We start from the raw sequence: 45061 nt of genomic DNA on the forward strand, positions 1-45061 counted from the left end.
CTTCACCTGCGACAACGTGTGGTGCGCCGCGCCATCGAGCTGCTGCGGACGCTGACCGAGCACCGCATCCTGCTCACCCGCCTTCCGGAAGAGGACCACCACGGCCTGCTCGCCGCCGCGGGCCGGCTGGTGCACCCGGACAAGGCCGCCAAGTCGAAGCTGCTGAACACGCTCAAGCGCGAGCGCAAGGTGGAGAAGCGCGAGAAGGACCGCGTCGTGCGCGCCAACACGGAGATCCGCGCGCTGCGCCGCGCCCCCGTGCTCACGCTGCCCATGCTGCCCCCGCCGCCGCCCACGCAGACCGAGGAGCGCGTGCTGGAGGAGCCGCGCAAGTGCTACGTGTGCAAGCAGGAGTACCGCAAGCTGCACTTCTTCTACGACATGCTGTGCAGCGCGTGCGGGGACTTCAACTACTCCCGCCGCACGCAGCAGGCGAACCTCAACGGCAAGGTGGCGCTCATCACCGGCGCCCGCGTGAAGATTGGCTTCCAGGCGTCGCTGATGCTGCTGCGCTCGGGCGCGACGGTCATCGCCACCACGCGCTTCCCGCAGGACGCGGTGCTCCGCTATGCGCGCGAGCCGGACTTCGCGGACTGGTCCCACCGGCTGCACGTGCACGGCCTGGACCTGCGCCACGCGCCCAGCGTGGAGCTGTTCGCGCGCCACATCGAGGAGACGCACGCGAAGCTGGACATCCTCATCAACAACGCGGCGCAGACGGTGCGCCGGCCGCCGGGCTTCTACCGGCACCTGCTGGAGGGTGAGCTGCGGGACGCGAACACCCTGCCCCAGGAGGTGCGCCCGCTGCTCGCCGGCCACCAGGCCTGCATCGCGGCGCTGCGGCCCGCCCTGAACCCCGGCACTCCGGGTAACGTGCTGAGCGCGGGTGACACGGACGTGAGCACGGCCATGTCGACCACCACGTGGCGCAGCAGCGACCCGGCGCTGGGCATCCACTCGTCGGCGGCGCTGTCGCTCCTGCCCTACGCGATGGAGCAGGAGCCCGACACGCAGGCGCTCTTCCCGCAGGGCCGGCTGGACGCGGACCTCCAGCAGGTGGACCTGCGCAAGACGAACTCCTGGCGCCTGAAGCTGTCGGAGGTGCAGACCTCGGAGATGCTGGAGGTGCACCTCATCAACGCGGTGGCGCCCTTCATCCTCGTGGGCAAGCTGAAGCCGCTGATGATGCGCGACCGCTCGCAGCCGGGCCACATCGTCAACGTGTCCGCGATGGAGGGCAGCTTCTCGCGCGGCACCAAGACGGACAAGCACCCGCACACCAACATGGCCAAGGCCGCGCTGAACATGATGACGCTCACCTCCGCGGCGGACTACGCCCGGGACGGCATCTTCATGAACGCGGCGGACACCGGCTGGGTGACGGACGAGGACCCCATCCTCCACGCCGAGCGCAAGGTGCAGGAGCTGGACTTCCAGCCCCCGCTGGACATCGTGGACGGGGCCGCGCGCATCGTCGACCCCATCATCACCGCCATCAACACGAACGAGTTCGTCTGGGGCAACTTCTTCAAGGACTACCGCCCCACGAACTGGTGACCGCGTCCCGTCAGCGCAACGCGCCCCAGTTGTAGGTCGCGTTGCTGCCGCCGGTCAGCACCCGCCAGTACGTCCCGTAATACCCATACGTGTCCTTGATGGCTTTGTGGTTGCTGGACACGTTCCAGTCGTTCGGGCTCGTCGTGCCCAGGTTGTAGACAAGCGAGTCGCCCCACACGGAGTAGATGGCCCACGGACGGGCGTCGAGTTCCGACACCGTCCCGTAGCGGCTGTCCCCCCAGCGCACCGGCAGCTTGTCCGTCTCCGCCACCATGCGCGGTTTGTTGTAGCCCCCAAGCCCCGTGTAGAACTGGGCCGGGAAGTAGGGATTGCCGTGGTAGATGTCCACCGCCACCACGTCCACGCGGTCGCTGCCCGGGTAGTACGCCGCCGCGTCCCCGCCGTACGTCCCGTCCCACTCATACGGCGACCAGACGAAGATGAGGTTCTTCAGCCCGCGCGTCTTCACCAGGTAGTCGTGCGCGATGTTCCACAACTGCTTGTACTGGTACGGGTCGTGGTTCGCCCACCAGAACGGGGACGCGCTCCCCTTCTTGTTCATCTCGTGGAAGGGGCGGAACAGCACCGGCACGCCCGCGTCCCGCAGAATCGTGAGCTTGTCCGCCGCGAAGGACAGGTCGCGCAAGAGCGCCTGGTACTCCGCCGTGTTGGCCTGCCAGTTGATGACCCGGCCCATCCAGTTGTAATCCATCCACGACTGCCGGAAGGTGTTCGGCCAGCTCTTCACCGACGCGCCCGGATAGGACTGGTGGAAGCTGAAGCCGACGATGCCCTCACCGTAGATGAACCGGTCGCGCGCGAAGCCCACCGCGTAGTCCACGTACGGCTCGCTGTAGGTGGCGCGGTAGTTGCCCGGCCCGAAGTCGAACTCCACGAAGCCCGGACGCCGGCCGGAGATGTCTCCCACCTTCACCCAGTACTCGCCCGCGTAGGCCTCCTTCTGGGCCTCGCAGTGCTGGCCCATGATGGTCTGCTTCGTCCCACCGTTGCGGCTGTTGTTCTCCAGGTCCGTCAGCAGGTTGTAGACCTTCTGCGCCTGCGCCGTGGGCCCCGGCGTGCTCAGCGTCCGGGACACCTGCGCCCGCGCCGGACCCGCGCCCAGGCACAGCACCAGCGCCGCCAGCAGCGCGACAGCGGACGGGAAGGATGAGGGGGTGGAGCGGGGGACATGCATCACGTGGGGACCTCCAGGGGCTGCCCGGGAAGCGGGCAAGGTGCCACCAGTCCACCCGGGATTACATGAATTTCAGTGAAAGCCAACTTGTCCACCCCCGGTCAGGGCGGGTTCCAAGGGCCCGGATTCACTGCCAGCGGGCCTGTCCGGTGGTATCAAGCGGCCATGTCTGAAAAGCCTTCGTCCCTGTTCGACGCGGTCCCCGTGGAGATGGACTTCCCGGCCGAGGAGCGCCGCGTCCTGGCCTTCTGGAAGGAACGCGGCATCTTCGAGAAATCGCTCAAGGCGAACGAAGGGGCCAAGAGCTTCGTCTTCTACGAAGGGCCGCCCACCGCGAACGGCCTGCCCCACAACGGCCACGTCCTCACGCGCGTCATCAAGGACCTGTTCCCCCGCTACCAGACCATGCGGGGCCACTACGTGCCGCGCAAGGCGGGCTGGGACACGCACGGCCTGCCGGTGGAGGTGGAGGTCGAGAAGGAGCTGCGCATCCACGGCAAGGCGGAGATTGAACGCTACGGTGTGGAGCCCTTCACCGAGCGCTGCATCGAGTCCGTCTTCCGCTACACGGCCGAGTGGGAGCGGCTCACCCAGCGCATCGGCTTCTGGGTGGACCTGAACGAGGCCTACGTCACCTACCACCGGGGCTTCGTGCAGAGCGTGTGGTGGGCGCTCTCGGAGCTGTTCAAGAAGGGCCTGCTGTACCAGGGCCACAAGGTGGTGTGGTGGTGGCCGCGCGGCGGCACCGCGCTGTCCGCGGCCGAAGTGGGCCTGGGCTACAAGACGGTGGACGACCCCAGCGTCTACGTGGCCTTCCCGCTGCGCGACGCTCCGGACACGGCGCTGCTCATCTGGACGACGACGCCCTGGACGCTGCCATCCAACATGTACGCGGCCGTCAACCCGTCGGTGGACTACGTCACCGTGGACGCCGGGGACCGCAAGCTCATCATCGCCGCCGCGCTGCGCGAGGAGCTGGCGAAGAAGCTCAAGAAGGACCTGCCGGTGCTGTCCACGCAGAAGGGCAAGGAGCTGGTCGGCAAGCGCTACACGCCGCCCTTCGACACCTACTTCGCGAAGGACGCGGACGCGACGCTGCCCCTCAAGGACGGCGGCGAGGACTCGGTGGGCTGGCGCGTGCTGGCCGCGGACTTCGTCACGCTCGACAGCGGCACGGGCATCGTGCACACGGCGCCCGCGTTCGGCGAGGACGACTACGACGCCTTCCGCAAGGACCGGCTGCGCTTCAAGAACCCGGACGCGCTGGAGATGCGCTGCGCGGTGAAGCCGGACGGCACGTTCTCCGAAGAGGTTCCGCTCGTCACCGGCCGCTTCGTGAAGGACGCGGACAAGGACCTGCAGCGCAACCTCAAGGAGCGCGGGCTGCTCATCCACACGGAGCAGTACCGCCACGAGTACCCCTTCTGCTGGCGCGCGGACGAGGACCCGCTCATCCAGTACGCCCGGCCCGCCTGGTACATCCGCACCACGTCGGTCATCGAGCAGGCCAAGGCCAACAACCAGAACGTCAACTGGGTGCCGGAGCACATCAAGGACGGCCGCTTCGGCGACTTCCTGGCCAACAACGTGGACTGGGCCCTGTCGCGCGAGCGCTACTGGGGCACGCCGCTGCCGCTGTGGATCCACTCGGAGACGGGTGAGACGGAGGCGGTGCCGTCCATCGCGGAGCTGCGCCAGAAGCCGGGCAACAACGTGGCCGCCGTGGAGGCGGAGCTGAAGGCGTTCCTCGCCGGCAAGCCGCACGAGTCCAACGCGGAGCACCTGCTGGTCCACAAGCCGTGGATCGACAAGGTCACCTACGAGAAGGCCGGCGCCAGCGGGAAGTTCCAGCGCGTCCCCGAAGTGGTGGACGTGTGGTTCGACTCTGGCTGCATGCCCTTCGCGCAGTGGGGCTTCCCGCACGCGGAAGGCTCCAAGGAGACCTTCAACCGCGCGTTCCCGGCGGACTTCATCTCGGAGGCCATCGACCAGACGCGCGGCTGGTTCTATTCGCTGCTGATGGTGAGCACGCTCATCTTCGACGAGGAGACCCAGAAGCGCATGGGGCTCACGCCGAAGCGTGAGTGGCCCATGCCCTACAAGAGCTGCATCGTGCTGGGCCACGTCTCCGACAAGGAGGGCAAGAAGGAGTCCAAGTCCAAGGGCAACTACACCCCGCCGGAGATCATCCTGGACGAGGTGCGCATGGACTTCGCGGTGCTCACCGCCACGGAGGCCGGCGTCCCCGCGGAGCCCGGCGTGGCGCTCATCGCGCGCGAGGACCTGGAGGGCCTGGACACGCAGGAGGGCGCCCGCGTGCAGCTCTTCCGCTCGGACCGGCCGGGCACCGCCGTCACCGTGACGGTGAAGGTGCACAAGAAGCTCAAGCGCCGCGTGGTGCTGCTCGCGCCCGCGGAGCTGCAGGCGCTGGACGTGAAGCCCTCGGCGCGCGGCGCGGACGTGATGCCGGTGGAGGTGCCCCGGCTTCCGGCCGGTGAGCGCGTGGTGCTCAAGGACCCCGCCACCAAGGCCCCGGGCGCGGACGCGTTCCGGTGGTTCTTCTACGCGGCGAGCCCCACCTGGTCCAACACGCGCCACTCGCTGGCGAACGTGCGGCTGTTGCAGAAGGACTTCCAGGTCAAGCTGCGCAACGTCTACTCGTTCTTCACCATCTACGCGAACATCGACGGCTTCAACCCGGCGAAGGGCAACGCGGGCGCGACGGAGGCTCCGTGGCTGGCCATCCGCAAGAGCGAGGGCTGGCGCGCGGTGAAGGACCGGCCCGTGTTGGACCGGTGGATCCTCTCCGAGGTGCAGCTCACCCTGCGCGACGTCTCCAAGGCGCTGGACACCTATCAGGTGTACGACGCGGCCCAGCGGATGGTGGCGCTGGTGGACGCGCTGTCCAACTGGTACCTGCGCCGCAGCCGCTCGCGCTTCTGGGCGCCGGGCTTCGAACAGGACAAGCAGGACGCGTACTTCACGCTGTACGAAGCGCTCACCGCCATCACCGCGCTGTCCGCGCCCTTCATCCCGTTCTTCACCGATGAGATGTGGGGCAACCTGGTGGTGAAGCCGTGGCCCAGCACGCAGCCGGAGAGCGTGCACCTGGCGCGCTTCCCGGACGTGGACGCGAGCCTCATCGACGAGGGGCTGGCCGCGGAGATGGGCGCGGTGCGCGAGCTGGTGTCGCTGGGCCTCAAGGTCCGCACGGACAACAAGCTCAAGGTGCGCCAGCCGCTGTCCCGCGCGGACGTCATCCTGTCGCGCCGCGAGCTGTCCGAGCGCGTGGCCGTGTACCAGGAGCTCATCTCCGACGAGCTGAACGTGCACACCGTGAAGCTGGTGGAGCCGGGCAGCCCGGAGGCGGACGTGGTGCGCTACCGCGTGCGTCCCAACCTGCGCGCCATGGGCAGCCGGCTGGGGCCCAAGCTCGCGCCGGTGCGCAAGGCGTTCGACTCCGGCGACGGCCGCGCGCTGCACCACGAGCTGCTCCAGACGGGCAAGGTCGCCCTGAACGTGGGCGGCGAGGACATGGTCTTCCCCGCCGAGGAGCTGGAGACCCTGGTGGAGGCGCAGCCCGGCTACGCCGCCGCTGGCTCGGGCGTGGGCGTGGTGGTGCTCCACACCCAGCTCACCCCGGCGCTGGAAGACGAGGGCCTGGTGCGCGAGCTGCTGGCACGCGTGCAGGGCGCCCGCAAAGACCTGAACCTGGGCTACGCCGACCGCATCCGCCTGTGGGTGGACGGCGATGACCGGGTGAAGCGCGTCGTGGACGCGGCCCGCGAGGAAGTGTCCCGCGAGACGCTGGCCACGGAGATCCACGTGGGCCCCGAAGGCCTCAAGGGCACCGAGGAAGAGGACAGCCTCAACGGCCTGCCCGCGCGCATCCGCGTCGAGCGCGCCTGAGCCGTTGACGCCCCAAACGGGCGCAAGCGCTCCGGGGTAGCAACCCACCCGGGGCGCCAAACACAGACAGGCTGTGTGGCAATGGGAAGGACCGGGAGGGAGTTACCGCCCTCCCGACTTCCTGGCTTTGAGTTGATAATGACTTGCATCCCCATCAGTCCTCCCCTGCCCCTGTCAAGGTGGACGGATGCGGGCGCGGAGCGTCGAAGCACGGACAGAGTGGCCAGCCCACGTTCCCCGCGCGGACGCACTCGCGGATGATGGCGGGATGAGTGAAATCGCCCCGCTGAAGGGAAGCTGTCACTGCGGCGCGACGCGGTTCGAGGTCACCGCGCCGCCGAAGGAAGTCACCCGCTGCAACTGTACGTTCTGCGCCAAGCGGGGACCGCTCTGGTCCTACTACGACCCGGAGCAGGTGAAGTTCACGAGCCGCGAGCAGGTGGGCACGTACGACCGCAACGCGCCCGTCGCGCACCACCACTGTCAGGTCTGTGGCTGCGGCACCTGGACGGACACGCCCGTCTGGGAGAACAACGCCGTCGTGCCCGGCAGGTTCAAGGTGGGCATCAACGCGCGGCTGTTCGACGACTTCAACCTGGACGCCGTGCGCGTCGTGTTCCTGGACGGGCGCAACCTCTGGTAGCGGCTACTTCGCGGGTGCCGGGAAGTCGGTGGACAGCGACAGGTGCCTCCACCGCGCATCCTCGGCCTTGAGCGCATCGAGCCGTGCGCTGGCGAGCCCGAACGCGTCGCTGCCCAGCAGCAGGTGCAGCGGCGGCGATTCCAGCGCGGCCACCTGGAGGAGCACCTGGGCCGCGCGGTCCGGGTCTCCCGGCTCCTTGCCGGTCCGCGCCCGCACCGCCTTGGCGACCACGCCCACGGTGGGCTCATAGTCCGGTCCGAAGGCGGGAATGGTCATGGAAGCACCCGCCCAGTCGGTGCGGAAGCCGCCCGGCTCCACGATGGTCACCTTCACGCCGAAGGGGGCCACCTCCTTGGCCAGCACCTCCGAGAAGCCGCCCACGGCCCACTTCGCGGCCTGGTACGCCCCCAGGCCCGGCGTGGAGAGGCGACCGCCCACGGATGACACCTGGATGATGTGGCCGGAGCGCTGGGCCCGGAGCACCGGCAGCGCGGCGCGCGTGACGTTCACCACGCCGAACAGGTTGGTGTCGAGCTGCGCGCGGAAGGCGTCGTCCGTCATCTCCTCGATGGACGCGAGGTCGCCGTACCCCGCGTTGTTCACCACCACGTCCAGGCGGCCGAACGCCTCCGCGGCGGTCTTCACTGCGGCCCGGGCCTGCTCGGGCTTCGTGACGTCCAGCGCGACCGTCCGGACCCGCTCGCCGTAGCGCTCCACCAGCGGGGCCAGTTGCTCCGGCTTGCGAGCGGTGGCGACCAGTCGGTGCCCGGCCGCCAGCACGGCCTCGGCGAAGCTGCGCCCCAGCCCTCGGGAAGAACCGGTGATCAGCCAGACGCGGGACGACTCAAGGGAAGCACCCATGGCGCAACTCCATTTCAACTAACTGGTTGGTTACATGAATATAACGGGCATGTGTCGGGGTGCAACCCGGAGTGGGGTGGGGCATGGTGGGCAGGTATGGCGGGTGACGCACAGAAGACCCGGCAGCGCCTGTTGGAGGCGGCCGCGGCGGAGTTCTCGGAGCGAGGCATCGCGGGCGCGCGCGTGGATCGCATCGCGGCGTCGGCGGGGTGCAACAAGGCGCTCATCTATTCGTACTTCGGCAGCAAGGAGCAGCTCTTCGACGCGGTGTTCGAGGCGCACGTGGCGGAGGTGGCGCAGGAAACGCCCATCGACGCGAGCGACCTGCCGGCCTACGCAGGGAAGCTGTTCGACGGTTTCCAGGTCCGGCCGCAAGTGCTGCGGCTGGCCACCTGGTACGAACTGGAGCACGGCCCCGAGGCGGGCATCCCGGAGCGCGTGCTCAAGAACAACCAGCACAAGGTGGCGGCCATCACCCGGGCCCAGCGAGAGGGGACGGTGACGAAGCACTTCGCGGCGGATGAGCTGCTGGCGCTCGTGCTGGCGCTCGCGAAGACCTGGTCCTTCCCGCTCTCCTACTGCGCCGGCCCTACCCCGCCGAGCCCTGCGGAGGTCCGCAGGAGGCGTCGGTCGGTCGTCGAAGCGGTGCGCCTGCTGGTGACGCCTGTCAGTCCGGGCGCGTAGGGCCCGTCATCCCGCGCAGTGTCCGTGACCTTCCGCCTCCCATCGAACGCTGGCTACAACACCCTGGAAGGAAGCATCCGCCGGAGCATGGTTCTCGATGGAGAACCCTGCCTGCTCCTGGAGTTGCGGAGCACGGGAACGATGTTCCGCAGGGACGCCTCCAGCCTCAACGAAGTGGTCGACGACTTCGACATCCGGCTGTCACAGGTCGTCGTGCCCCGGGAGCGCTTCGACGCCCTGCTGCGGGCCCTCCGGCAATGGCAGACAGACCAGGAGGAATTCAGCGTGGACCTGGACTGGCGCGACGCCACCCTCACCCTGGAGGTCGCTCATCGGCCCGACGTGGGTGGCGACCGGTGGAAGCCGGCCTTCACCCTCTACTACTCCTGCGCGCAGAACCGCATCGAGGTCACGTTCCTGGTGGACGCCTCGTGCCTGCTGGAGTGGAGCGAGGGCCTGGAGCAGGCGGTGGCGGTCCCGAACTGAGGCTCATCCCACCCGCCAGGCCTGCGGTCCGGGCAGCGGGGTTCCGAGCGGAATCCTCGCGAGTTCGGGGAGCAGCTCGTACGCAGGCAGGGGCCCCAGGCCCTCCAGCTCGGCGAGCCGCAGGAGCGCCAGTCCGTCGAGGTAGACCTTCCCCGTCGTCGCCGCGACCTCCTCGTCGAAGTCGAGCTGCTTGCGATAGGCGCGATACTCACGTTTGCGTTCGGTCACGAGCGTCTGGAGCGCCAGGGAGAAGCGGTCCGGGCTCTTCTCCATCAACGCACGGCATGCGGACAGTCGCGTGTCAGGGTCACCCTCCTCCACCACGGATGCCCAGCGCTCCAGCGCCAGCTCCAATCCAGCGATGTCGCGCGGCGCAAGCACCCAGAGGTGCAGGAAGCGGGAGAAGAGATAATCCTCCTCGTATTCAAGATCCTGCCCATGCAGCGTCGGGGAAAGGCGGGCGATGGCGCGAGCCGTGTCCAGGTCACCGGAGGCCAACGCATCACTGAAGCCGCAGTTGTCACTGGCGAGCAGGAACCCCGGCTCGTAGCGCCGCGTCCCTTGTGATGCGAGTTCCAGGAAGGCGAGCCGCGCCTGCCCTGCCCTGCACAGGAGGCCAGCGAAGCCCTCCGTGTCCGCCTCTTGAAGCAGGGTGCAGAGCGCCAGCACCCGGTAGCACACCGCCGCGTTCGAGAAGAGTTCGGCCGGTGGCGCGTGTGATTGCGCGAGGGCCTCCAGCGTTTCTGCGAGAATCAAGGACTGATTGTGGCGTGCGATCTCGACGTAGTCGTGGCTCATGGAGTCAAGGCCACTTCGGCTCCTACCGGGTAGAAGACCGGCCCGGTCATACCCTCCCGTTCAAGAAGCTCCTTGAAGTCCTGGCGTACGATGGGAAGCCGCGGCACCGTCACCGTGCGAAAGAGCCGAACCTCTGGATTCACCTTGCTTTCGTCAAGCACGAGGCGCCTCAGAAAGAGGAACCGATTGGGATTGCTTGCCTTCCGCGTCCCATCACTCTTCTCCGCATCAACCCAGTCCTGAGCACCAATGACATTCGCGATATAGCAATCTTCACTGGCAACGCGCCCACGATGATTGAGGAGCGTGAATCGAAGAAACTCAATCTCCACGCCAGCGTGCTGTTCCAAGAAGGTCTTCATCCTCGCGGAGACCATGAAGTAGCCGAGGGCATTGGGGATGATGTCCGCAACCTTCAACCCCTTCTCCTCCTTGGCCATCTGGAAGCGCAGCCCCTGCGGGTAGGCATCCCCCATGCGCACGCCAGTCGCGGGCTTGTGGATGTCAGGCATCCCAGTCGGCGTCAGGAAAATGGCGCAATACCCATCCAGGACCTCGCTCCTGAGGATGAAGTAGTTGTTCTTTGCTGAAGATGCAGGCTGCCCATTTTCAGTGTTCATGGATGGGTCATGCTCCGCGCCACTTGTTGATTTCCGCCGCCACCCTCTTCGTCATCGCGGTTGTCCGCCCGAATTGGACCAGGAGAATGAGTTGTAGGAGCGATGCCATCCCTTGTGTTTTGGGAGCACCAGGGCATAGGCGACGTCCCGCATAATGGGCAGGATGATGACGTCCTTGCCAGGATTCATGTTGTAGCCGACCGCCATCAGGAACTCGGCTTCCTTCGGTTCCAGCGCTGCGGAGAGCGCCTCATCGGGCATGATGTGATGGCATGCGGTCTGACAGGGCACGGCCCCGGACCGCCGGAGACAACATCCTCCGACGGTCCGTGGGTCACCGCCTCAGTTCGCGGTGAACGTCGTGTCGTTGCGGTACAGCAGCGTCTGGGACCAGTCCGCCGTGAAGACAAGCGTGTCCACGCGGTAGGTGCCCGCGCTCAGCGACGTGGGGATGACGAACGCGGACGTGTAGCTTCGCGTCTGTCCCGCCGTGAAGGCCTGCGCCGTGTACGTGCGGTCCGTCACCAGCGCCGTGGTGGACGCGTTGCGGATCTCATACTTCACCACCACGGTCTGCGCGGAGGGCGACGTGACCGAGCCCGTCACGTTGAACGACTGGCCGCGCGTCACCGTCGCCGGGCTCACCGTCGCCTTCGTGGTGGACCACTGCGCGGGCTGCGCAAGGCCCGCGTAGTGGTTCTTGAAGACCGCGGCGGCATTCGGGAACTCGGTGACGAAGGTGTTGCCCCCGGTGTTGTCCGCGCTGGAGAGCTGGTGGTGCCCGTCACCCGCCTGGATGTCGAAGTACGAGTGGTAACCCACGTTGTTCGTCGGGTTGAAGATGAACGCCAGCATCTGCTGCACGTAGTACGTGTCGTCACCACCACCCATCGTGGCGCCGTCGTTCACGCCCCACTCCGGCACCGACAGCCGCTTGCCATGGGACTGGGCGAAGCTCTTGAACTTCGTCAGCGGCGGCCCGAACTGACTGTTCCACACCGACTGCCAGCGCGTGAGCGCGCACGAACCGGTACAGCCCGCGGGAATCGGATAGGCCCCGTTCCAACCCTGGTCATACATGTCCAACCCGATGTAATCGACATACGCATCCCCCGGATACGTCGCGGCCAGGTCCGCCGCGGAGATGTCGTAGTTCGGGTTCCAGTCGAACTCGAACCCCGCGTTCGGCTGCTGCGTGCGCATGGCCGTCACGATGCGCCGGAAACAACCCGCGAAGTTCGCCTGCTGCCCGTTGCCGGAGTACCAGGGCATCCAACCGCCGCTGAACTCCCAGCCCAGCCGGATGATGGTGCCTTGCAGCTCGTACGCCACCAGGTTCGACGCCAGGTTCTTGAAGCGCTGGTCATACGCACCCGCCGCGCACGACGCCAGGTTGCCCTGGCCGCTGGGATACATGGCCACCGAATAGTTGAAGCGCCGGCCCGCCTTCGCCTTCACCCACGTGCGCCACGCGCCCAGCTGCCAGCCCGGGTTCTCGATGTTGCCCCAGCTGTCCTTGGCCTGATGCCCCTGGCCCATCTTCACGTCGAAGCCCAGCCAGGTGGAGTACGCGTTCACCGTGTTCGGCTGCGAGTACACCTCACCCCGGTACACACCCGTCAGCGGCTGCGCGGCGAACGCGGACGCCGCACACAGCGCGGCCAGCGAGGTGGTGAGGGAGACCCCGAACCGCTTGAGACCTGCATACATGCTGGAAGACTCCTGGAGGGGAAAGGAGATATTTCCAGATTCTCTTGATTTTGAGACTTATGTGTCAAACGAGGTCGGAAGTGTCACACGAGGCGCAGGCGTCCGCCGATACGCACCGGGTCCCATGCCCCAGCGGCGCTTGAAGGCCTTGCTGAAGGCGGGCGCGCTTTCGTAGCCCGCGCGTTCGGCGATGGCGTCCAGGCTGTCGTCGGACTCATGCAGCCACCGCGCGGAGCGGGTCATCCGCCAGTTCGACAGGTAGTGCAGGGGCGTCTCCCCCACCAGCGAGTGGAAGCGCGCGGCGAACCCGGAGCGCGACAGGCCCACGGCCGCGGCCAGCCGCTCCACCGTCCAGGGCGCGCCGGGCTGTTCGTGCATCAGGGCCAGCGCGTTCCCGATGGCCGGATTCGCCAGCGCCTTCCATCCCGCATCCCCCGACTGCGCGAGCAGCGCCTGGGCCCGCAGCGCCTGCACCAACAGCACGTCCGCCAGACGGCCGACCACGAGGGCACTCCCGGGGCCCGGCTCGGCGGTCTCCGCGGAGAGGAGCTGCACGGTGGCGGCGAGCGAAGACGCCCTGCCGGACTCCTGCGTGGACAGGTGGATGATGGGCGGGAAGGCCCGCAGCAGCGGGTGCGTGGGGTCCACGCCGAACTGGAAGCAGCCGGTGATCAACGTGGTGGTCGCGCCCGGCCCCCCCAGCCGAACGTCCGTCCCCGCCGCGGCCCGGAGCTGCTGCGGGGGGATGAAGTCGCGGGGAACCTTCCGGGCGCCGTCATCCAGCACGTGAGCGGTGGCGCGGGGCAGCAGCACCACGTCACCCGCGGACAGGAACATCGGTTGCGCTGAACCCTCCACCTGGAGGCGCAGTCCTCCCCGCGTCACCACGTAGAAGGACGCATTGACCTTGCTGGGCAGGCGCAGCGCCCACGGCGCACCCAGTTCGAAGCGACCGAAGAGCAGCGTCTTGAACCGCAGCGTCTCCAGCACATCGGAAACCACGTCGGTCTTTTCGTCTGTCATCCCTGGACGCGCTGACAGTTCTTTTGGACGCAGTGACATTGAGCGTCCATAGCGTCGGTCACATTCTAGGTCCACCTCGTTGATGGAGTTTCCCATGGACCTCGCCGCACCCACCTCCGACCTGACGCGCTTGATGGACGCGCACCTCGCGCTCATCGGCACGGACATCGAACGCTGGCTGAGCCTGTTCGCCGACGATGCCGTCGTTGAATTCCCCTACGCCCCCTCGCTCGGAATGCCTTCGCGTCTGGAGGGCATCGAAGCCATCCGGGCCTACTTCGTGCCCATCACCCAGCGCTTCCAGGGGCTCGCCTTCGCGGACGTCCAGCGCTACCCGACCACCGACCCGAACGTCGGATGGATGGAGGTCCACGGCTCGGCGACGCTGCTGCCGTCACACTTCCACTACGAACAGGACTACGTGATGCGCCTGCACCTGCGCGAGGGGCGCATCGTGCGCTACCGCGAGTACTGGAACCCCCTGGCCGCTCCGGCGGGAAGCTTCGGCAAGGAGCAGGCATGAAGCCGCGCATCCTCGTCACCGGCGCCTCTGGCAACACGGGACGTCCCATCGCGGAAGGGCTGGCCTCGGAAGGGTTCCGGGTGCGGACCGCCACGCGGAGCACGACGCCACCGTTCCCCTCCGCCGACCACGTCCTCTTCGACTGGGCGGACCCCACCACGCACGAACCCGCGGTGGACGGCGTGGACCGGATGTACCTGCTGCTGCCCCCGCTGGATGCGGACCCGTCCCTCCTCATGAATCCGTTCATCGAACGCGCGCTGGCCAGGGGCGTGCGGCGCGTCGTCCTGCTCAGCGCCTCCGCCATTCCGGAGGGAAGCCCGGGACTGGGACAGGTGCACCGCTTCGTGCGCGAGCACGCACCGGAGTGGAGCGTGCTGCAGCCGTCGTGGTTCATGCAGAACTTCGCCAACCCCCAGAACCAGCACGGGGCCAGCGTCCGGCGCGACGGCACGCTGATGACCTCCACGGACAAGGGGCGCGTCGGGTTCGTGGACACGGCGGACATCGCGGCGGTCGGCGTCCGGGCGCTCGCGGATGAGCCCTCCCATGACACCGCGCACGTCATCACCGGCCCCCAGGCGCTGAGCTACGACGACATCGCGGCGGTGATGTCCCGGGTGTCGGGCCGCCCCATCCGGCATGTGCATGCAAGCCAGGAGGAGGTGTGCCGCCACCTTCAGGAGGGGACGGGTATGCCGGAGGCCTACGCAAGGCTGCTCGCGGGCCTGGACGTCACCCTCCGGGATGGGGCCGAGGACCGCGTGACGGACACCGTCCTGCGCGTCACCGGTCGGGCACCGCGCACCTTCGAAGCCTTCGCCCGCGCCCACGCCCACGTCTGGCGTTGACCCGGTGACTTCGGCTCCCTCCCCACATCAGCGCATCCGCTGGGGCTGGTTCCTGCTCCTCGTGGGTCTCGTCATCGGGAGCGGGTGGAGCGCGGAGACACGGTGGGGCGAAGGGTCCGCAGCCCGTGGTGACGGTCCAGGCGACGACGCGCGACGTGCCCGTCTTCATGGTGGGGCTGGGCGCGGTGCATTCGCGACCAGGCCCAAGCCCTCGGCGGCAAGCCACCTCGACCGCCCCATCCGGCAGTGCGAAGTCTGAGCCCCTGCGCCTCCGTACCTTCCCGTGAAACCAACCACGGGGTTGCCATGAGCAAGGACGGCCGCAAGAAGCAGGATGGGAAGAAGCAGGGCCAGAAGACGGCCGCCATGAAGACCTACCAGGAGGGAGAGCGCTTCCCGGGCCGTATCGGCAGGACCTGGGAGGAGTCGGAGCCGGCCTTCCCCGTTCCCCCCACCGCGCCGAAGGACGCGCCCAACATCCTCTATGTCATCCTGGACGACGTTGGCTTCGGCTGGTGTGAGCCCTTTGGCGGCATGATTCGCACGCCGCACCTGATGCAGCTCGCCCAGCAGGGCCTGCGCTACACGCACTTCACCACCACGGCGCTCTGCTCACCCACGCGCTCCTGCCTCATCACCGGGCGCAACCACCACTCCGTGGGCATGGCCAACATCACCGAGCTGGCCACGGGCTTCCCCGGCTACAACGGCCGTCAGCCGCAGGACAAGGCCGGCGTGCCCGCCATGCTCCACCAGTACGGCTACACCAGCTACTGCGTCGGCAAGTGGCACAACACGCCGTCGGAAGAGACGACCCTCGCCGGCCCCTATGATCGCTGGCCCACGGGGCCCGTCTTCGGGTTCGACCGCTTCTATGGCTTCCTCGGCGGCGACTGCGACCAGTGGAACCCGAAGCTGTTCCTGGACCGCGAAGCAGTGGATCCGCCGCGCACGCCGGAACAGGGCTACCACCTGTCCGAGGACCTGGTGGACCGGACCATCAGCTGGATCTCCCAGCACCACTCCGTCCAGCCGACGAAGCCCTGGTTGACGTGGCTCGCCCTGGGATGCGCGCACGCACCGCACCACGTCGCGCCCGAATGGGCAGACAGATACAAGGGCCAGTTCGACATGGGCTGGGATGCCTACCGCGAGCAGGTGCTGGCGCGGCAGAAGGAGATGGGCATCCTTCCCCAGGACGCCAGGCTCGCGCCCATGCTGGAGGGCGTCCAGCGCTGGGATTCCCTGTCCGCCGACGAGAAGCGCCTCTTCGCGCGCATGGCGGAGATCTACGCCGGCTTCGTCGAACACGCCGACGCGCAGCTCGGCCGCCTGATGCAGTTCCTGGAACAGACGGGGCAGTTGGAGAACACGCTCGTCTTCGCCTTCATCGGGGACAATGGCTCCTCCGGTGAAGGGACGTTGACGGGCTTGTTCAACGAGCAGTCGGTGGCGAACAACGTCCCGGAGACGGTGGCGCAGAACCTGGCGCGCCTGGACCAGTTCGGCCAGCCCAACTCCTACAACCACTACCCGGTGGGCTGGGCCATGGCGGGAAACGCGCCGTTCCAGCTCTGCAAGCAATACACGCACTTCGGCGGGGTGCGGAATCCCCTCATCGTCCACTGGCCCCGGGGCATCCAGGCGAAGGGGGAGCTGCGCACGCAGTACCACCACGTCATCGACATCGTTCCGACCATCCTGGAAGCGATTGGGGTGGAGGCGCCGCGTACCATCAACTCCGTGCAGCAGGAGCCCGTCGAGGGCTACGTGATGAACGACTCATTCAACGACGCGAAGGCGCCGTCGAATCACGTCACGCAGTACTTCGAGATGCTGGGCAACCGGGGCCTGTACCACGACGGCTGGAAGATCGTGACGTACCACGGGCGCAAGCCGTGGGAGAACACGGCGCGCTGGGGCTTCGATGAAGACCACTGGGAACTCTACAACCTCAACGAGGACCCCACCGAGTCCAACGACCTGATGAAGGGGCGGGACCGGGCGAAGCTGGACGACCCGATGGTGAAGAAGCTCATCGAACTGGTGGGCATGTGGTGGGCGGAGGCGGGGCGCTACCAGGTGCTCCCCCTGGACGACCGGTTCCAGATCCGCGCACTGGGGCGGCAGGGCCTCTACACCGAGCGCGAGCGTCTGACCTTCTACGAAGGCAGCGTGCGCATCCAGGAGTTCGCGGGGCCGGACACCAAGAACCGCTCCTGGGAGATGACGGCGGAGGTGGAGGTGCCCGCGGGCGAGGCGCAAGGCCCCGTCGTCGTGCTGGGTGGCTCCTCCGCCGGGTGGTCGCTGTACCTCCAGAAGGGCGTGCCGGTGTTCTGCTACAACTTCCCGGGGCCCGAATACACATACATCCGGGGCACCGCGGCGCTCACGCCGGGCCGGCACCTGCTGCGCTACGAGTTCGAGAAGACCGGACCGGAGCCCTTCGGCGCGGGCGGCACCGGGCGGCTCTTCGTGGACGGGAAGCAGGTGGCGGAAGGGAGGATTCCGCGAACCGTGTCCGTGGGCTACTCCATGGACGAGACCTTCGACCTGGGCTGCGACAAGGGTACGGCGGTGAGCCCCGAGTACCCGTCCAACGCCAGCTTCAACGGCCGTGTCCTCCGCGTGGACTTCGACCTCAAGCCGGACTTCCACCCGGACCACGATGACCCGGCCAGGAAGGCCGAGGCGAGATTCCAGCACGAGATGCTGCGGCAGTAGAAATGCCCCGGGGCAGGCGTGAGCCTGCCCCGGGGATGCGGCACGGGTCCTGTCTTGAATCAGTCCAGGAAGCCGTCGAGCTGGGAGTAGGCCCCCCACTGCTCGGAGTAGATGATGCTCCCGGGCACGACACCAGTTCCATGGTCGAGCAGCATGAGCTTGCCCGCCGGAGGCGTCCGATTGATGGACAGCAACTGGCTGCGGCCCTTGTTCCCGAAATCACCCGCGAGCTGGAGGTCGTTCTGGTCCAACCAGTTCGTCAGGTGCCCCGGCGTGCTCCAGGGCTCCTGATAGACGGCGGTGCCGAGCTGGGTGGGGGTCACGTTGAGGGCGTAGTCGATCACCATCAGCCGGCCACCAGTCCCGCCGCGATTGATGAACATCACCTGGTCGTGACCCAGCCCACGGAAATCCCCCACGAGCCGCCGGTCGTCCTCGTCCAGCCAGTCGCTCGACAGCCACGAGGCGCTGGTCCACAGCTCGGAGGCACGCGTGACGCCGCCCAGCACGCCGGTCGAGTAGTCCACCACCGCCACCTTGCCGCTCTCACCGCTGCGGTTGATGAACATGAGCTGGTCATACCCCAGGCCCATGAAGTCGCCGGCGAGCTGCAGGTCGTTGGCGTCCATCCATCCGCTCAGCAGCTGGGACTCGCCCCACTCCTCGCGGTAGGCGATGGAGCCGAACCGGCCCGGCGCCGAAGGCGTCTTGAAGTCCATCAGCATCAGCTTTCCCGTCTGGCCCTCGCGGTTGATGAACATCACCTGGTCATGTCCCCGGTTCGCGAAGTCCCCCACGAACCGCAGGTCCTCGTCGTCCAGCCAGCCGCCCAGCAGGGTGCTCTCCGAATAGGCCTCATAGCCGACCATCAGCCCCGGGACCTGGGTGGACTTGAAGTCCAGCACCATCAGCCGGCCCGCGTCGCCACTGCGATTGATGAACAACACCTGGTCGTAGCCCAGGCCCATGAAGTCACCCACGAGCTGGTCATCGTCCTCGTCGATCCACCCGCTCAGCAGCAGGTGCTGTCCCCACTGTTCCGTGTAGCCCGCCACGCCCGGTGCGGTGAGGCCCCCGTAGTTGACCACCTTCACCTTGGTGCCGGCGCCATCCGGGTTGATGTACATCACCTGGTCGTACCCCAGGTCCATGAAGTCGCCCTTGAGCTGGATGTCCGAGCCATACTTCACGTGATAGCCCGCCTTCGGATGCCAGGTGATGGTCCCGCCCTGGAAGTGATTGCGCTTCAGGCCGCTCGGCAGGGTTTGCGTATCGTCCAGCGGGTAGCCCAGCGGGCTGTTCTCATGGCCCAGCTGCGCATACCGGGTGGCGATCTCCCCCCGGACCTCGTGCGTCCCCACGTCCGGGTGGAAGTAGATGTACCCGAGCTGGTACTCACGGTAGCGCCCGTGGTCCTTGGCGGCCCCTTCCGCGCTGACAGGCAACCCCAACCGCGTGATCCCGAGGACTCCATACTTCCGGCTCACATAACTGCCGTACATGGAGGTCAGTCCGCCGATGTCGCTGTCGCTGAGCTCGGCTCGCTGACCGATCTGCACACCGGAGGGAACTGTCTGCGTGGCGGTGAAGAGCGGCAGTCGGTTCTGGGTGTTCGGGTCGACCTTGGAGCAACTGCTGAAGCGCGAGTAGTGCATGATGGAGCCATAGTCATACGGACTGTTGACGTCCTCCTGCACCTTGTCGAACTCATCCAGGCAGTCAGCGAAGTTCTGCTCGTGCACCTGGATGAACTGGTCGCGGTCCTTGCGGCTCTGTTCGTGATAGAGGCCGATGGCGTGGCCCAGCTCGTGGAGGATGCTCCCGAACGAGCACTCCGGTCCCACCCAGAGGGGCTGCGGATTGGCGACAATGATCCGGCCGGAGAGCCGCCCGACGACGGACTTGCACGTGCTGGGATCGTCCGGCAGCCGGATGACAACACAGCTTCCGAGGAAGTCACACTCCGCCTGCCACTTGAAACGGATGACGGTGTACTTCTCCCACTCGGCCATCGCCGCCCAGACTGCGGGCTTGCGTGACTCGGGGAAGTTATAGGCGAAGGTGTACGTCACCTCTCCGCTCGGCCAGAGGTTGTCGTCGTCGTGGTAGCCCACACTGGAAGCGCTCACCCCGGACCGCGCACCGGGCTGCGCATTGCGCAGCCGCTGGCTTTCCGCCTCGACCTGCTCCACCGGCCCCAGCAGGACATCGCCGAAGGCGACCGCCCAGCCATCCTCCACCCGGTAGTTCACGTCCTGGGGCGTCTTGCTGCGCCCCAACGGCAGGAACGCCGTGCCCCGGACCTCGGGTGTCTCGGCCTGCGGTTGAACCTCTTCCGCCGGGGTGCTTTCCGGCACCTTTGTCTTCTCATCCTGCCCGCAGCCAGCCCCGACCAGCGACAGCAGGAAGACGCCCCCAGCCAATGCGCGGGCGCCCCGCGCCCCGCGATGGTTCTTTCCCATGTTCTTTGTTTCCCTTGTCAATGGATCGCAACAGCCTTCGAGCCACGGGGGATGCGCTCTGGCATCCGCGCCCTGCTCGGGAGATCCACAGAGCACAAGGCATGCCAGACATGCGCATGCGTGCGGGACCGCGAGGGCGTGATGGGCCTCACTGCGTCAGGAGCCCACCGCGACGAACACAGAGGTTCGTGCGGACCCATGGGGAAACGTCCATCCAGATGGACTGCCGTCTCGGGTTCAAGACGGTCCCGGTCCTCCCGGCAGCGCGCTCCGGGGGAGGTGCTTGCGCCAGGCAACCCGTTTGCACCTTCGCGGACCCGCCCGGGCGCTTCACGACTAAACTCCTGGGCGGGGAGGCCCCGGGCCATGACGGTCCATGGGAGATGCCTCTCCTAGAAGCGGGGGCCGCACATGACGAAGCGGAACGTCTGGATGCTCTGCGCGGGATTGGGCCTGGGTATCGGTTGCGGGCAGGTCGAGGAAGAGGCGCCCGTGCCTTTCGGGGACCCGGCCCTGCACAGCCAGGAGGAGACGATGGCCTCACTCGCCGCCCGGTACCAGTGGGAGTGCTACCCGGAGCGCTATGGCTTCACCCCGCCTCGGGAGGTCGTGCGATTCCCCGCCGAGCACGAACCCCAGGGAGAGCTGCTGATGAGCTGGAATCAACCGGGATGCGGCCATCCGGAACAGCTCGCGCTCATCTTCGCCGCGCTGGAAGGACGCGTCCCGATCCACATCGTCGCGGCGGCTCCGCTCCACTCGGGGATCATCCAATGCCTGTCCCAGGCGGGCATGACCCGCGCTCAGATATGGGAGCTCGGCCTCGTCCCCTTCAGGGTGGACACTGAGTGGATCCGCGACCATGGGCCGGACGCCGTGGTCGGCGCGGATGGGAAGCGGCGCTTCGTGGACACAGTCCTCCGTCCCATGCAGGCCGTCCAGTGCAGCAGCTTCGACTTCTACGAGCGTTCCGACCGCATCCCCACCGTGCTGGGCGAGTGGTGGGGTGTCCCGGTGGACCGGCCGGCCGTGGTGCTGTCGGGCGGCAACCTGCTGACGGACGGCGCGGGACGGTGCTTCCGCGCCCGGCGGGAGACCAACGCGCGCAACTGCTTCCCCGTCTGGTGCTATTCGGAGGAGGAGACGGATGAGGCCATCGGCCGCGCGCACGGCTGCGACGTCGTCACCCTGGAGTCGCTGGAAGGAGGCGTCGTCGACCACATCGACATGTGGATGGCGATGCTGTCCTCCAAGACCGTGCTCGTGGGCCGCTACGACGTCCACGACGACGCCATCAACGCGGCCATCCTGGACCGCAACGCGCGGCGGCTGGCGGACCTGGGCTACGACGTCGTGCGCATTCCCATGCCCACGCCCTACTGCCAGGACGCCGGTGACTCCTGCCTGGGAGACCCCGGGCGCGTCCGGGAGTGCGACGGCACCAACACCCGCGTCTGGGCCACGTACCTCAACTCCATCCGGCTTGGGGACGTGATGGCCGTGCCCGTGTACCGCTGGGTGCCGGGCTCCCTGGCGTACCGCCATCAGCGCCAGGAACAGGAGGCCCTGGCCACCTACCAGTGGGCCCTGGACCGCGAGTTCGGCCCAGGCGCGGTGAAGGTGCACCCCATCCCCTCCGACACCGTCATCCCCTGCCAGGGCGCGCTGCACCGGCTCACGAAGACGTTGCGCTGAACGCGCGCCCTGCTCGCGTGGCCCCGGAGCACGGACGGTCAGGCGCCACCGCCTCCCTTGAAGGAGGCGGTGGCGGGGGCATCGCTCAGGTGCAGGTCTTCGGGTAGCTGGTGTTCGGCAGGCACTGCTTCACCTGCCCGCCGTTGCAGCCGCACCAGTTCGACGTGCACTGCGAATCGCTGTTGCACGCCGTCCAGTTGCCACACTGCTTCGGGTACGTGGAGTTCGGCAGACACACCCGCGCCGTCCCACCATTGCACCCACAGCGGTTGGACGTGCAGTCCGCATCCCCGCTGCACGAGGCCCAGTTCGGCTGGAGCTCGGACTGCACGCTGCCCATCTCCGGCGCCGACGTCACCCCTTCATCCGAAGCCATGTCCATCCCACCGCAAGCCAGCAAGGGAAGGACCACCAACGCAAGGAACAGGCTCTGACGCTTCATGGCATTACCTCCGTGTACGGATTGCGTCCCCGGCACCGGACGTGGCGCCTCGGGACGCTCGATCCCTACCAAAAGCCGTAAATCATCACAAAACCGCTTAATCATTATTAATTGCATTAAATGCGCACACTTGCGGACGTCCCCTCCGGCCGGGTCACGGCCCCATTGCCCCACGGCCCCATTGCGCCTATGGGACGGGGGATGGCGTGGCCCGCCGGATGGCCACTCTCCCCAGCGAGGACGCAGCATGTCGTCAGAGCCTCTCCCCAGCGCCACGGCGTTCCCCCCTCCTTCCGTCGAGGAATGGCGCCGGCTCGTGGACAAGGACCTGAAGGGCAAGCCCTTCACGTCGCTCCAGTCGCCCCTCGAAGGCGGCCTGTCCCTCCAGCCCCTCTACACGGCCCAGGACGCTGGCGCGCCCGCTGAGCCGCCGGGCGTCGCGCCCTATGTGCGAGGAACGCAGCCTTTGGGCCACACCGAGGGTGGCTGGCTGGTGTGCCAGGAGTACGCCGGACCGGACGTGACGCAGACGGCCGAAACCCTCCGCACCGACCTGGAGCGTGGTGGCCAGGGCGTCTGGCTGCTGCTCGACGCGCCGCACGGCGTCGACGTGAAGGACGCGGCGGCCCTGGAGCGCCTGCTGGCGCACGTGCCGTTGGAGCGCACGCCCGTGCACTTCGAGCCGACCACCGACCTGCTTGCCCCCTCCACGTTCCTATTCCAGGTGGCCCAGAAGGCCGGTGTTCCGAAGCAGGCCCTGAAGGGCAGCCTGGGCGTCGATCCCGTGGGCGCCCTGGCGCGGCTGGGCACGGCGAAGGTGGACGTGGCCGCGACCCTGGCGAAGGCCGCCCCCCTGGTGACGTCGCTGCTCAAGGACGCCCCGGGCCTGCGCGCGCTGCTCGTGTCGTCGCGGGCCTGGGCGGACGCGGGCGCCACGTCCGTGCATGAGCTGGCGTGGACCCTCGCCACCGGCGTGGAGTACCTGCGCGAACTGGAGCGCGCGGGGGTGTCACCCGGGGACACGGCGCGCTCGATGCAGTTCGCCCTGTCCGTGGGCGGGCAGTTCTTCCCGGAGATCGCCCGGCTGCGCGCGGCGCGGCTGCTCTGGTCCAAGGTCGTCGCCGCCTCCGGTGGCGCGCCGGAGTCGCAGGCCATGGCGCTGCATGCGCGCACCGCCAGCGCCACCAAGACGCAGCGCGACCCGTGGGTGAACATCCTGCGCGCCACCGCGGAGTCCTTCGCCGCCGTCCTCGCGGGCGCGGACAGCGTGAGCACGTCCCCCTACGACGAACCCCTGGGCACGCCCGACGAACAGGGTCGCCGGCTCGCGCGCAACACGCAGCTCATCCTGCGCGACGAGTCCAGCCTCAACCGCGTCGCGGACCCCGCGGGCGGCAGCTACTACCTGGAGCAGCTCACCGACGACATCGCGCGCGCGGCCTGGGCGGAGTTGCAGCGCATCGAGGCGCTGGGCGGCATCACCCAGGCGCTCGTGCAGGGCGACGTGGCCCGCGTCCTCACCGAGACGCGCGCCGCGCGCGACAAGGCCGTGCGCACCCGCAAGCTGCCCATCGTGGGCGTCAGCGAGTTCCCCCACCTGACCGAGGCCCCCGTGCAGCGCGAGGCCCACGCCGCCGCGCCCGTGCAGGGCGAGGGCGTCGTCGCGCCGCCGCGCCCCTTCCGCTTCTCGGAGCCCTTCGAGTCCCTGCGCGACGCGAGCGACCGCCACCACGCGGCGCACGGCGTCCGGCCCCGCGCCTTCATGGCGAACCTGGGCACGGTGGCGGAGCACACCGCGCGCTCGACGTGGATCTCCAACGTGCTGGCCGTGGGCGGCATCGAAGCGGATGAGCACCGGGGCTTCCCGGACGCGGCCGCTGGCGCTGAGCTGTTCGCGAAGTCGGGCACGTCGCTCGCCGTCATCTCCGGTCCGGACGCGCTCTATCCGGAAGCCGTGCCCGCGCTCGTCGCGGCCTTGAAGGCGAAGGGCGCGCGCACGGTCGCCGTCGCGGGCCGTCCCGGTGAGCACGAGGCCGCCTTCCGCGCGGCCGGTGTCGATCTCTTCCTCTACGCGGGAGCGGACCTGTTCCAGCTCCTGAAGACGCTGCACCAGCAGCTGGGAGTCGCCTGATGCGCCCCACCGTTCCCGACTTCTCCCGCGTCGCGTTCGACGCCCCTGAGACCCAGGCCGCCCCCGCCGTGCGCGACACGCAGCGCGCCCACGCGAGCGAGGCCACGCGCGCCGCCGAGCGCTGGGATACCCCCGAGGGCATCCCCGTCAAGCCGCTCTACACCCGCGAGGACCTGGAGGGCGTGGAGCACCTGGGCTCGCTGCCCGGCCTGCCCCCGTTCGTGCGCGGCCCGTACGCCACCATGTACGTACAGCAGCCGTGGACGGTGCGCCAGTACGCGGGCTTCTCCACCGCGGAGGCGTCCAATGCCTTCTACCGGCGCAACCTGGCGGCCGGACAGAAGGGCCTGTCCATCGCGTTCGACCTGGCCACGCACCGGGGCTACGACAGCGACCATCCTCGCGTCGCGGGCGACGTGGGCATGGCGGGCGTGGCCATCGACTCCATCAAGGACATGCGCATCCTGTTCGACCGCATCCCGCTCGACCAGATGAGCGTGTCGATGACGATGAACGGCGCCGTCCTGCCCGTGCTCGCGCTCTACGTGGTCGCGGCCGAGGAACAGGGCGTGAAGCCCGAGCAGCTCAGCGGGACCATCCAGAACGACATCCTCAAGGAGTTCATGGTCCGCAACACGTACATCTATCCGCCCGGTCCCTCCATGCGGATCATCGGGGACATCTTCAAGTTCACGGCGGAGAAGATGCCGCGCTTCAACAGCATCAGCATCAGCGGCTACCACATGCAGGAGGCCGGCGCGACGCAGGACCTGGAGCTGGGCTACACGCTCGCGGACGGCGTGGAGTACGTGCGCGCGGGCCTCGCGGCCGGCCTGGGCGTGGACGCGTTCGCCCCGCGCCTGTCGTTCTTCTGGGCCATCGGGATGAACTTCTTCATGGAGGTGGCGAAGATGCGCGCCGCCCGCCTCCTCTGGGCCCGCCTCATCAAGGGCTTCAACCCGAAGAGCGACAAGAGCCTGGCGCTGCGCACCCATTGCCAGACGTCCGGCTGGAGCCTCACCGCGCAGGACGTCTACAACAACGTCGTGCGCACCTGCGTGGAGGCCATGGCCGCGACGCAGGGCCACACCCAGAGCCTGCACACCAACTCGCTGGATGAGGCCATCGCGCTGCCCACCGACTTCAGCGCGCGCATCGCCCGCAACACCCAGCTCTACCTCCAGTTGGAGAGCGGCACCACGCGCGTCATCGACCCGTGGGGCGGCAGCTACTACGTGGAGCGCCTCACCCACGAGCTGGCCCAGAAGGCCTGGGGCCACATCCAGGAAGTGGAGGCCCTGGGCGGCATGACCAAGGCCATCGAAGCGGGCCTGCCCAAGCTGCGCATCGAAGAGGCCGCCGCGCGCACCCAGGCGCGGATCGACTCCGGGCGCCAGGCCATCATCGGCGTGAACAAGTACCCGCCGGAGCGCGAGGACCGCATCGAGATCCTCAAGGTGGACAACTCCGCGGTGCGCGAGTCTCAAATCGCCCGGCTGCGCGAGCTGCGCGCCGAACGCAACGCGGAGGAGGTGCGCCGCCGGCTGGACGCGCTCACCGAAGCCGGACGCCGCAACGAGGGCAACCTGCTCGCGCTCGCCATCGACGCGGCGCGGGCGAAGGCCACGGTGGGCGAAATCAGCGACGCGCTCGAGAAGGTCTACGGGCGCTACGAGGCCACCGTGCGCAGCGTGTCCGGGGTGTATTCGGCGGAGGCCGGCGGGGCGCAGGGCATCGCGGAGGCGCGGGCGAAGGCGGACTCCTTCCTGGCGCGCTTCGGCCGCCGGCCGCGCATCCTCATCGCGAAGATGGGCCAGGACGGCCACGACCGCGGGCAGAAGGTCATCGCCACGGCGTTCGCGGACCTGGGCTTCGACGTGGACATCGGGCCGCTGTTCCAGACGCCGGAGGAGTCCGCGAAGCAGGCGGTGGAGAACGACGTGCACGTGGTGGGCGCAAGCTCGCTCGCGGCCGGCCACCTCACGCTGGTGCCCCAGCTCAAGCAAGCGCTGAAGGCGCTGGGCCGCGAGGACATCATGGTGGTGGTGGGCGGCGTCATCCCCGCCCAGGACTACGAGCAGCTCAAGGCCGCGGGCGCCGCCGCCATCTTCGGCCCGGGCACGGTCATCGCGAAGGCGGCCATCGAGCTGCTCGACAAGCTGGCCGCCGCGCTGGAGGAAGAGGCGTGAAGTCGCTGCCCGCGGACACCTACGTGGAAGGCGTGCGGGCGGGAGACCGGGCGGTGCTCGCGCGCGCCATCACCCTGGTGGAGAGCGAGCACCCGCGCCACGCGGCGCTCGCGCAGGAGGTCCTCACGCGGCTGCTGCCCCACACCGGCAGGAGCCGGCGCGTGGGCATCAGCGGCGTGCCGGGCGTGGGCAAGAGCACCTTCATCGACGCGCTGGGCATGCACCTCGTCGGAAGCGGGCACCAGGTCGCGGTGCTCGCCATCGACCCGTCCAGCAGCGTGTCCGGCGGCAGCATCCTGGGCGACAAGACGCGCATGTCGCGGCTGGCACGCGCACCCGCGGCGTACATCCGGCCCAGTCCTTCCAGCGGCACGCTGGGCGGCGTCGCGCGCAAGACGCGGGAGACGCTGCTCCTGTGCGAGGCCGCGGGCTTCGACGTGGTGCTGGTGGAGACGGTGGGCGTGGGCCAGTCCGAGACCGTGGTCGCGGACCTGGTGGACTTCTACCTGGTGCTGATGCTCGCGGGCGCGGGCGACGAGCTGCAGGGCATCAAGCGCGGCATCCTGGAGGTGGCGGACATGGTCGCCATCAACAAGGCGGATGGCGACAACAAGCTCCACGCGGCGCAGGCCCGCGCCCAGTACCGCGCCGCCCTGCACCTGATGCGCCCGGGCGCGGAGCCCGTGGTCACCACCTGCAGCGCCATGGAGGGCACCGGCATCGACACGCTGTGGGACTCCGTGGAGTCCGCCGTCGCCCAACGTGAGGCGTCCGGGGAGCTGGCCCTGAGGCGGACCCGGCAGCAGGTGGGCTGGATGTGGGCCATGGTGCACGACGGCCTGCGAGCGGCCCTGCGAGCGCACCCCGAGGTGTCCGCCCTCATCCCCTCGCTGGAAGAGGACGTACGCGAAGGGCGCGCGACGCCGACCTCGGCCGCACTGCGTGTGCTGGGGGCCTTCCTTCCCCAAACGCAGGCCTGACGAGCCGCGTCGTGCAGGCGGCAGCGCCTGTCTCAATCGCTTGCCGGGCCCGCATCGCACTCCTAGTGTACGCCCGTGCGACACCCCCAACCGACGACCGCTCCCCAGCCCTACAAGCCGCGCCACCACGTCCGCATCGTCACGGCCGCCAGCCTCTTCGACGGACATGACGCGGCCATCAACGTGATGCGCCGCCTCATGCAGTCCTCGGGCGCGGAGATCATCCACCTGGGGCACAACCGCTCCGTGGCGGAGATCGTCGACTGCGCCATCCAGGAGGACGCCCAGGGCATCGCCCTCACGTCCTACCAGGGCGGCCACGTCGAATACTTCAAGTACATGATTGATTTGCTGCGCGAGCGCGGCGCGAACATCAAGGTGTTCGGCGGCGGCGGCGGCACCATCCTCCCCACCGAAATCGAGGAGCTGCACCAGTACGGCGTCACGCGCATCTACTCGCCGGATGACGGCCGGGCCATGGGCCTGCAGGGGATGATCGACGACCTCATCTCCCAGTGCGACTTCGAGGTGCGCCCCGCGGACTTCAAGCCCCTCTTGAAGGAGCCCCTGCCCCGCGAGCCCGCGCGCATCGCGTCGCTCATCACCATCGCGGAGAACTTCGCGGAGGCGGGCGAGGAGCTGCGCACGGCGCTCGCGAACGCCCGGGTGGAGCACCCGCGCGTGCCCGTGCTGGGCATCACCGGCACCGGTGGCGCGGGCAAGTCCAGCCTCGTGGATGAGCTGGTGCGGCGCTTCCTGGCGGACTTCCCGGACAAGACGCTCGCCGTCCTCTCCGTGGATCCGTCCAAGCGCAAGTCCGGCGGCGCGCTCCTGGGCGACCGCATCCGGATGAACGCCATCGACAACCCGCGCGTCTACATGCGCTCCATGGCGACCCGACAGAGCAACCTGGCGCTGTCGCGGCACGTGGCCCACTCCATCGAGGTCTGCAAGGCGGCGGGCTTCGACCTCATCGTGGTGGAGACCTCCGGCATCGGTCAGTCGGACACGGAGATCACCGAGCACTCGGACGTGGCGCTCTACGTCATGACGGCCGAGTACGGCGCGGCGACGCAGCTCGAGAAGATCGACATGCTCGACTTCGCGGACGTCATCGCCATCAACAAGTTCGACAAGCGCGGCTCGCTGGATGCGCTGCGAGACGTGCGCAAGCAGTGGCGGCGCAACCACAACGCCTTCACGCTGCCCGAGGACGCGGTGCCCGTGCACGGCACCATCGCCTCGCAGTTCAACGACCCGGGCATGAACACGCTCTACCGGGCCATCATCGACGCGCTGGTGAAGAAGACGGGCGCGTCGCTGCCGTCGGGCTTCGCGCTCACCCCCGGCATGAGCGAGAAGAAGTGGATCATCCCCCCGGAGCGCACCCGCTACCTTGCGGAGATCGTCGAGGCCTGTGAGTCCTATGACGGCTTCGTGCGCGCCCAGGCCGCCATCGCCCGGCGCATGTACCAGCTCCACGGCACCATCCAGGCCCTGCGCACCAACGTGGGCAAGAAGCGCCTGGAGATCGTCGAGCCCAAGGACGCCTCCGACGTGGTGCAGGTGACGGAGCGCGTGGAGGGAGAGCCCGCGTACCTGGGCGACCTGGTCGCGCTGTACCAGGACCTGGAGAGCCGCCTGCACGCGGACTGCCGGCGCCTTTTGGCCGAGTGGCCGGCGACGAAGAAGCGCTACGCCGCGTCCAAGTACCAGTTCCAGGTGCGCGACAAGGTCATCGAGCTGGACCTCATCTCCGAGTCCCTCTCCCACCTGCGCATCCCCAAGATTTCCCTTCCCCGGTATGAAGACTGGGGCGACATCCTGACGTGGCTGCTGCGGGAGAACGCGCCGGGCGCCTTCCCGTTCACCGCGGGCGTCTTCCCGCTCAAGCGCGAGGGTGAGGACCCGGCGCGCATGTTCGCGGGCGAGGGCGGCCCGGAGCGGACCAACAAGCGCTTCCACTACGTGTCGCGCGGCCTGCCGGCGAAGCGCCTGTCCACGGCGTTCGACTCGGTGACGCTGTACGGCGAGGACCCGGACCACCGGCCGGACATCTACGGCAAGGTGGGCAACTCCGGCGTGTCCATCGCCAACGTGGACGACGCGAAGAAGCTCTACTCCGGCTTCGACCTGGCGGACCCGTCCACCTCCGTGTCGATGACCATCAACGGCCCGGCGCCCATGCTGCTGGGCTTCTTCCTCAACGCCGCCGTGGATCAGCAGTGCGAGAAGTGGATCCGCGCGCAGGGCAAGGTGGAGGAGGTCGAGAAGCGCATCGAGGAGCTCTACAAGGCGCGCGGCGTGCCGCGTCCGCGCTACCAGGGCGAGCTGCCCCAGGGCAACGACGGGCTGGGCCTGCTGCTCTTGGGCGTGTCCGGCGACGAGGTGCTGCCCCCGGAGGTCTACGCGAAGATCCGCGCGCAGACGCTCCAGGCGGTGCGTGGCACGGTGCAGGCGGACATCCTCAAGGAGGACCAGGCGCAGAACACCTGCATCTTCTCCACGGAGTTCGCGCTCCGGGTGATGGGCGACATCCAGCAGTACTTCATCGACCAGAAGGTGCGGAACTTCTACTCGGTGTCGATCTCCGGCTACCACATCGCGGAGGCCGGGGCGAACCCCATCTCCCAGCTCGCGTTCACGCTGGCGAACGGCTTCACCTTCGTCGAGTACTACCTGTCGCGCGGGATGCACATCGACGACTTCGCGCCCAACCTGTCGTTCTTCTTCTCCAACGGCATGGACCCCGAATACGCGGTGCTGGGGCGCGTGGCCCGCCGCATCTGGGCCAAGGCCATCCGGGACAAGTACGGCGGCAATGACCGCTCGCAGAAGCTGAAGTATCACATCCAGACGTCCGGCCGGTCCCTGCACGCGCAGGAGATTGCCTTCAACGACATCCGCACCACGCTGCAGGCGTTGCTGGCGCTCAACGACAACTGCAACTCCTTGCATACCAACGCGTATGACGAGGCCATCACCACGCCCACGGAGGAGAGCGTGCGGCGGGCGCTGGCCATCCAGCTGGTCATCAACAAGGAGTTCGGCCTGTCGAAGAACGAGAACCCCAACCAGGGCTCGTTCATCATCGAGGAGCTGACGGACATGGTGGAGGCGGCGGTGCTGGCGGAGTTCCGCGCCATCTCCGAGCGCGGCGGCGTGCTGGGCGCGATGGAGCGCATGTACCAGCGCTCCAAGATTCAGGAAGAGTCGCTGTACTACGAGATGCAGAAGCACGACGGGACGCTGCCCATCATCGGCGTGAACACCTTCCTGGATCCGAAGGGCTCTCCCACCGTGACGCCGCCGGAGGTCATCCGCGCGACGAAGGAGGAGAAGGACTACGCCATCACCGCCCGCGACGCCTTCTGGAAGCGCAATGAGAAGACGTCCGCGCAAGCGCTGGAGGCGGTGCGCCGCGCGGCGCTGGACAACGGCAACGTGTTCGGCGCGCTGATGGACGCGTGCAAGGTGTGCACGCTGGGCCAGCTGTCCCGCGCGCTGTACGAAGTGGGCGGGCAGTACCGGCGCAACATGTAGTGCGCCGCGACGTCGCGGTCCCGGCCATGTGCCCGGGACCGCGATGGGATGGCCTCAGGGGCCCAGGTCCTCGAACTGGCAGGCGTAGTCGCCCAGGACCGCTTTGGACTCCGCCATCAGGTCGACGGAGTAGGTTCCGGTCTGGAGCTGCGTGTAGGTCTGGGTCCACCGCGAGTCCACGTGCTCGCGGGGCACCTCCAGCCGGTTGTCCTGGGCGTCACGCACGACCGCGTAGAGCTGCACCTGCCCCGGCGTCTCCTTCCAGTCGCAGCCGAACCGGTAGCGCCGCCCCGCGATCGCCTGGAAGGAGAAGAAGTCGTGGTCGTAGGCGTCGGGGATGTGGCCCGTGATGGCCTGCACCGGCCCCGTGAGCGGCGTCGCCGTGGCCAGGGTGTCTCCGTGGTCGTCCTCGCCCAGGTCCTCGAACTGGAGGGCGTAGTTCTGCTGCACCCACCGCGGCACCAGGAACGCGTTGAGGTTGATGCTCACGTAGTGCGTGGACTGGGAGGCCTTGAAGGTCGTGGTCGTGCGCTCGGAGGTCGAACGGGTGAAGGCTCCACCCGGGACGGCATCCAGGATCTCGCAGGACATCAGGCCGTCTTCGGTGCACGACGCCCGGTAGTGGTGCTGGGGCACGACGCGCAGGGAGAAGACGTCCCGGTCCATGAAGGTCTCCATCTTCCCCTGGACGGACGCCGTGCCGGCCGGAAGCGCGGTCGCGGTCTCCATCGTGTCTCCGTGGTCCTCGGCCCCCAGGTCATTCAGCAGACAACTGTAGGGAGCCAGCGTCGCGGGGTACGTGATGTCATTGATGGAGGCATAGAACAGCCCGCCCGGTGACTTGAAGGCGATGCTGCCCTCCCGGATCTCCTCGAAGAAGATGTCGTACGCGGCGATCGCATACTCCTGGTCCCTCCGGTTGACGAAGGCCATCTCCCAGTACGGCGTCGGGAAGGTACAGGTGAGGGCATAGACCCGGTCCGCCACGGTCTGGAACGAGAGCAGGTCCCGCTCGTAGTAGTGCTCATTGATGCCCGTCAGGGGCTGCGCCGAGGGCACCCAGGGGGCCGCGAAGGCGAACAGGTCCGCCTGGTCATCCGGCCCCGTGTCCACGAAGCGGAAGGCGAAGGGCCGGCGGGCGTCCTCGTAGAACGCGGAGATCTCCAGCGTGTAGACGGCGTTCGCCGCGAAGCCCGACCAATGCCAGGTGTAGGGCATCCAGCTCGGCACCCCGTCCCTCATGACACCGTAATCGAGCGACACACCCGCCGCGTCCCGCAGATTCAGGACATAGCCCTCCGTCTCGACCTCCACGATGAAGTCATAGTGCCGCCCGGCCTGGGCGACGAAGGCGAACCGGAGCGGAACCTCCATGCTCCCCCAGGGGACGGAATGGACCTCCGTCTCCGAGGGCGTCACCAGCGTGTAGCCGTCCGGGATTTCAGGTGCCGGGCACGGCGGGGCGCTACCGTCCTCGCACCGACACACCGGCAGCCCGTCCTGGATGGAGCACGTCCCCTCGGAACAGGAGAAGCCATCGCAGGTGGGCTCCGGTTCCGCGACGGTTCCGGCGTCAAGGCCCGCGTCCACGACAGCCCCCGCGTCAGGGCGAGGGTCGGGGGCCGAATCACAGGCGCCCAGGCTGAACAGACAGGCACAGAGAAAAAAGGCAGACAGCAGGTGCTTCGTCACAGGCATGAAAAGGGCCTCCCCCTCGGAGGACGCGCACCCTATCCGAAGCCTGACTGTCTGCCCATCCCCCGCTCCGTTTGACTTTCAGTACGGGCTCGACGTGGGGCGGATGATGATCTCACTCACATCCACGTCCGCGGGCTGGGCGATGGCGTAGGCGATGGACCGGGCCACGGCCTCCGCCGGAATCGCGCCCTTCCTGAACTCACGCATCACCTCGCGGGCGTTCGGGTCGGAGATGCTCTCCGCCAGCTCCGACGTCGTGACGCCCGGGGAGATCACCGTCACGCGGATGTCCGCGCCCACCTCCTGGCGCAGGCCCTCCGAAATCGCCAGCACCGCGAACTTCGTGGCGCAGTAGACGGCCGCCGTCGGGCTCACCGTGTGCCCCCCGATGGACGACACGTTGATGAACTGGCCCGCCTTCTGGCGCTTCATCACCGGCAGGCCCGCCGCGATGCCATGCAGCACGCCCCGGATGTTCACGTCGATCATCCGGTCCCACTCCTCCACCTTCAGCATCTCCAGGAGCGACAGCGGCATCACGCCCGCGTTGTTGATGAGCACGTCCAGCCGCCCGAACTCCTTCAGCGTGAAGTCCACGAAGCCCTGCACGTCCTCGCGCTTCGTCACGTCCAGCGCGCGCACCCGCGCCTCGCCGCCCTTCGCCTTCAGCTCGGAGGCCAGCGCCTCCAGCCGGTCCACGCGCCGCGCCCCCAGCACCACCTTCGCGCCCTGCTGGGCGAGCAGGCGGGCCGCCGCCTCGCCAATGCCGCTGCTCGCTCCGGTGATGGCCACCACCTTGCCCTGGATGTTCGTCGTCATGTGCCTGTCCTCTCGTGATTGGCCGGCGCGTGAAGTCCGCCGGGAACATGCACACCCTCTCAAGACGGGCCCGGGAGGCGGTATCCGGATGCTCCCGGACTCTTGCCCATTCCTGCACGGGCGCCCCGCTTCGTTCGGGATTAAGACAGGCATCGCATGACGACCGCCCGTCCCGCCCCTGCCCTGAACCCGCACCTGTCCGCGCTCGCGACGCTGCTGAAGCGCCACGCGCCCACGGACGGCATCCACGCGACGGCCATTCCCCGGCTGGTCCTCATCCGCGCCTCGGAGCCCACCACGCCCCTGCACGCGCTGCATGCGCCGGCGCTCTGCATCGTGGCGCAGGGCCGCAAGCAGGTGCTGCTGGCGGACGAATCGTATGTCTATGGCCCGGACCAGTGCCTGGTCGCGTCGGTGGACCTGCCCGTCACGGGACAGGTGGTCGAGGCCTCCTCCGCCACACCGTACCTCTGCTTCCGGCTGGACCTGGAACCCGGCCAGCTGGGCGACCTGATGATGGAGGCGCAACTGGAGACACCCGCGTCCCGGGGGATGGTCCGGGGACTGGCGCTGGGCCCGGTGGGCGCGCCGCTGCTGGACGCGACGGCGCGGCTCGTGCGACTGCTGGACACGCCGCGAGACATCCCCGTGCTGGCGCCGCTCGTCATCCGTGAAATCCTCTACCGCCTGCTATCGGGTGAGAACTCCGAACGGCTGCGGAGGATTGCCCTGGCCGACAGCCGCCTGGAGTCCGTCACCCGCGCCATCCACTGGCTCAAGGCGCACTACACCGCGCCCCTGCGCATCGAGCGGCTGGCGCGCACCGTCCACATGAGCCCGTCCGCGCTGCACCACCACTTCAAATCCGTCACGGCGATGAGCCCGCTGCAATACCAGAAGCAGCTGCGGCTCCAGGAGGCCCGCCGGCTGATGCTGGCGCAGGCCATGGACGCGGCGATGGCCGGACACTCCGTGGGCTATGAGAGCCCGTCCCAGTTCAGTCGCGAATACAGCCGGCTGTTCGGGGCCCCACCTTCCCGCGACATCGCGCGGCTGCGGGAGTCGCTGGCCACCACGCCCTGACGCGAAGCCTCGGCCCTCGGGGACGGCCTGTCCGTCCTCGCAATGACAGTCATGGCCCAGGCCCGCCGTGCCAGCCGTCCCAGGGTCCCATGGACACCCTGCCCGCCCGTCCACAGCTTGAGCCCTCTTCCCGTCCCCGGATGCAGGCCACCGCGCAGGGAGGAGTGCCCGGGAGGAGGGCTGACATGTCGTCGGATGAAGACGTGAGGCAGGGTTTGATGCGCACGGCCATGCTGCTCGATGCGCAGGAGCTGGAGCACCTGGCCCACGGGGCCGTGCGAGACACGGTCCTGCCTCCGGCGAAGAGCGCCGTGCAGGCCCTGCGGATCCACCTCTCGCGGCTGGCCGGGGACCCGGACGTGCTGCCGCCCCCGCGCGCATTCCGGGAGAAGGTGGGCCACGCCCTCCAGGCCTTGAAGGGGACCGCGCCCGCGCTCTTCATCGACAAGCTGTGTGAGCGCCTCGCCTTCGAGCGGACCAGCTCCCGGCTCTACGCGAGCCTCCTCCTCAAGACCCACACCCTGGGCACCTTCGCCGGGGGCCCCACGCCCGAGCGGCTCCTGGAGCTGCACAACCAGGAGCTGGAGCACCTGGGCATGGTGCGCGAGGGCCTGCTGCGCTTCGGGGCCCATCCCTCGCTGCGGACGCCCTCCGGGGACGTCGCGAGCGCGCAGTCCCGGGGGCTCATCCAGGCCGTCGACGCCCCGGGGGCCACGCTGATGGACGCCCTGCGCGCGACGCTCGTGTCGGAGCTCATCAACAACGCGGGCTGGGCGCTGCTCGTCGACCTGGCCTCGGAGCTGGGACCGCCCGACCTGGAGCTGGCCTTCCGCGACGTGCTGCACGTGGAATCACACCACCTGGCGGAGGTCACCGTCTGGGTCGCGAACGGGACGTACACGGACGCGCCCTCCACCAACGACCCCTACCCCGTCAGCCTCTAGCCAGGGGACGCCGCTGGGCGACCTTCGCGCGGACGGCCTCGATGAAGGCCGGCTTGTCCGCGCTCGTGCGCACGCCCTCGAAGTCCAGGCCCAGGTTCTCCGCGATGGCCCGCAGGTATTCCAGACAGGGCTCGTCGCCGGAGCGCTTGCCTTCCGCGAACACCGGATGACAGGTGGGGCAGTAGTTGACCGCCCAGACGCGCTCGCCCGGCGGAATCTCCAGGGAGACAGGGCTGCCGTCGCTCACGCCCTCTTCATAGGGCTCGATGCACCAGACGCCGGTCTCGTCGCCGGAGCCCATGAGCAGCTCGCGGTAGTTGAGGCTGGGGACGAACTCCCAGTCTCCCCAGTCATAGCCATACGGCCGCGTCTCGGTGCGCCGGGCGCGGCCCCGGGCCTGCTCGAAGTCGCCGGTGTCCTCGGGGGCGTCCTCTTCGGCGAAGAAGAACAGGTCCAGGATGGCCTGGTCGTCGCCCATCCCCTCCTCCTCGCACTCCTCGCCCGTCTTCTCCCCGCACGTGTACGACGTGGGGGGGCCGCAGACACTGCACCGGTAGTCATGGACGCCCATGCCCGGATGCTAGCAGTCCCCTCCGGCACGGGTCAGTCGTCGTCGTAGTCCCCGTCGCCGTCGCCCCCGCCGACCAGCACCAGCTCCGGGACATCGAAGGTACAGGTCAGCTCGCCCCCGTCCGCGTAGCGATAGACGAAGTGGCCTTCCGCGTGGTCCAGCGCCACCCGGTCCAGCGTCACCGAGCCCTCCACCGGAACCCCGGGCACGGCGAGATAGCCCATCAGCGTGCCCCCCATGTTGCCCCCCCACCGGGCCACCAGCGACCGGTCCTCGGGCTCCAGCCGGTCCTCCTTCGCAAACAGCTTCACGGTCTTCGCCTCGCCCTCCTCGACCGAGGCGCCGCGCACCAGTTGGATGTCCACCCCGAACTCCTGGAGGCCCTCGACGCGGTCCGGCGTGTAGCTCAGGTCGATCAACGTGCTCGGCGTCCCGTCCTCCAGGAAGTCGATGCGCGTCAGGACAGCGTTGCTGGAGATGGGCCAGTTCACGCTCTGGCCCAGATGGGTGCCCTTGCATTCACCTTCTGGCTGGGGGTCGCAGGCGGAGAGCAGCAGGGCACAGGCAAACAGTGGAAGGACGGGGCGCGACGATTGGGTCATGCCCCCATCCTAGACGGAGGGTCGCGGACTTCCGCCAGCACCCCTGGAACTGGGGGCTCCAGGCAATTCCTGTCATCCCTCCTGGTACGGGGGGTGAGGTGACGGAGGGGAAGTCGGGGTGCTATGAGTCCCGGCGCTGTCTGCCGTTACCGGCCCCGCCTGCCTGTTCCCGTCAGGCTTTGTGTCTCCCCGGCCGTCCCGACACCACCTTTCAATCCGCCTGGGGGAGGCGCGGGGCCGTGCGCCCTTCGTGGGCTCCCTCCGGCATGCCGCCTGGAGCCGTATGTCCCCGTTTCGTTCCATCCGCTGGTCGCGTCTTGCCGCGGGTGTCCTTGCCTCCCTGTCCCTGACGCTGGGCGGGTGCGCCACGCTTCCGGCCCGTGGGCAGGTCGTCATGCGCGACGTGTCCTTCCCCCTGCGGGACTTCCGCATGGCGTCGGGGTTGCGCGTGGTGGTGGAGCACGACGCGCGCTCGCCCGTGGTGGCGGTGGTCGCGGTGGTGGGCGCGGGCGGCTCCAGCGATCCAGGCGGCCGGGAGGGACTGGCGCACCTGGTGGAGCACCTGGCCTTCCGCTCGCACCCAGCCGGGACCCCTTCGGCGATGGCGCGGCTGGAGGCCGCTGGCGCGGGCCACTCCAATGCCTCCACCAGCCTGGACTTCACCGCCTACGAAACGCTGGCCCCCAAGGAGGCGCTGGCCACGCTGGTGAAGCTGGAGGGGCAGCGGCTTTCGGCGCCCATCGCCGGCATCAGCCCGGAGGTGTTCGCGGTGGAGCGCGAGGTGGTGCGCAACGAGCTTCGCCAGCGCAACGAGACGGGCTACGTGGGCCAGGTGTTCAGCTGGCTGCACGCGGCGTCCTACCCCGCGGGGGACCCGTACTCGCGGCCGGTGGTGGGCTCGCATGAGTCGCTGAGCGCCCTCACCCTGGCGGACGCGCAGCGCTTCGCGCGCACGCACTACCGCCCGGAGAACGTCACCCTGGTCATCGCCGGGGACGTGGACCTGGCGGAGGTGGAGTCCATCCTCGCGCAGAACCTGCCGCCCGCGTGGGTGGGCACCGGCGCCCCCCTGGCTCCGGACACGCGCCTGCCCGCGAACCCCATCGCGCCCGTCGCCGTGCCGGTCCCGAAGAAGATGCCGGTGTACGAGGCCGCCGTGCCGACGCCGGAGCTGTACCTGTCGTGGGTGCTGCCCCGCGGCTTCGACGAGGCCAGCGCCGTGCACGACTTCGTGGGCGTCAGCCTGGACAGCGGCCTGTGGGAGTCCATGCGCAGTGACGGCGACATCGCGGGGATCAGCACCGGGCTCGTGTCCGGGACCCGCGCGTCGCTGCTCATCGTGCGCGTGCAGTTGACCCATGGCGAGCACCCGGAGCGCACGGCGGAGAAGGTGCTGGACCAGGTGCACAAGACCTGGAACCAGGAGATCAACGCCGGTGGCGTGCTGGGGCAGGAGTTCAACTTCCAGTCCCTGCGCCGTCAGGTGGTGACGAGCATGGCGCTGGAGTCGGAGCGCCTGCTGGCGCGCACGAAGCGCCGCGCGCTGCTCACCCACTTCACGCTCGACGTGCGCTCCTACACGCGCTCGCAGATGGCGTTGATGGGGCTGGGCGGCGGCAAGGTGACGGACTTCGCCTACGAGTGGCTCCAGCGCGGCCGGGCTCACGCCATCTTCGTGAAGCCGGGAGAGAGTGGCGTTCCCAAGACGGTGGGGCCGCTGGCGAAGGTTGCCGGGGAAGAGGCCGCCCCGGAGACGGGCCACCGCGTCACCCCGTCCATGCTCACGGCCACCTCCGGCCCCGTGCAGGTGCTGAAGCTGGACAACGGCATGGAGGTGCTGCTCGCGCCCCGGCCGGGCCTGCCGGTGGTGCGGGTGGGCGCCGCGATGGGCGGCGGGACGGCGCATGGCGAGAAGCCGGGCGTGGGAGACCTGGCCACCTGGGGCGCCTTCCGCGAGACCTACTTCGAGGGCCACCTGAGCGACTGGGGTCTGCATGGTGGCTCCCAGGCCGCGATGGACCACGTGCGCGTGGACGTGGCCGGCACGGCGGGCAACGTGGGCAACATGCTGGCGATGCTCACCGAGCAGCTCGCCACCACCCGTACCTCGGAGGACACCGTGCGCTTCATGCGCGAGCAGGTGCTGCCGTGGCGCGAAGCGGTGGACACGCGCCCGGAGGTGGTGGCGCACCGGGAGCTGATGCACGCGCTCTACGGCGTCCATCCCTACGGCGGCGAGGCGACCGGCGCCCAGATGGGACAGGTGTCCTGGTCCGAGGCGCAGTCCTGGCTGGAGGACGTCTACCGCCCCGGCAACACGGTGGTGGTGGTGGCGGGTGAGTTCGACGTGAAGGAGGTCGAACCCCTGGTGCGCAAGTACCTGGGCGACTGGAGCCGGGGCAAGCCCCAGCCCGTGGGGGTGCCGCCGGCGCCGGCGCTGCCCGCCGCGTCCCCGCGCGTGAGCACGCTCTTCACCGCCCGCCCCGGGGCCACGCAGGGTCAGGTCCAGATGGCCTGCCGGTTGCCCACGGCGACGCCGGAGCTGGAGGCGGAGTACGCGCTGATGGCGGAGCTGCTGGAGGTGAGGGCGTACCAGGAGACGCGTGCCGGGACGGGGGCGTCCTACGGCTTCGGGGCCAGGCCCTTCATCGCCCGGGGCGGCGCGGCGCACCTGCTGGTGGCGGGCATGCTGGACGCACAGCGCATGGAGGAGGGCATCGGCGCCCTGCGCTCGACGCTGGCGGGGTTCGCGAAGGACGTGTCGGCCGCGGACCTGGAGCAGGCCCGGTCGCGGCTGCTCGCGCAGCAGGCGGTGTCCTTCATCACCACGAATGAGTGGGTGGACGCGCTCCTCACCGCGCGCGTGCGCGGCTTCCCGGTGGAAGCGGTGGCCCAGCGTCCCGCGCACCTCCAGGCGGTGACGGCGGACCGGCTGAAGCAGGCGTTCGACGGGTGCCTCCAGCGCCTCGTGGTGAGCGTCACGGGAGATGAGGCCCAGAGCCGCGCCGCGCTCCAGGCGGTGTCGGTGCCGTAGACCCTCCAAAACCTCGCGAAGGCCCGACGTTCCGGCCCGAGCGAGTGGGAAGAGACGATGGGGCCGGGTCTCACGACGCGGCCCCGTCACCCCTGCGTGAAGGGTCGCGGCGCCTTCGATTGCGTCAGCGGGAGCCCTGCCGGGAGCCGCTGCCGCCGCTCGCGCCGTGCATCACGGCGTGCACGCTGAGCAGGCCTCCCACGGCGCCCGCGAAGCCGCCGGTGGTGATGAGGGCCTGCGCGAAGCGATGCAGTTCCTCCGCGCTGGAGATGTGGGAGAGGCCCGTGGCGCGCAGGGCCTCCTCGAGGACGAGCGGCCCCCGGGCGGGGCCCAGCACGGAGTTCAGCTTCGCGACCGCGATGCCATGCCAGTCCTTGGAGGGGGCATTCATCGCGAGGCGGACTTCGCTTCGAGTTCCGCCGCGCGCTGTTCGGCGGCGAGCTTCTCCGCGCGCAGGCGGACCAGCGTGGCTTCGGTTTCCCGCGCCTGCTTGCCCACTTCCAGCAGGAGCGCCTCGGTGCGCTCGCGGGCCTCGCGCTGCTCGTGGATGTTCGTGTTGGTGCCCAGCCACTGGAGGATGTGGCCGTTCGCGTCCCGTTCGGGCACCGCGCGCGCCAGGTACCAGGCGTACTGGCCATTGGCCAGCTTGAGGCGGAACTCGACCTCGTAGCCTTCACCCGTGCGGAGCGCGGTCGTCCAGCGCTCGATGGCCAGGGGGCGGTCCTCCGGGTGCAGGACGTTGAGCCATCCCTCGGAGAGGAGGGTGTCCAGCGGTACGCCGAACTCGATGACGGCCCGGGAGCTCACGTAGTCCAGCAGGCCGTCCGGCTTCGCCGTCCACACCTGCACCGGGATGGTCTCCGCCAGGAAGCGGTAGCGCGCCTCGCTGGTGCGCAGGGCCTCCGCCGCCCGCCGCTCCACCGTCAGGTCGCGGACCTCGATGAGGGTGCCCACCACGGCGTCCGCTTCCCGCAGCGGGCTCACGGTGAAGGCGACGGGATGGAGCTGGCCGTCCTTGTGGACGAAGACGTCCTCGCCCCGCTCGCGCGTCTGCTTCACCAGGGCCCGGGCGAGGGCGCTGTCCTCGCTGGAGGAGCGCCCTTCCGGGGACGGTGGGCGCACCAGGTCAGACAGTGACAGGCCGCGCGCGATGACCTCCGCGAGCGTGCGGCCCGTGAGGGCTTCCGCCGCCGCGTTCATATAGGTGCAGCGCAGCCGCGCATCCGTCATGAACAGCGCGAGTTCGACACTCTCCGCGAGGGTGCGCACGACTGCGTTCACCTCCGGCGGGGCCAGGGAGGCAATGGAAGGACTCGGGCGGGGCGGAGTGGGGGGCACTCGGTCGACTCACTTCGAACAGCAGGGGGGTGACTCACTGTATGCGGATGGCCGCGAAACACCACCGCCGCCTCCAGGCGGAAGAATGTCCGGGGCCGTAGGAACGACCCGGCCCGACGCATGCGTCCGTATGAGGAGCATGCGAGCCACGAGCCTCCGTCGAATCCGAATCCTGTTGGGCGCGCTGGTGGGGCTTGCGGCTTCCGCCTGCCAGGAAACCGAGGACCTCCCGGCCCCGTGTGACGGTGCGCCCGGACAGGGACTCCTCCGGGCATTCGAGCACTGCACGCCGTCATCGCGCGTGGAGCCACGCGCGAACTTCGGAGGACTCAAGGTGCGCAAGGTCTCCGGACGCACCCTGGTGCTGGAGACGGCCCGGGACGTGGAAGGTCGCGCGAGCCGCCGGCTCATGGTGCGGGACGCAGGCGGCGCGGTGCTCTGGCACCTCGATGAAGCGGCCGGGGAACACTTCAGCGACTTCACCGTGCACCCATCCGGAGAGGCCACGCTGGGCGTCGAGCGCACCGACGCTGCGAGCGGTGCGTTCGACCTCGTGCGCCTGTCGGCCGAAGGGCGGGTGCTGTCACGCCAGCCGCTGCCCACGCCCGCGACGGTGCCGCCATCCGACCTGGATGGCACCCTGCTCCCCTCCCCCTTCCGCATGAGGTCGCTGTGGGTGGACGCACTCACCACGGCTGGCTGCGCACGGAGGCGCGCGGCGAGGACGTGGCCGTGGCCTTCCTGTCGCGGGTGGCCGTCGAGGAAGGCGCCGCCGACACGCAGCAACTGGCGTCGGGGGTGATGACGCTCCAGTGGGCGGACGGGCACTACCAGGAGCAGTGGACGCGCGTCGTCGACGGGCGCCACTCCACGCAACCGGCGGCCTGGGCCTACGACGAGTTCCGCTGGCGTGAGGCCACGCTGCGACCGCTGCTCGCGGTGGACGGCGATGGACGGCTGGTGGTGGGCCGCACGTGGAACACGTCCCGCTGTCTGGCCGCGAGCCGCACGTTCAACGAGTTCACGAGCCTGCACTGCAAGACGGGCGACGACGTCACCTCCACCGTGGACACCGAGCGCCAGCCCTTCGCCGTGACGACCTTCACCCCGGCGGGTGCCCGCACGGGAACGCACGTCTTCGTCCCTGCCCACGCGGCGGAGTTCGTCGTCTTCGACATGGCGGTGCGCGAGGGAGAGCTGGCGCTCGCCGGCACGGTGGTGACGGAAGGAGCGGACGGCACGGTGGGGTACTACCCGGCCACGCCGGAAGCCCCGGCCCTGATGACGCCGTATGACGGCTATCTGGGCGTGCTGTCGCTCGACACGGGCGCCCTGCGCTTCGAGCACCGGGTGGACACGGGCCGCGCGGATCACTTCTCCGCGCTGCGCTGGACGGACGCGGGGCTGCTCGCGGTGGGCGGCTCCGGTTGGGACCGGTGGTACGGCGGCATGAGCATCTCCCGCGGCGCGGGGGCGCTGCTCACATTGGCCTCTTCCGATGGACAGACGGTGCGCACGCAGCACGCGGGCCCCGAAGGACAGGACCGTCACTTCCACCTGCTGGGCGTGGACGCGGACGGGGACTCGCTGGTGGCCGTGGGGCTCGCGGAGGCGCCGATGACGCACTCGGGAGACGGCGGGAACACGGCGGCCATGACCTTCGGTGGGCTCACCGTGGAGCTGCGCTGAAGCACGACGGAAGACAGGCGACCCTCAAAAACAGATGGGCCGCCACCACCTCCTGCCCCATCAGCTCCTGCGCATGCGGTGCCGCGTCCAGCTCAGCGCCACAGGCCAACAGCAGGCCCGCCATCAGGGCCAACAGACCCTTCGTCATCCCGGTCATGAGCCTTGTCCTTGTGTTCCAGTCTTCCGCCCAAAGCGGGCCTGTGTTTGTTAATACGGGAGGAGGATGGCACTCAAAACCCGGCGCGCCTTCGGCCTACACTGCCGCGCATGACGACCTCCGCCTCCGACGCCTCGCGGCTGCTGGACCTGCTGTGGGAGCGCTATGCCTCCGAAGTCCCCTTCGCGCGCACCTTCGTGGCGCTGTCGGGGGGACGCTTCCGCAACGACCACGTCGCGTTCCGCACGCTCGCGCGGCCCGGGGGTGGCATCGCCCTGTTCTCGCGGGTGTTCGAGCGGTTCGGCTGGCGTCCGGCGGGGACGTACACCTTCCCGGATGCGCACCTGTCCGCCATCTATCTGGCCCACCCGGACGGGCTGCCGCGCGTCTTCCTCTCGGAGCTGAAGTCGGAGGAGCTGTCGCCTCGGGCCCGCGAGCTGCTCGCCGCGCTCCCGGTGGATCCACCGCCTCCGGAGGACGTGGAGTCGCTCGCGGCGTGGTTCTCACCGCCGTCGCCGCCGGAGGAGGCCGCGCTGCTGGAGCTTGAGAAGGAGACGCAGTACGGCGCGTGGCTGCTCGCGTTCGGCCGCAAGGTGAACCACTTCACCGGGGCGGTGGACGACGTGGAGGCATGGCAGCGGCGCATGCGCGAGGCGGGGGTGCCCATGAAGACAGACATCGAGGGCGCACCCGGCACGTCGCTTCGCCAGACGGCCACGCACGCGTCCCCCCTGCCCCTCCAGCTCCGGGGCGGTGGCACGCGCACGTGGCCCTATGCGTACTTTGAAATCGCCCAGCGCACGGGGGGCTTCGACGGCTTCCTGGGCCCGCAGGCCCGCGCGCTGTTCGACATGACGAAGCGGAGCTGAGGCTCGCGGCCCGGGAGAGATTCGGGGGAGGGGTGGTTCCCCCGGACCGCGAGGCCTTGTGAAAGCCAGTGGCGACCGCCGCCGCGCTCGCAGCGGTCGGGCAGGCTCACAGTGCCCGTCCGCGGTGGTGCGCGTGAGCGTGCCGCCCGTGGGCCAGGGGCACACGTCGCGCGAAGGCCGGACGTATGACTCCACGAATGGCAACTACGAGAAGCACGGGGTGGTGCTCCAGCTCGAAGCCGTGTGGTGAGCCCCACCGCCTGTCCGCTGCGTGATGGAGGCCTCTCCCCGTGGGGCGGGGCCTTCAGGCGCGTCCCTGGCGACACCTGCTTGCGCGGGTGGAAGCCGCGTCCCCACCTTGCGCACGAAGAACTCACGACAGAGGAGGCTCACCGTGCCCATGTCCAGACTTTCGCTGGCCCTCGCCGCATCCGCGGCGTTGTGCTTCTCCGCAGGCTGTTCCAAGCAGGGGATGCACAAGTCCGAATCGAAGCAGGCGACGTCCTCGTCAAAGGACCCCAACTGCCCCATGTCGGTGCCGGGCGCCCAGGTCAGCACGCAGGAAACGTCGGACGGCGTGGCGCTCATCTTCACCACGTCGGATCCATCCCAGGTGACGGACCTCCAGATGCGAGGCCGGAAGATGATGGTCGCGCAAGCCCAGCACGCGCAGTCGGAGACGCCGATGGACATGGCGCAGGCGGAAGACCTGGGCGTCAGCTCGACGGAGGAGATGGACGGTGTGGATGACACCGGCACCGGTGGCGGTGGTTCCAAGGGCTCGGCCGGAGCCCCCACGGTTCCGTCGCGCGCGATGGTGCAGGACACCGCGAACGGCCTCACCGTCACCTACTCCGCCGACGACGGGATGCAGAAGCGCGAGCTCATCGACCAGGTCAACGAGACGGCCCGTCAGATGAAGGGCGGCCACTGCCCCGGCATGTAGCCACGCGCAGGTCGCCGGGACGGCGGGGAGCTGCCGTCCCGGTGGGAAGCCCTACCGGACGAACACGACCGTGAGGTTGTTGCTCGGCATCTCCACCACGCGCTCCCGCGTGAGCCCGTGCCGCAGCGCCTCGGCGGTGACCGCGCCCAGTTCGCGCACGCCCCAGGCCGCGTCACGGGCCTTGAGCGAGGCGTCGAAGGCGAGGTTGCTCGGCGCGGTCTGCGTCCCCTCCACGAAGTAGGGCCCGTACAACACGAGCCGTCCCCCCGGACGCAGCACCCGCCC

At 68.9% G+C, this 45061-nt stretch carries 35 protein-coding genes; 19 read left to right on the forward strand and 16 right to left on the reverse strand.

Features of this window, described 5'->3' with window-relative positions:
- The first annotated feature begins 6 nt into the window (after positions 1-6).
- Positions 7-1557 (forward strand): SDR family NAD(P)-dependent oxidoreductase, encoded by a 1551-nt coding sequence (locus tag D7Y13_RS05675; protein WP_120630640.1) that lies wholly within the window; start codon positions 7-9, stop codon positions 1555-1557.
- A gap of 10 nt (positions 1558-1567) precedes the next feature.
- Here D7Y13_RS05675 and D7Y13_RS05680 read toward each other — a convergent pair whose 3' ends face one another.
- Positions 1568-2752, reverse strand: a complete 1185-nt coding sequence (locus D7Y13_RS05680) for a glycoside hydrolase family 26 protein (RefSeq protein WP_120582641.1) — start codon at positions 2750-2752, stop codon at positions 1568-1570.
- 165 nt (positions 2753-2917) lie between these two features.
- Between D7Y13_RS05680 and ileS the strand changes: the two genes are divergently transcribed.
- Entirely contained in the window at positions 2918-6661 is a 3744-nt protein-coding gene (gene ileS / locus D7Y13_RS05685; protein WP_120536751.1) for an isoleucine--tRNA ligase, read from the forward strand.
- Between the two features lie 268 nt (positions 6662-6929).
- Positions 6930-7304: a GFA family protein gene (locus D7Y13_RS05690; protein WP_120536752.1), complete on the forward strand. Its 375-nt coding sequence runs from the start codon at positions 6930-6932 to the stop codon at positions 7302-7304.
- A gap of 3 nt (positions 7305-7307) precedes the next feature.
- On the opposite strand, the gene D7Y13_RS05695 is transcribed toward D7Y13_RS05690, so the two are convergent.
- On the reverse strand, positions 7308-8165 hold the full coding sequence (locus D7Y13_RS05695; RefSeq protein ID WP_120582642.1) for an oxidoreductase: 858 nt from the start codon (positions 8163-8165) through the stop codon (positions 7308-7310).
- Positions 8166-8261: 96 nt separating this feature from the next.
- Between D7Y13_RS05695 and D7Y13_RS05700 the strand changes: the two genes are divergently transcribed.
- On the forward strand, positions 8262-8849 hold the full coding sequence (locus D7Y13_RS05700; protein ID WP_120582643.1) for a TetR/AcrR family transcriptional regulator: 588 nt from the start codon (positions 8262-8264) through the stop codon (positions 8847-8849).
- An 87-nt stretch (positions 8850-8936) separates the two neighbouring features.
- Positions 8937-9335: a hypothetical protein gene (locus D7Y13_RS05705; RefSeq protein ID WP_120582644.1), complete on the forward strand. Its 399-nt coding sequence runs from the start codon at positions 8937-8939 to the stop codon at positions 9333-9335.
- 3 nt (positions 9336-9338) lie between these two features.
- Here the strand turns inward: D7Y13_RS05705 and D7Y13_RS05710 are convergent, their stop codons facing one another.
- From D7Y13_RS05710 to D7Y13_RS05730, 5 genes are all read right to left on the reverse strand, one after another.
- Positions 9339-10091 (reverse strand): immunity 49 family protein, encoded by a 753-nt coding sequence (locus D7Y13_RS05710; RefSeq protein ID WP_158620300.1) that lies wholly within the window; start codon positions 10089-10091, stop codon positions 9339-9341.
- 38 nt (positions 10092-10129) lie between these two features.
- A complete protein-coding gene (locus D7Y13_RS05715; RefSeq protein WP_147444212.1) occupies positions 10130-10753 on the reverse strand; it encodes an imm11 family protein in 624 nt (207 codons plus the stop codon).
- Positions 10754-10804: 51 nt separating this feature from the next.
- Entirely contained in the window at positions 10805-11014 is a 210-nt protein-coding gene (locus D7Y13_RS05720; protein ID WP_120582647.1) for a hypothetical protein, read from the reverse strand.
- An 81-nt stretch (positions 11015-11095) separates the two neighbouring features.
- Positions 11096-12463 (reverse strand): glycoside hydrolase family 26 protein, encoded by a 1368-nt coding sequence (locus tag D7Y13_RS05725; RefSeq protein WP_120582648.1) that lies wholly within the window; start codon positions 12461-12463, stop codon positions 11096-11098.
- A gap of 57 nt (positions 12464-12520) precedes the next feature.
- Complete coding sequence (locus D7Y13_RS05730) at positions 12521-13465, reverse strand: AraC family transcriptional regulator (RefSeq protein ID WP_244222323.1); 945 nt, start codon at positions 13463-13465, stop codon at positions 12521-12523.
- Positions 13466-13580: 115 nt separating this feature from the next.
- Between D7Y13_RS05730 and D7Y13_RS05735 the strand changes: the two genes are divergently transcribed.
- From D7Y13_RS05735 to D7Y13_RS05745, 3 genes are all read left to right on the forward strand, one after another.
- The gene (locus D7Y13_RS05735; RefSeq protein ID WP_120582650.1) at positions 13581-14009 is read left to right on the forward strand and encodes a nuclear transport factor 2 family protein; all 429 of its coding nucleotides are present in this window, start codon (positions 13581-13583) and stop codon (positions 14007-14009) included.
- Positions 14006-14860 carry an NmrA family NAD(P)-binding protein gene (locus D7Y13_RS05740; RefSeq protein WP_120582651.1) on the forward strand — a complete coding sequence of 285 codons (855 nt, stop codon included), beginning with the start codon at positions 14006-14008 and terminating at the stop codon, positions 14858-14860. The genes D7Y13_RS05735 and D7Y13_RS05740 overlap by 4 nt, the downstream gene beginning before the upstream one ends.
- 306 nt (positions 14861-15166) lie before the next feature.
- Positions 15167-17584: an arylsulfatase gene (locus tag D7Y13_RS05745; protein ID WP_233595342.1), complete on the forward strand. Its 2418-nt coding sequence runs from the start codon at positions 15167-15169 to the stop codon at positions 17582-17584.
- Between the two features lie 59 nt (positions 17585-17643).
- Here D7Y13_RS05745 and D7Y13_RS05750 read toward each other — a convergent pair whose 3' ends face one another.
- Entirely contained in the window at positions 17644-20046 is a 2403-nt protein-coding gene (locus D7Y13_RS05750; RefSeq protein WP_147444213.1) for a M12 family metallopeptidase, read from the reverse strand.
- Between the two features lie 411 nt (positions 20047-20457).
- Between D7Y13_RS05750 and D7Y13_RS05755 the strand changes: the two genes are divergently transcribed.
- Positions 20458-21741: an agmatine deiminase family protein gene (locus D7Y13_RS05755; RefSeq protein WP_120532475.1), complete on the forward strand. Its 1284-nt coding sequence runs from the start codon at positions 20458-20460 to the stop codon at positions 21739-21741.
- Between the two features lie 85 nt (positions 21742-21826).
- Here D7Y13_RS05755 and D7Y13_RS05760 read toward each other — a convergent pair whose 3' ends face one another.
- The gene (locus D7Y13_RS05760) at positions 21827-22183 is read right to left on the reverse strand and encodes a hypothetical protein (RefSeq protein WP_120532474.1); all 357 of its coding nucleotides are present in this window, start codon (positions 22181-22183) and stop codon (positions 21827-21829) included.
- Positions 22184-22430: 247 nt separating this feature from the next.
- On the opposite strand from D7Y13_RS05760, the gene D7Y13_RS05765 reads away from it, so the two are divergent.
- From D7Y13_RS05765 to D7Y13_RS05780, 4 genes are all read left to right on the forward strand, one after another.
- Positions 22431-24314: a methylmalonyl-CoA mutase family protein gene (locus tag D7Y13_RS05765; protein WP_120582653.1), complete on the forward strand. Its 1884-nt coding sequence runs from the start codon at positions 22431-22433 to the stop codon at positions 24312-24314.
- A complete protein-coding gene (gene scpA, locus D7Y13_RS05770) occupies positions 24314-26503 on the forward strand; it encodes a methylmalonyl-CoA mutase (protein WP_120582654.1) in 2190 nt (729 codons plus the stop codon). Before D7Y13_RS05765 ends, scpA begins: the two co-directional genes overlap by 1 nt.
- Positions 26500-27483: a methylmalonyl Co-A mutase-associated GTPase MeaB gene (gene meaB / locus D7Y13_RS05775; protein ID WP_120582655.1), complete on the forward strand. Its 984-nt coding sequence runs from the start codon at positions 26500-26502 to the stop codon at positions 27481-27483. The genes scpA and meaB overlap by 4 nt, the downstream gene beginning before the upstream one ends.
- Before the next feature lie 75 nt (positions 27484-27558).
- Complete coding sequence (locus tag D7Y13_RS05780) at positions 27559-31026, forward strand: methylmalonyl-CoA mutase family protein (protein WP_120582656.1); 3468 nt, start codon at positions 27559-27561, stop codon at positions 31024-31026.
- A 54-nt stretch (positions 31027-31080) separates the two neighbouring features.
- Here D7Y13_RS05780 and D7Y13_RS05785 read toward each other — a convergent pair whose 3' ends face one another.
- Entirely contained in the window at positions 31081-32724 is a 1644-nt protein-coding gene (locus tag D7Y13_RS05785) for a hypothetical protein (protein ID WP_147444214.1), read from the reverse strand.
- Positions 32725-32802: 78 nt separating this feature from the next.
- Entirely contained in the window at positions 32803-33543 is a 741-nt protein-coding gene (locus D7Y13_RS05790) for an SDR family oxidoreductase (protein ID WP_120582658.1), read from the reverse strand.
- 156 nt (positions 33544-33699) lie between these two features.
- On the opposite strand from D7Y13_RS05790, the gene D7Y13_RS05795 reads away from it, so the two are divergent.
- Both D7Y13_RS05795 and D7Y13_RS05800 read left to right on the forward strand, forming a co-directional pair.
- On the forward strand, positions 33700-34626 hold the full coding sequence (locus D7Y13_RS05795; RefSeq protein WP_120582659.1) for an AraC family transcriptional regulator: 927 nt from the start codon (positions 33700-33702) through the stop codon (positions 34624-34626).
- A gap of 185 nt (positions 34627-34811) precedes the next feature.
- Positions 34812-35570, forward strand: coding sequence for a ferritin-like domain-containing protein (locus D7Y13_RS05800; RefSeq protein ID WP_120582660.1), 759 nt, complete (start codon positions 34812-34814; stop codon positions 35568-35570).
- On the opposite strand, the gene D7Y13_RS05805 is transcribed toward D7Y13_RS05800, so the two are convergent.
- Positions 35560-36141 carry a hypothetical protein gene (locus D7Y13_RS05805; RefSeq protein WP_120582661.1) on the reverse strand — a complete coding sequence of 194 codons (582 nt, stop codon included), beginning with the start codon at positions 36139-36141 and terminating at the stop codon, positions 35560-35562. The two genes, D7Y13_RS05800 and D7Y13_RS05805, sit on opposite strands and share 11 nt — an antisense overlap.
- 32 nt (positions 36142-36173) lie before the next feature.
- On the reverse strand, positions 36174-36743 hold the full coding sequence (locus D7Y13_RS05810) for a hypothetical protein (RefSeq protein WP_120532464.1): 570 nt from the start codon (positions 36741-36743) through the stop codon (positions 36174-36176).
- Positions 36744-37026: 283 nt separating this feature from the next.
- On the opposite strand from D7Y13_RS05810, the gene D7Y13_RS05815 reads away from it, so the two are divergent.
- Positions 37027-39777, forward strand: a complete 2751-nt coding sequence (locus D7Y13_RS05815) for a M16 family metallopeptidase (protein WP_120582662.1) — start codon at positions 37027-37029, stop codon at positions 39775-39777.
- A 124-nt stretch (positions 39778-39901) separates the two neighbouring features.
- Here the strand turns inward: D7Y13_RS05815 and D7Y13_RS05820 are convergent, their stop codons facing one another.
- Positions 39902-40168 carry a hypothetical protein gene (locus D7Y13_RS05820; RefSeq protein ID WP_120582663.1) on the reverse strand — a complete coding sequence of 89 codons (267 nt, stop codon included), beginning with the start codon at positions 40166-40168 and terminating at the stop codon, positions 39902-39904.
- Positions 40165-41046, reverse strand: a complete 882-nt coding sequence (locus D7Y13_RS05825; RefSeq protein ID WP_120532461.1) for a PAS domain-containing protein — start codon at positions 41044-41046, stop codon at positions 40165-40167. Before D7Y13_RS05825 ends, D7Y13_RS05820 begins: the two co-directional genes overlap by 4 nt.
- Before the next feature lie 741 nt (positions 41047-41787).
- Here D7Y13_RS05825 and D7Y13_RS05835 point away from each other — a divergent pair.
- The 3 genes from D7Y13_RS05835 (at position 41788) to D7Y13_RS05845 (ending at position 44776) form a co-directional block, all read left to right on the forward strand.
- A complete protein-coding gene (locus D7Y13_RS05835) occupies positions 41788-42804 on the forward strand; it encodes a hypothetical protein (RefSeq protein WP_147444215.1) in 1017 nt (338 codons plus the stop codon).
- Between the two features lie 267 nt (positions 42805-43071).
- Positions 43072-43830 carry a DUF1338 domain-containing protein gene (locus D7Y13_RS05840; RefSeq protein ID WP_120582666.1) on the forward strand — a complete coding sequence of 253 codons (759 nt, stop codon included), beginning with the start codon at positions 43072-43074 and terminating at the stop codon, positions 43828-43830.
- A 400-nt stretch (positions 43831-44230) separates the two neighbouring features.
- On the forward strand, positions 44231-44776 hold the full coding sequence (locus D7Y13_RS05845; protein WP_120532458.1) for a hypothetical protein: 546 nt from the start codon (positions 44231-44233) through the stop codon (positions 44774-44776).
- Between the two features lie 51 nt (positions 44777-44827).
- Here D7Y13_RS05845 and D7Y13_RS05850 read toward each other — a convergent pair.
- Positions 44828-45061 (reverse strand): DUF938 domain-containing protein (locus D7Y13_RS05850; protein ID WP_120630641.1); only part of this gene is annotated, 234 nt, incomplete at its 5' end.

It is taken from the genome of Corallococcus praedator, from assembly GCF_003612125.1.
Lineage (GTDB): Bacteria > Myxococcota > Myxococcia > Myxococcales > Myxococcaceae > Corallococcus > Corallococcus praedator.

What these genes read in the sequence shown, in the direction of transcription:
- D7Y13_RS05820 (WP_120582663.1), bottom strand. Translation starts at nt 40,168, where the DNA reads ATGAATGCCCCCTCCAAGGACTGGCATGGCATCGCGGTCGCGAAGCTG.
- D7Y13_RS05745 (WP_233595342.1), top strand. Translation starts at nt 15,167, where the DNA reads ATGAGCAAGGACGGCCGCAAGAAGCAGGATGGGAAGAAGCAGGGCCAG.
- D7Y13_RS05725 (WP_120582648.1), bottom strand. Translation starts at nt 12,463, where the DNA reads ATGTATGCAGGTCTCAAGCGGTTCGGGGTCTCCCTCACCACCTCGCTG.
- D7Y13_RS05840 (WP_120582666.1), top strand. Translation starts at nt 43,072, where the DNA reads ATGACGACCTCCGCCTCCGACGCCTCGCGGCTGCTGGACCTGCTGTGG.
- D7Y13_RS05805 (WP_120582661.1), bottom strand. Translation starts at nt 36,141, where the DNA reads ATGGGCGTCCATGACTACCGGTGCAGTGTCTGCGGCCCCCCCACGTCG.
- D7Y13_RS05765 (WP_120582653.1), top strand. Translation starts at nt 22,431, where the DNA reads ATGTCGTCAGAGCCTCTCCCCAGCGCCACGGCGTTCCCCCCTCCTTCC.
- D7Y13_RS05760 (WP_120532474.1), bottom strand. Translation starts at nt 22,183, where the DNA reads ATGAAGCGTCAGAGCCTGTTCCTTGCGTTGGTGGTCCTTCCCTTGCTG.
- D7Y13_RS05750 (WP_147444213.1), bottom strand. Translation starts at nt 20,046, where the DNA reads ATGGGAAAGAACCATCGCGGGGCGCGGGGCGCCCGCGCATTGGCTGGG.
- D7Y13_RS05735 (WP_120582650.1), top strand. Translation starts at nt 13,581, where the DNA reads ATGGACCTCGCCGCACCCACCTCCGACCTGACGCGCTTGATGGACGCG.
- D7Y13_RS05715 (WP_147444212.1), bottom strand. Translation starts at nt 10,753, where the DNA reads ATGAACACTGAAAATGGGCAGCCTGCATCTTCAGCAAAGAACAACTAC.
- D7Y13_RS05790 (WP_120582658.1), bottom strand. Translation starts at nt 33,543, where the DNA reads ATGACGACGAACATCCAGGGCAAGGTGGTGGCCATCACCGGAGCGAGC.
- D7Y13_RS05720 (WP_120582647.1), bottom strand. Translation starts at nt 11,014, where the DNA reads ATGCCCGATGAGGCGCTCTCCGCAGCGCTGGAACCGAAGGAAGCCGAG.
- D7Y13_RS05800 (WP_120582660.1), top strand. Translation starts at nt 34,812, where the DNA reads ATGTCGTCGGATGAAGACGTGAGGCAGGGTTTGATGCGCACGGCCATG.
- D7Y13_RS05785 (WP_147444214.1), bottom strand. Translation starts at nt 32,724, where the DNA reads ATGCCTGTGACGAAGCACCTGCTGTCTGCCTTTTTTCTCTGTGCCTGT.
- D7Y13_RS05815 (WP_120582662.1), top strand. Translation starts at nt 37,027, where the DNA reads ATGTCCCCGTTTCGTTCCATCCGCTGGTCGCGTCTTGCCGCGGGTGTC.
- scpA (WP_120582654.1), top strand. Translation starts at nt 24,314, where the DNA reads ATGCGCCCCACCGTTCCCGACTTCTCCCGCGTCGCGTTCGACGCCCCT.
- D7Y13_RS05810 (WP_120532464.1), bottom strand. Translation starts at nt 36,743, where the DNA reads ATGACCCAATCGTCGCGCCCCGTCCTTCCACTGTTTGCCTGTGCCCTG.
- D7Y13_RS05740 (WP_120582651.1), top strand. Translation starts at nt 14,006, where the DNA reads ATGAAGCCGCGCATCCTCGTCACCGGCGCCTCTGGCAACACGGGACGT.
- D7Y13_RS05690 (WP_120536752.1), top strand. Translation starts at nt 6,930, where the DNA reads ATGAGTGAAATCGCCCCGCTGAAGGGAAGCTGTCACTGCGGCGCGACG.
- D7Y13_RS05795 (WP_120582659.1), top strand. Translation starts at nt 33,700, where the DNA reads ATGACGACCGCCCGTCCCGCCCCTGCCCTGAACCCGCACCTGTCCGCG.
- ileS (WP_120536751.1), top strand. Translation starts at nt 2,918, where the DNA reads ATGTCTGAAAAGCCTTCGTCCCTGTTCGACGCGGTCCCCGTGGAGATG.
- D7Y13_RS05755 (WP_120532475.1), top strand. Translation starts at nt 20,458, where the DNA reads ATGACGAAGCGGAACGTCTGGATGCTCTGCGCGGGATTGGGCCTGGGT.
- D7Y13_RS05845 (WP_120532458.1), top strand. Translation starts at nt 44,231, where the DNA reads ATGTCCAGACTTTCGCTGGCCCTCGCCGCATCCGCGGCGTTGTGCTTC.
- D7Y13_RS05705 (WP_120582644.1), top strand. Translation starts at nt 8,937, where the DNA reads ATGGTTCTCGATGGAGAACCCTGCCTGCTCCTGGAGTTGCGGAGCACG.
- D7Y13_RS05695 (WP_120582642.1), bottom strand. Translation starts at nt 8,165, where the DNA reads ATGGGTGCTTCCCTTGAGTCGTCCCGCGTCTGGCTGATCACCGGTTCT.
- D7Y13_RS05700 (WP_120582643.1), top strand. Translation starts at nt 8,262, where the DNA reads ATGGCGGGTGACGCACAGAAGACCCGGCAGCGCCTGTTGGAGGCGGCC.
- D7Y13_RS05680 (WP_120582641.1), bottom strand. Translation starts at nt 2,752, where the DNA reads ATGCATGTCCCCCGCTCCACCCCCTCATCCTTCCCGTCCGCTGTCGCG.